This is a genomic window from Pseudomonas sp. RA_15y_Pfl1_P11 (assembly GCF_963970975.1).
Lineage (GTDB): Bacteria > Pseudomonadota > Gammaproteobacteria > Pseudomonadales > Pseudomonadaceae > Aquipseudomonas > Aquipseudomonas tritici.
In genome coordinates, this window is sequence record NZ_CAXAOY010000004.1 from 57672 (window position 1) to 115342 (window position 57671).

Annotated in this window: 45 protein-coding genes and 4 pseudogenes (2 of these 49 cut by a window edge); 28 read left to right on the forward strand and 21 right to left on the reverse strand. The window is 58.4% G+C overall.

Going from position 1 to position 57671, the window contains the following annotated elements; genetic code table 11:
* From AACY44_RS06090 to AACY44_RS06170, 17 genes and pseudogenes are all read left to right on the forward strand, one after another.
* Positions 1–2059 carry the final stretch of an RHS repeat-associated core domain-containing protein gene (locus AACY44_RS06090; RefSeq protein ID WP_339529931.1) on the forward strand. Its footprint begins 2372 nt before the window's first position, so 2059 of the gene's 4431 nt are visible here — the last part of the coding sequence; the start codon falls outside the window, past its left edge; the stop codon is at positions 2057–2059.
* 2 nt (positions 2060–2061) lie between these two features.
* Entirely contained in the window at positions 2062–2343 is a 282-nt protein-coding gene (locus AACY44_RS06095) for a hypothetical protein (RefSeq protein WP_339436640.1), read from the forward strand.
* Between the two features lie 66 nt (positions 2344–2409).
* Entirely contained in the window at positions 2410–6819 is a 4410-nt protein-coding gene (locus AACY44_RS06100) for an RHS repeat-associated core domain-containing protein (protein ID WP_339529933.1), read from the forward strand.
* 9 nt (positions 6820–6828) lie between these two features.
* A complete protein-coding gene (locus AACY44_RS06105) occupies positions 6829–7440 on the forward strand; it encodes an imm11 family protein (RefSeq protein WP_339529935.1) in 612 nt (203 codons plus the stop codon).
* Between the two features lie 26 nt (positions 7441–7466).
* Positions 7467–8906, forward strand: a pseudogene (locus AACY44_RS06110) (RHS repeat domain-containing protein); the annotation flags it as partial.
* Between the two features lie 13 nt (positions 8907–8919).
* Entirely contained in the window at positions 8920–9489 is a 570-nt protein-coding gene (locus tag AACY44_RS06115) for a hypothetical protein (protein WP_339418684.1), read from the forward strand.
* A 74-nt stretch (positions 9490–9563) separates the two neighbouring features.
* Positions 9564–11567 (forward strand): annotated as a pseudogene (locus AACY44_RS06120) (RHS repeat-associated core domain-containing protein); the annotation flags it as partial.
* Positions 11568–11575: 8 nt separating this feature from the next.
* Positions 11576–12445, forward strand: a complete 870-nt coding sequence (locus AACY44_RS06125; protein ID WP_339436637.1) for a tetratricopeptide repeat protein — start codon at positions 11576–11578, stop codon at positions 12443–12445.
* Positions 12446–12458: 13 nt separating this feature from the next.
* A pseudogene (locus AACY44_RS06130) lies at positions 12459–13649 on the forward strand (RHS repeat domain-containing protein); the annotation flags it as partial.
* On the forward strand, positions 13643–14182 hold the full coding sequence (locus tag AACY44_RS06135; RefSeq protein ID WP_339436636.1) for a hypothetical protein: 540 nt from the start codon (positions 13643–13645) through the stop codon (positions 14180–14182). The pseudogene AACY44_RS06130 and the gene AACY44_RS06135, both read left to right, overlap by 7 nt.
* Positions 14179–14487, forward strand: a complete 309-nt coding sequence (locus AACY44_RS06140; protein WP_339436635.1) for a hypothetical protein — start codon at positions 14179–14181, stop codon at positions 14485–14487. Before AACY44_RS06135 ends, AACY44_RS06140 begins: the two co-directional genes overlap by 4 nt.
* Before the next feature lie 152 nt (positions 14488–14639).
* Positions 14640–15077 (forward strand): hypothetical protein, encoded by a 438-nt coding sequence (locus tag AACY44_RS06145; protein ID WP_339415059.1) that lies wholly within the window; start codon positions 14640–14642, stop codon positions 15075–15077.
* Positions 15078–15189: 112 nt separating this feature from the next.
* Positions 15190–15780, forward strand: coding sequence for a hypothetical protein (locus tag AACY44_RS06150; protein ID WP_339415058.1), 591 nt, complete (start codon positions 15190–15192; stop codon positions 15778–15780).
* Between the two features lie 121 nt (positions 15781–15901).
* Positions 15902–16927 (forward strand): annotated as a pseudogene (locus tag AACY44_RS06155) (RHS repeat domain-containing protein); the annotation flags it as partial.
* Entirely contained in the window at positions 16920–18062 is a 1143-nt protein-coding gene (locus AACY44_RS06160; protein ID WP_339529938.1) for an ankyrin repeat domain-containing protein, read from the forward strand. The pseudogene AACY44_RS06155 and the gene AACY44_RS06160, both read left to right, overlap by 8 nt.
* Positions 18063–18093: 31 nt before the next feature.
* Entirely contained in the window at positions 18094–18516 is a 423-nt protein-coding gene (locus AACY44_RS06165) for a hypothetical protein (protein ID WP_339529940.1), read from the forward strand.
* Positions 18517–18550: 34 nt separating this feature from the next.
* Complete coding sequence (locus AACY44_RS06170; RefSeq protein ID WP_339493279.1) at positions 18551–18694, forward strand: hypothetical protein; 144 nt, start codon at positions 18551–18553, stop codon at positions 18692–18694.
* Positions 18695–18792: 98 nt separating this feature from the next.
* On the opposite strand, the gene AACY44_RS06175 is transcribed toward AACY44_RS06170, so the two are convergent.
* The 3 genes from AACY44_RS06175 to AACY44_RS06185 form a co-directional block, all read right to left on the reverse strand.
* Positions 18793–19068, reverse strand: a complete 276-nt coding sequence (locus tag AACY44_RS06175) for an HU family DNA-binding protein (protein ID WP_094064412.1) — start codon at positions 19066–19068, stop codon at positions 18793–18795.
* 191 nt (positions 19069–19259) lie between these two features.
* Positions 19260–20408 (reverse strand): NAD(P)/FAD-dependent oxidoreductase, encoded by a 1149-nt coding sequence (locus AACY44_RS06180; RefSeq protein ID WP_339436631.1) that lies wholly within the window; start codon positions 20406–20408, stop codon positions 19260–19262.
* A gap of 37 nt (positions 20409–20445) precedes the next feature.
* On the reverse strand, positions 20446–20613 hold the full coding sequence (locus AACY44_RS06185) for a rubredoxin (RefSeq protein WP_003213373.1): 168 nt from the start codon (positions 20611–20613) through the stop codon (positions 20446–20448).
* Positions 20614–20809: 196 nt separating this feature from the next.
* Between AACY44_RS06185 and AACY44_RS06190 the strand changes: the two genes are divergently transcribed.
* Positions 20810–21373, forward strand: a complete 564-nt coding sequence (locus tag AACY44_RS06190; RefSeq protein WP_339529943.1) for a chorismate--pyruvate lyase family protein — start codon at positions 20810–20812, stop codon at positions 21371–21373.
* A complete protein-coding gene (gene ubiA / locus AACY44_RS06195) occupies positions 21373–22263 on the forward strand; it encodes a 4-hydroxybenzoate octaprenyltransferase (RefSeq protein WP_339418679.1) in 891 nt (296 codons plus the stop codon). Before AACY44_RS06190 ends, ubiA begins: the two co-directional genes overlap by 1 nt.
* A 69-nt stretch (positions 22264–22332) precedes the next feature.
* Here ubiA and AACY44_RS06200 read toward each other — a convergent pair whose 3' ends face one another.
* On the reverse strand, positions 22333–22710 hold the full coding sequence (locus tag AACY44_RS06200; protein WP_339418678.1) for a COG4315 family predicted lipoprotein: 378 nt from the start codon (positions 22708–22710) through the stop codon (positions 22333–22335).
* A 155-nt stretch (positions 22711–22865) separates the two neighbouring features.
* Between AACY44_RS06200 and phoB the strand changes: the two genes are divergently transcribed.
* The 3 genes from phoB (at position 22866) to AACY44_RS06215 (ending at position 26490) form a co-directional block, all read left to right on the forward strand.
* Complete coding sequence (phoB, locus tag AACY44_RS06205; protein ID WP_010207570.1) at positions 22866–23555, forward strand: phosphate regulon transcriptional regulator PhoB; 690 nt, start codon at positions 22866–22868, stop codon at positions 23553–23555.
* A gap of 132 nt (positions 23556–23687) precedes the next feature.
* The gene (phoR, locus tag AACY44_RS06210) at positions 23688–24974 is read left to right on the forward strand and encodes a phosphate regulon sensor histidine kinase PhoR (protein ID WP_339418690.1); all 1287 of its coding nucleotides are present in this window, start codon (positions 23688–23690) and stop codon (positions 24972–24974) included.
* Positions 24975–25149: 175 nt separating this feature from the next.
* Positions 25150–26490, forward strand: a complete 1341-nt coding sequence (locus tag AACY44_RS06215; RefSeq protein WP_065875510.1) for a hemolysin family protein — start codon at positions 25150–25152, stop codon at positions 26488–26490.
* A gap of 4 nt (positions 26491–26494) precedes the next feature.
* Here AACY44_RS06215 and AACY44_RS06220 read toward each other — a convergent pair whose 3' ends face one another.
* The 8 genes from AACY44_RS06220 to AACY44_RS06255 form a co-directional block, all read right to left on the reverse strand.
* Positions 26495–27166 carry a M23 family metallopeptidase gene (locus AACY44_RS06220; RefSeq protein ID WP_339427699.1) on the reverse strand — a complete coding sequence of 224 codons (672 nt, stop codon included), beginning with the start codon at positions 27164–27166 and terminating at the stop codon, positions 26495–26497.
* A gap of 103 nt (positions 27167–27269) precedes the next feature.
* Entirely contained in the window at positions 27270–28169 is a 900-nt protein-coding gene (locus AACY44_RS06225) for a response regulator (protein WP_339418675.1), read from the reverse strand.
* Between the two features lie 168 nt (positions 28170–28337).
* Positions 28338–29099: a phosphate signaling complex protein PhoU gene (gene phoU / locus AACY44_RS06230; protein WP_049710891.1), complete on the reverse strand. Its 762-nt coding sequence runs from the start codon at positions 29097–29099 to the stop codon at positions 28338–28340.
* 114 nt (positions 29100–29213) lie between these two features.
* On the reverse strand, positions 29214–30047 hold the full coding sequence (pstB, locus tag AACY44_RS06235) for a phosphate ABC transporter ATP-binding protein PstB (RefSeq protein ID WP_049710890.1): 834 nt from the start codon (positions 30045–30047) through the stop codon (positions 29214–29216).
* Positions 30048–30140: 93 nt separating this feature from the next.
* Positions 30141–31811 (reverse strand): phosphate ABC transporter permease PstA, encoded by a 1671-nt coding sequence (pstA, locus tag AACY44_RS06240; RefSeq protein ID WP_339418670.1) that lies wholly within the window; start codon positions 31809–31811, stop codon positions 30141–30143.
* Positions 31812–31826: 15 nt separating this feature from the next.
* Positions 31827–33860 carry an ABC transporter permease subunit gene (locus tag AACY44_RS06245; protein WP_339418689.1) on the reverse strand — a complete coding sequence of 678 codons (2034 nt, stop codon included), beginning with the start codon at positions 33858–33860 and terminating at the stop codon, positions 31827–31829.
* A 384-nt stretch (positions 33861–34244) separates the two neighbouring features.
* On the reverse strand, positions 34245–35231 hold the full coding sequence (locus AACY44_RS06250) for a phosphate ABC transporter substrate-binding protein PstS (RefSeq protein WP_339418668.1): 987 nt from the start codon (positions 35229–35231) through the stop codon (positions 34245–34247).
* Between the two features lie 178 nt (positions 35232–35409).
* Positions 35410–36699 (reverse strand): MFS transporter, encoded by a 1290-nt coding sequence (locus AACY44_RS06255; RefSeq protein WP_339418666.1) that lies wholly within the window; start codon positions 36697–36699, stop codon positions 35410–35412.
* Positions 36700–37101: 402 nt separating this feature from the next.
* On the opposite strand from AACY44_RS06255, the gene AACY44_RS06260 reads away from it, so the two are divergent.
* Positions 37102–37506, forward strand: a complete 405-nt coding sequence (locus AACY44_RS06260) for an acyl-CoA thioesterase (RefSeq protein ID WP_003176975.1) — start codon at positions 37102–37104, stop codon at positions 37504–37506.
* A gap of 57 nt (positions 37507–37563) precedes the next feature.
* Complete coding sequence (locus tag AACY44_RS06265; RefSeq protein WP_339427701.1) at positions 37564–38463, forward strand: D-hexose-6-phosphate mutarotase; 900 nt, start codon at positions 37564–37566, stop codon at positions 38461–38463.
* A gap of 117 nt (positions 38464–38580) precedes the next feature.
* On the opposite strand, the gene AACY44_RS06270 is transcribed toward AACY44_RS06265, so the two are convergent.
* The 5 genes from AACY44_RS06270 to AACY44_RS06290 all read right to left on the reverse strand — a co-directional run bounded on the left by AACY44_RS06270 (position 38581) and on the right by AACY44_RS06290 (position 42330).
* Positions 38581–39117 (reverse strand): DUF3299 domain-containing protein, encoded by a 537-nt coding sequence (locus AACY44_RS06270; RefSeq protein ID WP_339418662.1) that lies wholly within the window; start codon positions 39115–39117, stop codon positions 38581–38583.
* 76 nt (positions 39118–39193) lie between these two features.
* Positions 39194–39439, reverse strand: coding sequence for a GlsB/YeaQ/YmgE family stress response membrane protein (locus AACY44_RS06275; RefSeq protein WP_003231726.1), 246 nt, complete (start codon positions 39437–39439; stop codon positions 39194–39196).
* Between the two features lie 106 nt (positions 39440–39545).
* Positions 39546–40631, reverse strand: coding sequence for a 5-(carboxyamino)imidazole ribonucleotide synthase (locus tag AACY44_RS06280; protein WP_339436629.1), 1086 nt, complete (start codon positions 40629–40631; stop codon positions 39546–39548).
* An 11-nt stretch (positions 40632–40642) separates the two neighbouring features.
* The gene (gene purE, locus AACY44_RS06285; RefSeq protein ID WP_003176980.1) at positions 40643–41134 is read right to left on the reverse strand and encodes a 5-(carboxyamino)imidazole ribonucleotide mutase; all 492 of its coding nucleotides are present in this window, start codon (positions 41132–41134) and stop codon (positions 40643–40645) included.
* Positions 41135–41421: 287 nt separating this feature from the next.
* Positions 41422–42330, reverse strand: coding sequence for a LysR substrate-binding domain-containing protein (locus tag AACY44_RS06290; RefSeq protein WP_076952091.1), 909 nt, complete (start codon positions 42328–42330; stop codon positions 41422–41424).
* 182 nt (positions 42331–42512) lie between these two features.
* On the opposite strand from AACY44_RS06290, the gene aspA reads away from it, so the two are divergent.
* Positions 42513–43937, forward strand: a complete 1425-nt coding sequence (aspA, locus tag AACY44_RS06295; protein WP_339418656.1) for an aspartate ammonia-lyase — start codon at positions 42513–42515, stop codon at positions 43935–43937.
* Between the two features lie 158 nt (positions 43938–44095).
* Here aspA and AACY44_RS06300 read toward each other — a convergent pair whose 3' ends face one another.
* The 4 genes from AACY44_RS06300 to AACY44_RS06315 are packed head-to-tail and all read right to left on the reverse strand — an operon-like array spanning position 44096 to position 50618.
* Positions 44096–44365 carry a PAAR domain-containing protein gene (locus AACY44_RS06300; protein ID WP_339418655.1) on the reverse strand — a complete coding sequence of 90 codons (270 nt, stop codon included), beginning with the start codon at positions 44363–44365 and terminating at the stop codon, positions 44096–44098.
* Positions 44362–46038, reverse strand: a complete 1677-nt coding sequence (locus AACY44_RS06305; protein WP_339436628.1) for a type VI lipase adapter Tla3 domain-containing protein — start codon at positions 46036–46038, stop codon at positions 44362–44364. Before AACY44_RS06305 ends, AACY44_RS06300 begins: the two co-directional genes overlap by 4 nt.
* Positions 46031–48040: a T6SS effector phospholipase Tle3 domain-containing protein gene (locus AACY44_RS06310; RefSeq protein WP_339529946.1), complete on the reverse strand. Its 2010-nt coding sequence runs from the start codon at positions 48038–48040 to the stop codon at positions 46031–46033. The genes AACY44_RS06305 and AACY44_RS06310 overlap by 8 nt, the downstream gene beginning before the upstream one ends.
* Positions 48033–50618 (reverse strand): type VI secretion system Vgr family protein, encoded by a 2586-nt coding sequence (locus AACY44_RS06315; RefSeq protein ID WP_339418652.1) that lies wholly within the window; start codon positions 50616–50618, stop codon positions 48033–48035. The genes AACY44_RS06310 and AACY44_RS06315 overlap by 8 nt, the downstream gene beginning before the upstream one ends.
* A 525-nt stretch (positions 50619–51143) precedes the next feature.
* Here AACY44_RS06315 and AACY44_RS06320 point away from each other — a divergent pair.
* From AACY44_RS06320 to AACY44_RS06330, 3 genes are all read left to right on the forward strand, one after another.
* Entirely contained in the window at positions 51144–52589 is a 1446-nt protein-coding gene (locus AACY44_RS06320) for an alanine/glycine:cation symporter family protein (protein ID WP_339418651.1), read from the forward strand.
* An 81-nt stretch (positions 52590–52670) separates the two neighbouring features.
* On the forward strand, positions 52671–53648 hold the full coding sequence (locus AACY44_RS06325) for an asparaginase (RefSeq protein WP_339436625.1): 978 nt from the start codon (positions 52671–52673) through the stop codon (positions 53646–53648).
* Positions 53649–53748: 100 nt separating this feature from the next.
* Positions 53749–57671: the 5' portion of a hypothetical protein gene (locus AACY44_RS06330; protein WP_339418648.1), read on the forward strand. The gene runs 664 nt beyond the window's last position; only the first 3923 of its 4587 coding nucleotides appear in the window; the start codon lies at positions 53749–53751; its stop codon lies off the right edge, out of view.

A 57671-nucleotide genomic window follows, 5' to 3' on the forward strand; every position in this document is an offset into this window, starting at 1 on the left:
CACCACGCGCTTCGAGCATTCGTCGAACGGCCAGTTGCGCCAGCGCATCGACGCCCATGGCCGCCGTGTGGAGTTGAGCCATGACGTCTATGGCCGCCTGCACAGCCTGACCAACGAAAATGGTGAGCACTACCGATTCGACTGGGACGACGGTGATCGCCTGACCCTCGAACAGCGCTTGGACGGCTGTCGAAAACGGTACACGTACGACCCGCTGGACAATGTCACACAGGTAGAAACCCTCGCATCGTCCGACGCCGAGCCCGCCATCATTCATGATCTGGAGCGGGATGCAGCAGGCCGGCTGATCGCCAAGCGCACCGTAGATGGTTGCACGACGTACCGCTACGATCAACTCGACCAAGTCACAGCCATCACCTTTACAGGGCACGATGGCGAGCAGCAAACCCTGGGCTTCGGTTATGACGCCCTCGGTCAGCTGACCCTCGAACAAAGCGCCGCCGGTTGCCTGGAGCATCTCTACGACGAATTGGGCAACCTGACCCAGACCCGACTTCCCGACGGCCGCTGGCTCAACCGCCTGCGCTACGGTAGCGGGCACTTGCATCAGGTCAACCTGGATGGGCAGGTCATCAGTGACTTCGAGCGGGACCGTCTGCACCGCGAAGTGCTGCGCACCCAGGGCCGTATCAGTACGCGTAGCGAATATGACCGCAGTGGACGTCTGCGTGCCCGCCAGCGCCGCCAACCGGACCACTCGCTGTTACATCCACCGGTGCAGACACGCTTGGGCTATGACGACAGCGACCAACTGGTCGAACGCTACGACAGCCAGCCCGGCACGGCACACCGCCAATTGCTGCATTACGACGCTACCGGCCGCATTCTGGCTAGCCAGGACAACCTCTTGGGTCAACGGGAAGCCTTCCGCTACGACCCGGCGGCTAACCTGCTGGACGGCTCAGGACAGGTCGCCAACAACCGATTGCTGACCTACCAGGACAAACATTACCGCTATGACGGTTTTGGCCGGATGGTTGAAAAGCGCAGCCTTCGGCGCGGCACCCAACGCTTCAGCTACGACGCGGAGCAACGGCTGGCACAGGTGCACAACGATGACGGTTCCTGGGTCATCATGACCTATGACCCGCTGGGCCGGCGCACCGCCAAGACCACCTACGACCGCAACGGTGTGCAGCGGAGCCAGACACGTTTCACTTGGGACGCGCTGCAACTCGTGCAGGAGCACTGCAATCAGCAGACCAGCCTCTATATCTATGCCGACGAGGGCTACGAACCACTGGCCCGTATCGATGGCACAGGTGACCTTCAAAAAATCCGCTACTACCACAACGACCTCAACGGTTTGCCCGAACGCCTCACCGAGAGCGACGGCCATACGGTGTGGCAAGCGCGCTATGAAGTCTGGGGCAATACCGTCGAGGAAAGCCGAGAACCCTATTTCATCGAAGAACAGAACCTGCGCTTCCAGGGCCAGTATCTAGACCGGGAAACGGGGCTGCACTACAACACTCTGCGCTTTTATGACCCGGATATCGGGCGCTTCACCACACCCGACCCCATCGGTCTGGCCGGCGGCCTGAATCTCTATCAATATGCGCCCAACCCGCTGAGCTGGATTGACCCGCTGGGCCTGATGAAATGCTCCAGCCCACCCAAGGGGCGCAAGGTCAGTCGCACCGTGTATCGGTTCGAGGAACCGGGGCGCATCGGGACCACTTGGCAGGCGCACAAGTGGAATGTGGAGTCCACACACCGCTACACCACCAAAGGCGTCGGCGGGGTGTATGGCGCGAACTCACGGAAAACCGCGCTGGGCGAGGTCACGCACTGGAAGGTCGACCTGTCCAAACGGGTGTTGGTCAGCAAGAAAGTGCAGCTCAACAATGTCTTGGACCTGACCCGCGCCGATGTGCGCAAACAGCTAGGGGTCAGCCTTAAAAGCATCACCGGCTCGAAGTACACCGAGACCCATCAGATCGGCAACTGGGCCAAGGCCAATGGCTATGATGGAATCCTGGCGCCATCGGCACGCAACCCGACTGGCAGCAACTTGATCTCCTTTGCAGGTTTTTGAACATGGAACGACTGGAAAACGAATACCCGGGTGACGCGGACTGGCAGAGCACAGTGGCCTTGTATGAAGAAGACTACCTTGACGACGATGCGCGTGAACTGGCCAAGGCCTTGGGCGGCCATCTCGACATGGCAGTGATACTGCGCGGGAAACGGGGCCTTGAGGAGGGGTTGTGGTGGATCGGGCAAACGGTTCCGGCACTGGACAACATCACCCCGCTGGAATGCCTGGAAAGTCCCACGCTGATAAAACGGTTGAAGACAGCACTGATGCGTATGCCATGACACTCAAGGACACGGCGACTATGGAAAGTTGTGCGTTCAATTCAATCAGGCACGGAAGTGCAGTCCTTGTCTGATGCACTCTGGGCTGCCCGGATGGGCGATGCGCTCTCCCACACCTCGATGATGGCGGACATCCTTGGCGGGGTGCTGGAGGTGGCGGCCAATATCGCGATCACCGCCGTCGCAACCGCTGCGGTGGTTGCCGCCACCGGTATCACCGTCGCCACCGGCGGGCTAGGTTGCTTCCTCCTGGGTGCGGTGGTGGGCACGATTGTCGGCCTGGCCATGAGCAAGACCGGGGCCGACAAAGGCTTATCGAATTTATGTGAAAGTTTCAGCAACGCGCTGTTTCCGCCCACGGTGCAGGCCAATATTCTTACCGGCTCCACCAACACCCTGACCAACAACATCCCCGCCGCCCGCGCCGCCGGGGCGATCAGTTCCCATGTCGCGCCGGCCGGCACCGAGCTGGAAGAACCCGCTCCCGAGCCCGGTTACCTGGACATGGCCGAGAGCTTCTTCTCGCAGATGTGGCGCCCTACAGTTGCAACGCCCGCACCCGGCGCCGTACCCAAGCCGCTGGACCTGGTGGCGTGCATGAAGCACCCACCGATGCCGCCGCAGTTTCTAGCCGAAGGGTCGGAAAAGGTCACCGTCAACGGCCAACCGGCGGTGCGCAGTGGAGACCGCAGTACCTGCGATGCAACCGTGGTGTCGTCGGGCCTGATTTCTTCCAACGTGACCATTGGCGGTGGTTCGGTGGTGGTGCGGGAAATTCGCAGCGGCAAGACCCCGGGTGTGGGGTTGGCGGTCACGGCGTTGTTGATGCTCAAGGGTGGCAAGGGCAAATTCTTCAGCAAGTTGCCGTGCATGCTGATCGGCGGAGCCACTTCGATGGCGGTCAGCAGTGCGATGGGGGCGATGGCCAACGCGGCGATGGGTTCGTCGAATCCGGTACATGCGGCGACAGGCGCGAAGGTACTGGGCGACGTCGAAGAGCTGGACTTCGTCTTACCCGGCATCCTGCCGATCGACTGGCAGCGCTTCTACAACAGCCGCGACGAACGCTCGGACAGCCTGTTTGGCGCTGGCTGGAGCGTGCCCTATGAAGTGTGCGTAGAGATCCGTCCGCATCCCGAAGGCGGAGAGACGCTGGTCTACACCGATGAGCAGGGACGCCCGATTGACATGGGTTCGATCCCGTTGGGCGGCGCGGTATTCAGCGCCGGTGAAGGGCTCGTCGTGCGGCGACACCTCAATGGGCAGTTGTTGATCGAAAGTGATGATGGTCTGTACCGCTTGTTCGAACCCACGCCGGCCAATCCGACGCGCCTGCGTTTGAGCCAACTGGGCGATCGCAACGACAACCGCATCCATATTGACTATGACGAAGCCGGGCGCCTGGTACGCCTGCGCGATACCTTCGACTTAGTGCAGATTGAGCTGATCCGTGACCAAGAGCATCTGACTCACATTGAGCGCCTGTACCCCGACCAACGCCGCGAAGTGCTCGTCAGTTATGGCTACGACGCGGCCGGCAATCTGGCTGAGGTGCGTGACGCAACCGGCCAGGTGCAAAGGCGTTTTGCCTACGACGTGGCGCGTCGAATGGTGGAGCATCAACTACCCACCGGGCTGCGGTGCTTCTATGAATGGGCCTTGATTGAGGACTTGGAATGGCGTGTGGTCCGGCACTGGACCGATGAGGGTGACACTTACCAGTTCGACTATGACTTGAAGGTGGGCCTCACTCACATCACCGATGGCTTGCAGCGCGTCAGCACCCGCCACTGGAACACTCAGCACCAGATCATTCAGTACAGCGATAACCTCGGTCAGACCTGGCTGTTCGAATGGAACGACGAACGCCAATTGCTCAGCGCCACCGACCCCCTGGGTGGGCGCTATGAGTACAGCTACGATGAGAGCGGCAACCTCATCGGCGAGACCGACCCGCTAGGCCGCAGCGACTCGACTTTGTGGCTGGAACACTGGGCGCTGCCGCAGGTAGAAACCGACGCCGCCGATAACAGTTGGCAGTATCGCTACGACCCGCGCGGCAATTGCATCGCCGAAACCGATCCGCTGGGCTACGTCACGCGCTACCGCTATGACGCACATGGCCAGCCCGTGGAAATTATTGACGCCACCGGCAAAAGCAAAAAACTACGCTGGAATCCGTTCGGGCAACTGGCCGAGCACATCGACTGCTCAGGTTATCCAACGCGCTTCAGCTACGACGAGCGGGGGTATTTGCAGGTCATCACCGACGCCCTTGGCGAGCGCACTCAATTTAGCTACGACGCCCAGGGGCGGTTGCTCAGTACCCAACTGCCGGACGGCCGCACCGAGCACTATCAGCGCGATGTCAGCGGTCAGCTGGTGGGTTACACCGACCCAGCCGGACACACCACGCTTTACCAACACAACCGCCGTGGCCAGGTCCGCCAACGCACCGACGCCCATGGGCGGCAGGTGCAGTTCGGCTATGACAGCTATGGACGGCTGCAAGCGCTGATCAACGAGAACGGCGAACGCTATCGCTTTGCGTGGGACGCCGGGGATCGGCTGACTGAACAGCAAGACCTCGACGGCAGCGCCAAGCACTACAGCTATGACCCGCTGGATAATGTCACGGCGCTGACTGCTGTGCCGGCGCCCTACGGAAACGGTCTGGCCCTGGTGCCCGAAACGCCGCCCGCGCCCATCATTCATCGGCTGGAACGTGATGCAGTTGGCCGGCTCGTAGCCAAGACCACCGACGATGGCCGTACCGATTACAGCTACGACGCAGTGGACCAGCTCACGGCTGTCACCTTCACCGATTCGCAGGGCAATGCCCAAGCCCTGGGCTTTGCCTACGACGCCCTAGGCCAACTGCTTTGCGAGCAGAGTTCGGCGGGCGACCTGCAACACCACTACGACGAACTCGGCAACCTGATCCAAACCCAACTGCCGGACGGCCGCTGGCTCAACCGCCTGTACTACGGCAGCGGCCACCTGCACCAGGTCAACCTGGACGGCCAGGTCATCAGCGACTTCGAGCGTGACCGCCTGCACCGCGAAGTGCTGCGCACCCAGGGCCAACTCAGCACCCGCAGCGAATACGACCGCAGCGGCCGCCTGCGTTCACGCCAGCGTCGTCACGCCAGTCAGTCAACCCTGCTGCCCGCTGCGGCGCAAAAACAGTTTGAATACGACCCCGCCGACAACCTGATCGGCAAACTCGACCAACAACCCGCTGCGCAACACCGCCAGTTGCTGCACTACGACGCCACCGGCCGCATCATCGCCAGCCAGGACAGCCTGCACGGCCAGCGTGAAACCTTCGCCTACGACGCCGCAGCCAACCTGCTGGATGGCCCGCAGGCGGGTGCCGGGTTGGTGGTGCATAACAAGCTGCTGACCTATCAGGACAAGCGTTATCGCTACGATGCGTTTGGACGGATGATTGAAAAGCGCAGCGCCAAGCGTGGGTTGCAACGTTTTGCCTACGATGCCGAAAGCCGACTGATCGAAGTGCGTAATGAAAACGGCAGCGTGGTCAGGATGACCTATGATGCGCTGGGTCGACGCATCGAGAAAACTGAGCACGGCAGTGATGGTTATCCGCTAGGCGAAACTCGATTTACCTGGGACGGACTGCGGTTGTTGCAGGAGCATAAACACAGCCAGACCAGCGTCTATGTTTACGATGATGACGGCTACGAACCCCTTGCCCGCGTCGACGGCATTGGTCCGTTGCAGAAGATTCGCTACTACCACAACGACCTGAACGGGTTGCCCGAGCAACTAACCGAAGCCGATGGGCATAACGTCTGGCAGGCTACTTATCGGGTGTGGGGCAATACGGTTGAGGAAGTACGTGAGCCTTATTACATCGAAGAGCAGAACCTGCGGTTTCAGGGGCAGTATCTGGATCGGGAAATTGGGCTGCACTACAACACGTTTCGGTTTTATGATCCGGATGTTGGGCGGTTTACGACGCCCGATCCGATTGGGTTGGCGGGGGGAATCAATCTTTATGCGTATGCAGCCAACCCGTACGGCTGGATCGATCCGCTGGGCTGGAGTTGTACGTCATCCATCAACCGACGTATTGGACGCCTGAAAAAACAGGGTTATCAAGACCATCACATATTGAGCGATAAGCACGCCAGTACGAAGAACCACCCGCTGCTTAAATTGGCTGGGTTTGACTTACAAAGTCGGCAAAACAAAATATTCCTGCCCAACAAAACACGTGCCTTGACTGATGGGAGTCGTTCGATACATCAAGGCCGCCACGCAGCTAGGGTCAACCAAAACCTTGGAAGCAAAATGGACCAAGTGCATAAGGTTGGCAAACGTGAAAACTGGAATCAGGCCCAATACCGCAAAGCGCTGGATAAAATCGTATCCGATGAGCGTAAATTACTCCGCTCCGGCGAGAGGCAATTGAATAAAAATGCGCGTCCGGGCGCGCATTACAATTAGGAATTTGAAATGATTTTAAGCTGGAAAGCGCCTGTTTATCACAACGAAAAGTTGCTGGGTTCATACGACGCCGAGAGCGGTTCCTATGAGACGGCAGGGTCGAATTTTGATTATTTGTCGCTACTGTCGGGAAAAATTTTCCCTGTCGACATGGATAGTCCCAAAATATTTTTCCCATGCTCAAAGAAAAAACTAACGGCTTACGACTGCTTATGGTTGTTGGGTGACATACCCTTGGTGAGCCAGCGGTTAGCGCATTTCCTCGCACAGAAAGCCAGCGTTCATATTCAGTTATTAAAGCCCACAAGCATTGCTGCCAACGGAGAAGAAGTGACTGAGGACTATTACATCGTCAACGCTGCTCAAACTATAAGAGCTGTTGATAAGAGTAAGTCGGTAGCGGAGCTCTCCGACAGTGGCTCGATACTCTATTTTAATGAAATCTGGTTTCATGATACTGCCGCAGGAATGGGAGAGATTGCACGCGAGCGGGATTCTGGAGATCTTTTGATTTCTCAGGAGCTGGCTGACGCCATGATAGAAAACAGGTTCAAAGGCGACAAAGGCCTAGGCTTCTACATCGCTAACCGATCATTCACACCTTATAAAGACCAGGCATGATGGAGGGCTTCAGGCAGCCTGAACCCCACATCGACCATCAGGTATTCGACGACTTCTAGCGCGACCGCCTGCACTGCGAAGTAATGCGCACCCAGGGCCAACTGAGCACACGCAGCGAATACGACCGCAGCGGCCGCCTGCGTTCACGCCAGCGTCGTCACGCCAGTCAGTCAACCCTGCTGCCCGCTGCGGCGCAAAAACAGTTTGAATACGACCCGGCCGACAACCTGATCGGCAAACTCGACCAACAACCCGCTGCGCAACACCGCCAGTTGCTGCACTACGACGCCACCGGCCGCATCATCGCCAGCCAGGACAGCCTGCACGACGAGCGTGAAACCTTCGCCTACGACGCCGCTGCCAACCTGCTGGATGGCCCGCAGGCGGGTGCTGGGTTGGTGGTGCATAACAAGCTGCTGACCTATCAGGACAAGCGTTATCGCTACGATGCGTTTGGCCGGATGATTGAAAAGCGCAGCGCCAAGCGTGGGTCGCAACGTTTTGCCTACGATGCCGAAAGTCGACTGATCGAAGTGCGTAATGAAAACGGCAGCGTGGTCAGGATGACCTATGACCCGCTGGGTCGACGCATCGAGAAAACTGAGCACGGCATTGATGGTTATCCGCTAGGCGAAACTCGATTCACCTGGGACGGACTGCGGTTGTTGCAGGAGCATAAACACAGCCAGACCAGCCTTTATGTTTATGAAGACGACAGCGGCTACGAGCCTCTGGCCCGCGTCGACGGCATTGGTCCGTTGCAGAAGATTCGCTACTACCACAACGACCTGAACGGGTTGCCCGAACAACTGACCGAGGCCGATGGGCACAGCGTCTGGCAGGCTACTTATCGGGTGTGGGGCAATACGGTTGAGGAAGTACGTGAGCCTTATTACATCGAAGAGCAGAACCTGCGGTTTCAGGGGCAGTATCTGGATCGGGAGACGGGGCTGCATTTCAACACGTTCCGGTTTTATGATCCGGATGTGGGGCGGTTTACGACGCCGGATCCAATTGGGTTGCTGGGTGGCCTGAACCTCTACTTGTACGGTGCAAACCCTATTACATGGCTGGATCCACTAGGCTGGACCCCAACGCCCCTAAACAAACCTGGTTTCTATGTTTACGGGCTCTACGCTCCCAATGCTAAAACGCCTTACTACATCGGTCACACCGAACAGGATCCTGCGGCGCGTGAAAGTCAGCACGACAGGTCCACGCGGCTTGGAAAAGGAGAGCTGCGTGTGTTGAACGGTCAGGACGGCAAGATGACTTACTCTCAAGCCAAAGGTTACGAACAGGCCTACCGAGAGAAATACAAAACGAAGGGCAAATTCCCCGGCAACGTCATCGAACCCATCAATAAAAGCCGCACTGATGCTCGGGGCAAAAGTCACTATAAAAACTATAGGGCTGCGGCCAAAGCGCTGGGCATCAAGCCGAGCAAAATCAAATCTTGTACCTAAAAGAGGCCGCTGTATGAAAACCCTCAAGGCACCTAAACCAGGTGATCTTTTCTACATCCCAGCCATCAATGCTTCAGATGAGCCTGGCTTTGTGATTGCACGCTATATCGAGCTCATCCCTCCTGCGCTGGGACATCTGATTGAGGTTTTTGCAAAATTCCATACACAAATTCCTGCCTCCATCAGCGAGGTGGATACCTCAAAACGCTTGTTTCGACCGATTTTCTGCAGCATGCGTTTTTCAGATATCCCTCGCTGGAAGATTCTTTTCAGTGATCCGAGCTACAAAAAATCGTCCTCTGGTTATGACAGGATTCAATTCGCGTTTGAGTCGGAAATCTGGACCGGCGGCGTAAGCAAACCAGCATCTGAGCAGCAGTTGGAAAATGTTGAGCCCTCTGTTTGCTGGCGCATGCACCATATTATTTTCAGAGTGATTGCCCATCTGCGTGGAGCGCTAAATGAGAATGAGGCAATGGATTATGAGCGCATACCCCACGATTTGCGCGTAGATAGCGCAATCGCCTCAGAGCGAGTCAATAAGGCCATATTCAACGCTCAAGAACTATTTGACGCCCAATAAAAATGGGCACCCGACCCAGTCGGCGTGCCCATTTTTCCTACCACCCCGCCCCCTTCGAGACGGTAACGCCATTACGCGTTAACAGTGTCTTTCAGCGATTTGCCCGGCTTGGGCGACAGGTGCAGTTCGGCTATGACAGCTATGGACGGCTGCAAGCGCTGATCAACGAGAACGGCGAACGCTATCGCTTTGCGTGGGACGCCGGGGATCGGCTGACTGAACAGCAAGACCTCGACGGCAGCGCCAAGCAGTACAGCTATGACCCGCTGGACAATGTCACAGCAGTGACAGCCGTGCCGGCGCCTTACGGAAACGGGCTGGCCCTGGTGCCCGAAACGCTGCCCGCGCCGATCGTCCATCGATTGGAACGCGATGCGGTGGGCCGACTGATTGCCAAGACCACCGACGATGGCCGTACCGACTACCACTACGACGCAGTGGACCAGTTCACGGCTGTCACCTTCACCGATTCGCAGGGCAATGCCCAAGCCCTGGGCTTTGCCTACGACGCCCTCGGCCAACTGCTTTGCGAGCAGAGTTCGGCGGGGAACCTGCAACACCACTACGACGAACTCGGCAACCTGATCCAAACCCAACTGCCGGACGGCCGGTGGCTCAACCGCCTGTACTACGGCAGCGGCCATCTGCACCAGGTCAATCTGGACGGCCAGGTCATCAGCGACTTCGAGCGTGACCGCCTGCACCGCGAAGTGCTGCGCACCCAGGGCCAACTCAGCACCCGCAGCGAATACGACCGCAGCGGCCGCCTGCGTTCACGTCAGCGCCGTCACGCCAGTCAGTCAACCTTGCTGCCCGCTGCGGCGCAAAAACAGTTTGAATACGACCCCGCCGACAACCTGATCGGCAAACTCGACCAACAACCCGCTGCGCAACACCGCCAGTTGCTGCACTACGACGCCACCGGCCGCATCATCGCCAGCCAGGACAGCCTGCACGGCCAGCGTGAAACCTTCGCCTACGACGCCGCAGCCAACCTGCTGGATGGCCCGCAGGCTGGCGCTGGGTTGGTGGTGCATAACAAGCTGCTGACCTATCAGGACAAGCGTTATCGCTATGACGCGTTTGGCCGAACGATCGAAAAACGCAGCGCCAAACGAGGCGTGCAACGCTTTGCGTATGACGCGGAAAGCCGGTTGGTTGAAGTACGTAATGAGAACGGCGGCGTGGTCAGGATGACCTATGACCCGCTGGGTCGACGCATCGAGAAAACTGAGCACGGCAACGATGGTTATCCGCTGGGAGAAACTCGATTCACCTGGGACGGACTGCGGTTGTTGCAGGAGCATAAGCACAGCCAGACCAGCCTCTATGTTTACGATGATGACGGCTACGAACCCCTTGCCCGCGTCGACGGCGTTGGTCCGTTGCAGAAGATTCGCTACTACCACAACGACCTGAACGGGTTGCCCGAGCAACTAACCGAAGCCGATGGGCACAGCGTCTGGCAGGCGACTTATCGGGTGTGGGGCAACACGCTGGAGGAAGTGCGCGAGCCTTATTATATCGAGGAGCAAAACCTGCGGTTCCAAGGGCAGTACCTGGACCGGGAGACTGGGCTGCATTTCAATACGTTCAGGTTTTATGATCCGGATGTGGGGCGGTTTACGACGCCGGATCCGATTGGGTTAGACGGCGAATTCAACCTCTATCAATACGCACCCAACCCGATTGCATGGATAGATCCATGGGGATGGAAAACCTGCGGAGCAGCGAACGGAAACTCTAGGCAAAATAACAAGGTGAATCACGTCTACGTCATCCGCAACAAAACGACGGGGCAGGTTTACAAATACGGAATTAGTGGTGGGAAAGTCTCTAAGAAAGGGAAGTCTTACCGAGCAGAATCTCAGGTCCGCAGACTCAACAGGGGCCCCGGCACCGACAAGTACGAATCGGCCATCATTAGAAAAAATGTTACGCGGTCCAAGGCACTGAAAGTTGAACAAGGTAGAGTCAATGGCTACTCGGTAGCCGCTCAGAGGGCCGGTCAGGCACCTACGTTTCCAAAGGTTGGAATTAATCCAGTGGGCAACTCACTGCCAAACGCGACGAGATAGAGATTCTGATGAGCAAATATTTATCAACACTCGATATTGCCTTCCCTTCGGAGCGCCTACAGGCTCACAACATTCGAGAGGCAGCTGTACTCTACATTTATCTTCTTGCGACCAAGTGCAAAGTGCCAGCAGGGGGGATTTCCAAGGTAATTCTGCAACCAGCCCCTGTCGAAGAAGAGCAAACACTCTTGGATGTCTGCACCTACTTTTACCCGTTCAAGCACCTCGATAACCTGCCTATAGACGCTTCAGACCGTACCATCCGCCAGTCGTTAATCGAAGATATTAATGAAGCACTTTTGTCACTGGCGGCGCTAAAGGGCTGGGATAGCGATCCAATACACAAGCTCCACGCCGAGGTCATCAAGCGTGAGTATCAGTTTTCAGGTACTACGGGGCGGCCACTTAAAAACCCGTCAAAGACACTCAGCGCAACGGCTGCATGGCGCACAGATCAATACATCAACATAGGCGTGTTGGTGCAGGGCGCAAAAAAAACCTCTGAAACATTTTTTACAGCTACGCGAATCAGCATCTCACTGGGCCTCTTTGAATCATTACTAGGTGCGGTCGAATGGGTCAACGATCAAACTGTTCGACTATTCCAAGCAAATAAACGCGATTACTGGGAGATTGACACAACTGCGGGAACAGTCGCGTTCCACTTCCCCAGAGCCGAGGCAGGTGATGCCCATGGCCAATTCGACCTAGCAAAGATGTACGTTGATGGGTGGATAGTTGAACAGGATTTTGAACAGGCTAAAACGTGGTTGGAACGCTCCGCCGCTCAAGGTTTTTCGCGTGCAATCAAACTTTTACAAAGACTCAACGACGGCGATCAAAATCTCGCCGATCCAGTGATGAATAGCAAAAAATAAACTCAATAGCTGCAACGCCACCGGTCGCATCATCGCCAGCCAGGACAACGCTCAAGGCCAGCAGGAAACCTTCGCCTACGACGCCGCCGCCAACTTGCTGGACGGGCCGCCAGCCAGTGCAGGGCTGGTCGTGCATAACAAGCTGCTGACTTATCAGGACAAGCGCTACCGTTATGACGGTTTTGGTCGAATGATCGAAAAACGCAGCGCTGCGCGTGGTTTGCAACGCTTCGCCTACGACGCCGAGCACCGGCTGATCGAAGTGCGCAGCCAGAAGGACGGGCGCGAAACGGTCGTGAGAATGACCTATGACCCGCTCGGACGACGCATCGCTAAAACCGAACATGACAGCAACGGTTATCCGTTGGGTGAAACCCGCTTTGATTGGGAGGGGTTGCGCCTGTTGCAGGAACATCGGCACAGCCAAACCAGCCTCTATATCTATGAAGAAGATAGCTATGCACCGCTGGCTCGAGTGGACGGCGCGGGCGAGCATCAAAGTGTGCGCTATTACCACAACGACCTGAATGGATTGCCTGAGCAACTGACCGAAGCTGATGGGAAACCGGTGTGGCAGGCGCGGTATCAGGTGTGGGGGAATGCGACCGAAGAAGTGCGTGAGGCGTACTTTATCGAAGAGCAGAATTTGCGGTTCCAGGGGCAGTATCTGGATCGGGAGATTGGGCTGCACTACAACACATTTCGGTTTTATGATCCGGATGTGGGGCGGTTTACTACGCCGGAGCCGATTGGGTTGATGGGTGGACTCAATCTGTACCAGTACGCGCCAAACCCCATTGGCTGGATTGACCCGTGGGGGTGGGCAGGTGACCCAGCGAAAGCGACCCACATCACCTACGTCGGCGTAAAAGACGGTAAACCTTATGTGGGTTACGCCAGCAAACCTGGACTGGGGCACTCTGCCCGAGATGTGTTGAACTATCGTTACCCTAACAAGGACATTTTCGACGTAGCACCGCGTGCCGTATTCAAAGGAAACGGACAAGAAGGTAAAGATATTGCACGTGGTTTAGAACAAAGGATTTATGAGGACAAATTGAAAGAAGGACCTGTCGCCAATAAGCAAAGGCCCGTAGCTCCGAAAAACAAAAGGCGGGGTATTTACTTAGCTGCCGCTGATAAACACAGAGGTGTTAAGCCTCAAAAGCCCACTAGCAAACCTAAAGGTCCTGGAAGATGTTGAAAAAAATCACTTGGGAAGAGGGCAAGGTGTTCAGTTTGAAACTGAAAGAAGACTTGTACACTCTTGTCCAGATGCGTGCAGACTACTATCTTCAATTCTTTGATCTAACATGTGCTCAAGATGAATGGAAAGGTATGGATCTTGGAAAAGCCAATACCTTATTCTTTATCTTCACCTCGACCAAGGCATTGAAAAGTTTAGCTGTCAGCACACCGTCACCGGATGAGATAGCCATTGATAAACGCCCTCCGGAAAAAAAAATGCTGAGAGCCATCATTGGCGGTAACTATGGAGCCGACTTGATCGAACTACCCGACTCTCTTGACGAGTTGGAGGCTAAGGTTCTGAAGAATAATCTAACGCTCAGCGATGACTTAGAAACAATATACAAATATGAGCTTTCTGGCATGGTCGGTGATCCGGAAAAATTGCGAGAACGCTTGATAAATTATTTCGATAACGGAATAAACTGGGATAAGTCAAAGGAATTTTTATTCAAAGGCATCTCAGTACCCTCTGCAAAAAACATATGAAAAATAAAGAACTACAAAACTTTAAAACATATCACCTTAACCTGGGCGGCGAAGAAAAATTTGCTGCCAAGGTAAAGATCCTTTTCGACAGGCTCATCGATAACCTAATGCTTCTTCCCGAAAAAGAAACTCAACTAGTTATTCTGGAAAACTTCAAACAGTGCATACTCAACATCAACAACTTCGAGGACGAAATAGAAACTGTTGAGCGCGAATCTGTGCTTGAGCATATTTATGCTATAGGGGAGATCGTGGGCCTAGACCCAACTTCAGAGTACGCAGAGGAGTGGCGAGGTAATTGGTGAAGAAAAAGGAGACAGATTCATTTAAGGATCGCCTAGCCAAGTAAGTAAAAAAATCAAATACATCCGTCCCCTTTATCGAAAGGTTTCCCGAAGGCTTCACGCGGTTTGTACAACAAAGCAATGAAAACCTACCTGCGTAAGGGATGCGGAAGATGAGCCTGATTAAAATCGTTGATTTGATAGAGAATTCTGACTGCACGACAACGCCTTCTACTGGGTTGCCGAGCAATCTCGTCCCCGATGACTTGGCCGATTTTTATAAGCATTACAGCAGCGCTGTTTTCTATCCAAAGGCACAGTACAGCTTCACAATTCTGACGCCAGAGCTTGAACGTTCCGACTTTGTCGTTATGAACGAAGACTTGGACGACCCAGACTCAGCTAACTGGTACGCGCTCGTTAAATGTGAGGATCAAATAATTTCAATTGACCTGAAACCCGGCCCGCAATTTGGCTATTGCTACGACTCGTTCTGGGACAGTTACCCGACGGTCGATGAGAGCACGCTGATCGCAAAATCATTTACTGAGCTGGTTGAGAAAATCATTAAATCCGGAGGTAAAAGCTTGTTCTGGATACCAGGCCACTGAATCGCCCTGGGTTTCGTAGATACCTCCATGCCTTAAACCCTCGAAACCTGCGCGAAGTTACTCTGGAACAGCACGCCGCGCTTGATGAATTTAGACATTTAGGAACCAAATAATGACAGCTATAGAAATCATCAAGCAATTCGTCGAAGGGGCAATTTCGCCTAAAGCACTTGAAGAAATAATATACGCAGACCCGGCAGTCGAAGCATTGCTCAAAAGTGAGAACAGCCTCCCTGCTTATGTTACGGAGCCTGATCTCTACACCTACACAATCAGTCAGGACTATCAAAGCTTAGAATCTATCTACAACGTTCAGACACTTCTATCTACTGTTCTAACCAAGAAAAAAATCACCCACACGGTGGAAAAAAAGTACGAAAACCTATTCAATCTGACGCTAAAAGTTCAGCCAAAATGGCTGTCGCTACCATCGGACTATCTCTCCAAGCTGGTTGAAGAGCGAAAAAATCTCAGTTCTAAAGAGCTGCAGGCTTGGCTGAAGGAAAAAATAAAATTTGATTTTCGGTACCTGAAATTCCCACCGAAATGGCTTCAAAGTCCCGTATGGCCGATGGTGGATGGGAAGCCTATGGTTTTCCTGGGCCAGCTCGACATAAGCGAGCTTAGCCATGACAACGCTCAGGCTTACCTGTTTTTTGATGAAGGGAAACAGAGTTTCCATACCATCACCCAAGCTTGCTGAGCTATGTGACTGCACTGACCCCTGCTAAAGATTCGCTTGGCTAACAGAGCTCTGTAGCTAATTGATCAGACGCAGTTGCCCGAAGGGCGTTGGCTCAACCGCCTGTACTACGGCGGCGGCCAAACGCTACCGCTACGATGGTTTCGGTCGCATGATCGAAAAGCGCAGTGCAGCGCGTGGCGTACAGTATTTCGCCTATGACGCTGAGCATCGCCTGATCGAAGTGCGTAGCCAGAAGGATGGGCGCGAAACGGTCGTGAGAATGACCTATGACCCGCTCGGACGACGCATCGCTAAAACCGAACATGACAGCAACGGTTATCCGTTGGGTGAAACCCGCTTTGATTGGGAGGGGTTGCGCCTGTTGCAGGAACATCGGCACAGCCAGACCAGCCTCTACATTTATGAAGAAGACAGCTATGCGCCGCTGGCCCGAGTGGATGGCACGGGCGAGCATCAGAGCGTGCGCTACTATCACAACGACCTGAACGGGTTGCCGGAGCAACTGACCGAAGCCGATGGGAAGACGGTGTGGCAGGCGTTGTATCGGGTGTGGGGGAATACGACTGAAGAGGTACGTGAAGCGTACTTTATTGAAGAACAGAATTTACGGTTTCAGGGGCAGTATCTGGATCGGGAGATTGGGCTGCACTACAACACATTTCGGTTTTATGATCCGGATGTGGGGCGGTTTACTACCCGAGATCCAATAGCCTTGGTGGGAGGTCTGAACCTCTACCAATACTCACCGAACCCAATTGGTTGGATCGACCCACTTGGCTGGGAAACCTGTCGACTGTCCAAAAACGATAAAGCGAACATGGGCCCTAAACCGAAGGCGCACGAAATGACGAACCCGCATCGTCACCATATCGTGCGCGAAAAAGCACCCAAGAATTGGACGGACAGCAATCGTCGCTATGTGGCACATGCCCAAGGCATTCTCAAGAAATTCGGTATTGGCCTGAATGACGACCCGCGCAATTTTGTGTGGGCACCCAACGGTAGTGGAAACCATACAATCGCAGCATCGAGAAAGGTCTCTGAAGCCCTTGCTATAGCCCGCAAAGGCGGTAAGAGCGAGGTAATTAAGACGTTACAATCCATGGGCAAAGAAATGAGAAAGGGAGTGTTTCTAGATGACTAGCCTAGAGAAAGCATTTGGTGAGGACGCCACCCTTGTTCGAGAAATTTATGCTCATATCGAAACGGGGGACATTGCCTTTCTACGCACCGAATTGGCCAAACACCCTCAACTTTTAGACCCACCTCGCTTTAACTTTGTAAGTTACCCAGGTCTTCTGCATCACGCTGCCGAAAACAAACAACTTGCCATATGCCAACTGCTCGTTGAGCTGGGTATCGACATCGATCAACCCACAGTAGGTTCAGGCAACACGACGGCGCTAGCAATAGCAGCTGAAAATGGCCACCTGGAAATCGTTCGCTGGCTCTTGGAGGTCGGCGCACAAGTCGATGGCTCACCTCTCTCGGTAGCATCGCCTCTGATAACAGCCGTCACCTTCGGGCAGGCTGAAGCTGTGGATTTACTACTCAATCACCAAGCAGACATCAATCGACTGCACACAAAATTCAACCGGACCGCCTTGGATCTAGCTAGATCCTGGGACTTCCCGAAAATTGCCGAACGCCTTGAAGCACGGGGCGCGGTTTCTGCGATCGAAAAAGACGCCGCCGAAGCATCAATTCCCGGTGCGCCCGTAGCCGAGTTTGTCAGTGAGACCGCCGGCTGGGTGCTCCCCGAAAAAGTCACTCCCCAACCTCAAAGTGCGGGCGTGAAATTCAGAGTCAGCTGCATCGCTGATAAAAACGACTACAAGCTACTCTTCACCCTTGGGCTGTTTACGCAAAAACCACGGACTGAACTTTTCATCTGCCTACCCGGGAATTGGCGGCTGCCAAGACAAGGCTTTGCCATCGACAGCCCTTGGATATTCCCTCAAGGCATTCTTTCTGAGCTGTCAAAACAAACGATGGAAAAGGCCCCTCTGTCTGAGGGCCAGCTCATTTTGCGCTCTGAACCAGCCTTCAGTTCCCTGGGCTGGCCAGCAGATATTGATGCACTGATTGTGGTGGATAAGATCTGGACTACAAATGCTGAAACAGACCATCAAGATGACTCGGTAAAGCTCTACGTTTTGGTTCCGCTGAAATTGCCGAAGAAAGGGCCACCTGAAGGTGACGCCATGAAGACTCTTCTTGAGAAGAAACGTAGAGCCAGCTGGAAAAGTATCGCGCTGACCTCTCCATTACATTCTTGATACGAGAAAATGGCATTGGGAAAGTAAAACCATGAGCGCCCTTGATAACGCATTTAAAGAACTGCGCCGCGTCCACAAGAAATTCGATCTCGAAGGCAGCTTCGAAAAGAACGGCCAGGCAAATGCCAAATGGCCGCAAACCCTACCTCGCTCCGCTGAGATGGACTCCTCCTACGACCTTTGCGAGCCGGTCGATGTGGAAGTCGAAACGGGCTTGACCCCCATCTGCTTTTTCAACTTGGACGCATTGGAAGACGGTCAGGTCGGCTACAAGTGGGCAGGCGAATCCAACAAGACCGAGTTGAATGGGAACTGGCTTGCGCAACATCTGGTTTTCATGGATGACATCGGCGGTGGCAAGCCCGTTATCGCGGTGACTGATATGCCAGGCGCCCCCCGTACTGGCGAGCTACGATGCGGGAGCGCCGCTCAGGATTGCCGACTCTCTCGCTGATTTCCTGCTGGCATTCGCCAAGACTGTCGAGATCGTGCATGGAAAGTTCGACATCTTTGATATCTACAACGACGACGATGAGCTTTCCAGCAAGTTCGTGAAGTTAATCAACAAGGAAGTCAGCCCATTGTTGGGCGAAGACAACTACGAACGCTTTTTTGACTACTTCTACGGTTGAGACCAAGCCCGTAGTCAGCCCCAACAAAAATGGGCACCCGACCCAGTCGGCGTGCCCATTTTTCCTACCTCCCCGCCCCCTTCGAGACGGTAACGCCATTACGCGTTAACAGTGTCTTTCAGCGATTTGCCCGGCTTGAACGCAACAGTGTTGCTCGCCTTGATTTTCACCGGCTCACCGGTTTGCGGGTTTTTGCCGGTGCGGGCGCCGCGATGGCGCTGCAGGAAAGTGCCGAAGCCCACCAGGGTGACGCTGTCCTTGCGGTGCAGGGCGCCAGTGATTTCTTCGAGAATGGCGTTGAGTACGCGGTTGGCCTGTTCTTTGGTGAGATCCGCTTTTTCAGCGATGGCGGCTGCGAGTTCTGGTTTACGCATAAGTGAAGCCTCTTTGACGGTTTTTTGTTGTTATGTCCGTGCTGCTCATCGTTGGAGCAACGCCCAAAGCGCCGCAGGCTCTACTCTGCGGCAGACGGGAGTGAGGATGGCATGCCCTCGCACGCTCCGCCAGTCTCGCGGCGACCTTTCTAAGGTGAAAAACGTGCTTATTCCGACAGAACGACCGGTATTTACGCCAGCAAAGGCGGAAGTTCTTTGTTCAGGGCGAGTTTTTCCATCACGGCGGTGCCGGTCAATGCATACCCCAGCAGGCGACCGCTGGCGTCGCGGCACAGGGCCTTGATGTCGGCACCCTCGCCTTCAACGCTCCAAACGCCTTCGGTGCCCCGTGGTGGTGGTGAAACCACCAGCGGGCAGACCGGCGTCTTGACGGTCACTGGCATCGGGCCGTAGCTGACGGCCGTGGCATTGCCGGCCAAGGTCTGGGCCAGGGCGCGGGCGCAACTCATCAGCGGCATCACGTACAGCAGGTTCAGGCCGTCGACTTCGGCACAGTCGCCCAGGGCGTAGATGTTGGCGTGGGAGGTCTTGAGGTGGCGGTCCACCATGATCCCACGATTGGTCTGCAAGCCGGCGGCAGCGGCCAAGTCGACACGTGGGCGCAGGCCGATGGCCGAGACCACCAGGTCGCAGTGGATCACTTCACCGTCCGACAGGTGCGCCTCCACGCCGTCAGCGGTGCGCTGTAGGCGATTGAGCACCGGGCCCAGGTGGAAACGTGCGCCAAGGCCTTCCAGCCCGGCTTGCACCGCCGCGGCCGCTGCCGGGTGCAGCAGGGTCGGCATGACGTGTTCGCACGGCGCCACCAGGTCGATTTCATAACCGCCAAGGATCAGGTCATTGGCGAATTCACAGCCGATCAGGCCGGCGCCGAGCAGCAAAACGCGGCGTTTGCCGGCAGCGGCGGCACGGAAGCGTGCGTAGTCTTCGAGGTCGTTGATCGGGAAAATCAGTTCAGCCGCATCGCCTTCAACCGGTACGCGCACGGTTTCTGCGCCCCAGGCCAGGATCAGGTCGCGGTAGGGCACTGCTTCCTCGCCGATCCACAGACGCTTGTGGCCGGGGTCGATGCCGCTGACGCGGGTGTGGGTGCGCACGTCGGCCTTGAGTTGCTCGGCCATGGCGCCCGGTTCGGCCATGCTCAGGCCATCGGCTTCCTTGTTCTTGCCAAAGCCGGTGGAGAGCATGGGCTTGGAGTAGGAGCGACCGTCATCCGCGGTGATCAGCAGCAATGGGGTCTCGCTGTCGAGCTTGCGAAACTCCCGGGCCACGTTGTAACCGGCCAATCCTGTGCCGATGATCACGACAGGTGCGTTCATTCCTTTCTCCTTGTAGTACGGTTCTTAAATTTGCAGATCAGCCGATTTCGATCATTTCGAAATCCATTTTGCCCACGCCGCAGTCCGGGCACAGCCAGTCTTCCGGGACGTCCTGCCACAGGGTGCCCGGAGCGATTCCGTCATCCGGCCAACCGTCTTTCTCGTCATAGATCAGGCCGCAGACTACACATTGCCACTTCTTCATTACTTGCTTCCTCAGGGTCCAGGCAGTTTGGCCGACGGTCGATGGATCCAGCGTTGCCGTACAGCTCAGGGCGTTTTGTACTGATCGGGGCCGGCAGATGCAAGCACGATCGACGCAAGGCACCGGTTCAGCGCGGCAAAAGTCCAAGGTGCCATGGTAAGCTCGCCGCCTCTTTTGCTGCCAATACTGACTCACCGTGCCGCACTCAATCGACCTTCCCGATGCTTGCCAATGGCTGACCCAGAGCCTTTTGATCCCTGCGCCCGCGCCCTTGACCCTCAACTGGCTGTTCAACGAAGACTCGCTCACCCGGCGGCTGACGTGTCTGTCGGACGACGGTTTCAGCGTGACGCCACTGTTCGAAGGCTGGCAGCCACTGCGCGATGATGAATGTGCTGCCCTGGCGCTGGCGCCGGCCAGTATCGGCTGGGTGCGTGAAGTGTATTTGCGTGGGAGGGGGCAGCCGTGGGTGTTCGCGCGCAGTGTGGCGGCGCGCAGTGCCTTGCAGGGCGACGGCTTGCACATGGATGAGTTGGGCAGCCGTTCACTGGGTGAATTGCTGTTTTGCGACCAGGCCTTCACCCGCCAGGCAATCGAGGTGTGCCATTACCCGCGGCAATGGTTGCCCACGGCGGACCAGGCCGACGGGCTGTGGGCACGCCGCTCACGCTTTGATCGCGGTGCGCTGAGCGTGCTAGTGGCGGAAATCTTTTTGCCGAGCTTTTGGCACGCGCTGCATGCCCATCCGGAGAACTGCTGATGTATCAACGCCTGCTCAAATCCCTGAACGGCCTGAACCCGAGGGCCTGGGATTTCATTCAGTTGACCCGGATGGACAAACCCATCGGCATCTACCTGCTGCTGTGGCCGACGCTGTGGGCGCTGTGGATTGCCGGCAAGGGTTCGCCGTCCTTTATCAACATCGTGATTTTCGTGTTGGGCGTGGTGCTGACCCGGGCCGGCGGCTGCGTGATCAATGATTGGGCCGACCGCAAGGTCGACGGCCATGTGAAGCGCACCGAGCAGCGCCCGCTGGTGAGCGGCAAGATCAGTTCCAAGGAAGCGCTGGTGTTTTTTGCGGTGCTGATGGGCATCAGTTTTCTGCTGGTGCTGTTGACCAACGCCACCACCATCCTGCTGTCCCTCGGTGGTTTGGCATTGGCGGCGAGCTACCCGTTCATGAAGCGTTACACCTATTACCCTCAAGTGGTGCTGGGCGCGGCGTTTTCGTGGGGCATGCCGATGGCGTTTACCGCCGAGACCGGCAGCTTGCCCGCCGCTGCCTGGCTGCTGTACATCGCCAACCTGCTCTGGACGGTGGGCTATGACACTTATTACGCGATGACAGACCGTGACGACGACTTGAAGATCGGCGTGAAATCCACCGCCATTCTGTTCGGTGATGCCGATCGCGTGATTATCCTTACCCTACAGGGCCTGGCGTTGGTGTGCCTGTTGCTGGCCGGTACACGGTTTGAGTTGGGCGGCTGGTTCCAACTGGGGTTGCTGGCGGCGGCTGGATGTTTTGCCTGGGAGTTCTGGTACACCCGCGACAAGGATCGGATGAAGTGCTTCAAGGCGTTTTTGCACAACCACTGGGCAGGGTTGGCGATTTTTGTCGGAATTGTGGCGGACTACGCGGTTCGCTGAGGCCGTTTTTCGTGGTGATGGAGCTGACGCCTTCGACGTGCTCGCGAAGGCGTCAGCAGCACCGCGTGGTCAGGGCTTGATCACATGCCACGCCCCACCCTTGCCATCACCGGTCTTGTCACCGGCCTTTTTATCATCCTTGTAGGTGTAGACCGGCTTGCCGTCATAAGCCCACTGGCTGGTCTGGTCGTCGCGGGTGATCACGGTCCATTTGCCCATGGAAGTATCGGTGGACTCAGCCTTCAGCGGCGGCCAGTTGGTCGCGCACTGGTCCTTGCACACTGACTTGCCGTCGGCATCCTTGTCGAAGGTGTAGAGGGTCATGCCCTTGTGGTCGACCAGCATCCCATCTTTAGTCATCGCCGGCTCCGCCGCGAACGCCAGGGTCGGTAGCGTCAACGCGGCCGTTACCAGCAGGGCTTTCCAGGACATCGTGCTGTAAGTCATTGGAACCTTCCTATTTTGGTTGTCAGGATTCGGACCCACAGCGTAGTCCAGAGAGGCGAGAATTGCCCGAGCGACTAAATTACTGTCACACGACTGCAATAATTCCGTTATCTAATGCGGCGCAAGACAGTTAAATGACAAGAGGATTTTTGAGCATGGTTGGCAGGAGCATTCTGATTGTTGACGACGAAGCGCCCATCCGCGAGATGATCGCCGTTGCGTTGGAAATGGCCGGCTATGACTGCCTGGAGGCGGAGAACTCCCAGCAGGCCCATGCCATTATCGTCGACCGCAAGCCGGACTTGATCCTGTTGGACTGGATGCTGCCAGGCACCTCCGGCATCGAGTTGGCCCGCCGTCTCAAGCGTGACGAGCTGACCGGGGACATCCCGATCATCATGCTCACCGCCAAGGGCGAAGAGGACAACAAGATCCAGGGCCTGGAAGTCGGCGCGGATGACTACATCACCAAGCCGTTTTCCCCACGCGAACTGGTCGCTCGTCTGAAAGCCGTATTGCGCCGCGCCGGCCCAACCGATGGCGAAGCGCCGATTGAAGTCGGCGGCCTGTTGCTGGACCCGATCAGCCACCGCGTGACCATCGACGGTACGCCGGCCGAGATGGGCCCTACCGAATATCGCCTGCTGCAGTTTTTCATGACACACCAGGAGCGCGCCTACACCCGTGGCCAGTTGCTCGACCAAGTGTGGGGCGGCAACGTGTATGTGGAGGAGCGCACCGTGGATGTGCATATCCGCCGCCTGCGCAAAGCCTTGGGCGAGGCCTACGAGAATCTGGTACAAACCGTGCGCGGGACTGGCTATCGGTTTTCAACCAAAGGTTGAGCTACAAGCAATTAGCCACAAGCCGCAAGTTCAAAGCGGACTGCTGTAGCTGGGAGCTTGCAGCTTGAAACTTGAAACTGCTCCGAAGGACGCACCTTGAACCAAAACTGGCATGGCACCCTGATCCGCCACATGCTTTTGCTGATCACCGGCTGCTTGTTGGTGGGCCTGGTCAGTGGTTATTACGGCTGGAGCCTGGCCGTCGGCATTGCCTTGTACCTGGGCTGGACCCTCAAGCAATTGCTGCGCCTGCACGAATGGCTGCGCCAGCACAAACCCGACGAAGCACCACCCGATGGCTACGGTCTATGGGGCGAGGTGTTCGACAGCATCTACCACCTGCAACGCCGCGACCAACGGGTGCGCGGTCGCCTGCAGGCGGTGATCGACCGGGTGCAGGAATCCACCGCCGCGCTCAAAGACGCTGTGATCATGCTCGACAGCGACGGCAACCTGGAATGGTGGAACCGCGCGGCCGAAACCCTGCTGGGCCTCAAGACGCCCCAGGACAGCGGCCAGCCGGTAACCAACCTGGTGCGCCACCCGCGCTTCAAGGAGTACTTCGAACAGGAGAACTACGAAGAAGCCCTGGAAATCCCCTCGCCCACCAATGACCGCGTGCGCATCCAGCTGTACCTGACGCGCTACGGCAACAACGAACACCTGATGCTGGTACGCGACGTGACCCGCATTCATCAGTTGGAACAGATGCGCAAAGACTTCGTCGCCAACGTCTCCCACGAGCTGCGCACGCCTCTGACCGTGATCTGCGGTTACCTGGAGACGCTGGTGGACAACGTCGACGAGATCAACCCGCGCTGGAGCCGGGCCCTGCAGCAGATGCAGCAGCAAGGTTCGCGCATGCAGACACTGCTCAACGACCTGCTCTTGCTGGCTAAGCTTGAGGCAACTGACTACCCGTCGGATAACCATCCGGCGGCCGTGCAAAGCCTGTTGCAGACCATCAAGAACGACGCCCAGGCCCTCTCGGGTCAACGCGGGCAGCAGATCACCCTGGAAGCCGACCCGACCGTGCTGCTCAAAGGCAGCGAAGGTGAGTTGCGCAGTGCGTTTTCCAACCTGGTGTTCAACGCCGTGAAGTACACCCCGGACAAAGGCAATATCCGCATCCGCTGGTGGGCCGACGAACAGGGTGCACATTTGAGCGTGCAGGACTCCGGCATCGGCATCGACGCCAAGCACCTGCCGCGCCTGACTGAGCGTTTCTACCGCGTCGACTCCAGCCGCAACTCCAACACCGGCGGTACCGGGCTCGGCCTGGCGATCGTCAAGCATGTGCTCTTGCGTCACCGCGCCCGCCTGGAAATCAGCAGCGTGCTGGGGCATGGCAGCACGTTTACCTGCCATTTTCCGCCGGCGCAGATGACGCGTTCGCGGGTGGTTGGCATAGACGAGTAACTCGAAAACGACGCTCCCACAGGGACATGAGTTGTTTTGGAGAATGTATTCCTTGCCCCGCCCGGCAGTGAGCACTAGGCAAGCGCCCCGTCAGCCGCTACATTGGCCGACTTGGGCCTGCCCTTCAGGCTCACCTGCCACCCCTTATTGAACACGGAACCTGCAAAACCCCATCATGGACCCTTCCCCTGGTATCACCCTCGCTACGCTCTTCGCCGACTTCGGCATGATTCTTTTTGCACTGGTCCTGGTACTGCTCAACGGTTTCTTCGTTGCGGCGGAATTTGCCATGGTCAAACTGCGCTCGACTCGGGTCGAGGCCATCGCCCACACCAACGGCTGGCGCGGGCAGATCCTGCGCACCGTGCACAGCCAGCTCGACGCCTACTTGTCGGCCTGCCAGCTGGGTATCACCCTGGCCTCCCTGGGCCTGGGCTGGGTCGGTGAGCCGGCCTTCGCACACATCCTCGAGCCGCTCCTGGGCGCGATGGGCGTCGAGTCCCCGGAAGTCATCAAAGGCGTGTCGTTCTTTGCCGCCTTCTTCGTGATTTCTTACCTGCACATCGTGGTCGGCGAACTGGCGCCCAAGTCTTGGGCCATCCGCAAGCCCGAGCTGCTATCACTGTGGACGGCAGTGCCGCTGTACCTGTTCTACTGGGCCATGTACCCGGCGATTTACCTGCTCAACGCCAGCGCCAACGCCATCCTGCGCATCGCCGGCCAAGGCGAGCCTGGCCCGCACCACGAACACCACTACAGCCGCGAAGAACTCAAACTGATCCTGCACTCCAGCCGCGGCCAAGACCCAAGCGACCAAGGCATGCGCGTGCTGGCCTCGGCGGTGGAGATGGGCGAGCTAGAGGTGGTGGACTGGGCCAACTCCCGGGAAGACCTGGTGACCCTGGACTTCAACGCTCCGCTCAAGGAAATCCTGGCGCTGTTCCGTCGTCACAAATTCAGCCGTTACCCGGTGTATGACGCGGTGCGCAACGAGTTCGTGGGCCTGTTGCACATCAAGGATTTGCTGCTGGAGCTGGCCGCACTGGACCACATCCCCGAATCCTTCAACCTGGCCGAGCTGACCCGCCCGCTGGAGCGAGTGTCGCGGCATATGCCGTTGTCGCAGTTGCTGGAGCAGTTCCGCAAAGGCGGCGCGCACTTCGCCCTGGTGGAGGAAGCCGACGGCAACATCATCGGCTACCTCACCATGGAGGACGTGCTGGAAGTGCTGGTTGGCGATATCCAGGACGAACACCGTAAGGCCGAGCGCGGCATCCTGGCCTATCAACCGGGCAAGCTGCTGGTGCGCGGCGATACACCGCTGTTCAAGGTCGAGCGCCTGCTGGGTGTCGACCTGGACCACATCGAAGCCGAAACCCTGGCCGGGCTGATCTACGACACCCTCAAGCGGGTGCCGGAAGAGGAAGAAGTGCTGGAGGTGGAAGGCTTGCGCATCATCATCAAGAAGATGAAAGGGCCGAAGATCGTGTTAGCCAAGGTGCTGCTGCTGGATTGAACCCTCAATTGCCCAACGCGAAGTTGGGCAATGCACCCACTGGCTGGTTGAACTCATACGGGATCGACACCAGCCCCGCCTCGCTGGCGCGCTGCACCACAAAATGCAAATGCGGCCCGCTGCTGTTGCCGGTATTACCGGACAACGCCAGCGGGCTTCCCACCGCTACACGCTGCCCTGCCCTGACACTCACCGAACCGTGCTTGAGGTGCAGGTACACGCCCTCGGTGCCGTCATCGTGACGCACCCGCACGAAATTGCCTGAGGCATCACTGCCACGCCCCTCCTGCTCATTTTCGGTCTTCACCACCACACCGCTGCGCGCCGCAATGATCGGCGTGCCTTCCGGCATGGCGATGTCCATGGCGTAGCGGCTCTTGGCGTCGGTATGGCTGAAGCTGCCGTTGGGACCTTGGCTCAGCTGGAACGGGCCGCCGCGCCAGGGCAAGGGATAGCGGTAGGCTTGTTGTGAATAACGCGATTGAGGCACCAGGAGCATCGGCGGTTTCACGCGTTCGACCCGACGCTCCTGGATCACAAATGCCTGGGCGCCAGGGGTTGGCCGGTCACTGAAAAACACCTCGCCATTGGCATCGATGGACTTGAAGAGGGTCATGGCCTGGGTCGAAGTGACGACCGCAGCCAGCCCGCAGCATAGTAGTAAGCGCATGAGCATGGCGTGAACCTGCCGGAATGACTGACCGGCAGGCTAACAACGGATCGTTACAGTCTGTAGCGAGCGGGCTTGTCGGGTCGCCGCATCGTCCGCTCACTACAAATCACGCACCCGGCACAAAATGCTTCTGCGCCGTACCACGTGCAATCAGGCGGGAGATGTAGTCGAGTTTCTGCGCGTCCTGGTCGATAAACCGGAAGGTCAGTTGCAGCCAGTCGCTGTCGGGCTTGGGTTCGAAGGCGACGATGGCATGCAGGTAGCCGTTGAGGCGCGCCACTTCAGCGCTGTCGCCTTGTTCAAGGTCGAGCACGGCGCTTTCCAGTACCTGAGGCAGGACTTCGCCGCGACGGACCACCAACAGCGCTTCCTTAATGCTCAACGCCTTGATCACGCATTGCTGGGTGCCACTGGACAGGCGCAACTGACCTTGACCACGACCGCCGGCCGCGGCCGGCGCTTGAGCCGGCGGACTGTTGGGCAGGCCACGGCTCGGCGCAGGAGCAGCAGCCACTGGCGCCGACTTGACCGCTTCGGGTTTGCCACCGGTCAGTGCGCTCAGGGAGTCGTTGCCGAAGGCTGAGTTCATCTTGGTGGGTGCGCTGGCGACCAGGGCGTCAAGGCGGCCGACCTTGTGCAGCGCCTGCTTGACCTTGCTCAGCAACTGTTCGTTGGTGAACGGCTTGCTGACGTAACCGGAAACCCCGGCCTGGATGGCCTGGACCACGTTTTCCTTGTCGCCACGGCTGGTCACCATCACGAATGGCATGGCCTTGAGGTGAGGTTGCTCACGGCACCAGGTCAACAGCTCAAGCCCGGACATCTCCGGCATTTCCCAGTCGCACAGCACCAGGTCGAAGGATTCGCGCATCAGGATGGCCTGGGCCTTTTTACCGTTCACCGCGTCTTCAAGCTTGATCCCGGGAAAGTAGTTGCGCAGGCACTTCTTCACCAGGTCGCGGATAAACGAGGCGTCATCCACCACCAATACACTGACTTTACTCATCGACCCTTCATCCTATAAAAACTTCGGCACGCAAGACGCCTGACTGATGGCATTTTGCCAAAACTCTGCAGTCACGTTCGGACTATCTTTCATCCGAGACGTAATAAATTCAGCTGCCGCAAACGAAAACGCCCGACCAAAGGCCGGGCGTTAATTTCTCGGGCAACCTTACTTATCGTCAGTTACGCCCGGAACATTAGGGATTTGATCGACTGAACCTTCAACTTCGGCCTTCATACGCTTAAGGCCCATGTGCCGTACGTCGGTACCGCGCACCAGGTAGATCACCAATTCCGAGATATTGCGCGCGTGGTCGCCGATGCGCTCCAGGGAGCGCAGTACCCAGATAATGCTCAAGACCCGCGAGATAGAGCGCGGATCTTCCATCATGTAGGTCGCCAGCTCGCGAAGCGCGGTCTTGTATTCGCGGTCAATGACCTTGTCGTACTGGGCCACCGACAGGGCCAGGTCGGCGTCGAAGCGCGCAAACGCGTCGAGTGCATCACGCACCATGTTGCGCACTTGGTCGCCGATATGACGCACTTCCACATAACCGCGCGGTGCTTCGCCTTCTTCGCACAGCTGGATGGCACGGCGGGCGATCTTGGTGGCTTCGTCGCCGATGCGCTCCAGGTCGATCACCGACTTGGAGATGCTGATGATCAAACGCAAGTCGGAGGCCGCCGGCTGGCGACGGGCGAGAATGCGCAGGCATTCCTCGTCGATGTTGCGTTCCATCTGGTTTATCTGGTCATCGATCTCACGCACTTGCTGGGCCAAGCCCGAGTCGGCCTCGATCAGCGCAGTAACGGCGTCGTTGACTTGCTTCTCCACCAACCCGCCCATCGCCAGGAGGTGGCTGCGCACTTCCTCAAGCTCGGCGTTGAACTGCGCGGAGATATGGTGGGTGAGGCCTTCTTTGCTAATCATGCGTTTGCTCCGCAAAAGCTGTAAGCCGCAAGCTACAAGCTGCAAGCTGATGTGTGTCGTTGATCAAACTGCTTTTACTTGCCGCTTGAAACGTGCGGCTTGCAGCTGCTCGAACTAGCCGTAGCGACCGGTGATGTAGTCTTCGGTCTGCTTCTTCGCCGGATTGGTGAACAGAGTATCGGTATCGCCGAATTCCACCAGCTTGCCCATGTACATGAACGCGGTGTAGTCGGAAACCCGCGCCGCCTGTTGCATGTTGTGGGTCACGATGACGATGGTGAACTTGGACTTGAGCTCGTAGATCAGCTCTTCAACCTTCAGCGTCGAAATCGGATCGAGTGCCGAGCAAGGTTCGTCGAGCAGCAGCACTTCCGGTTCCACCGCGATGGTGCGCGCGATCACCAAACGTTGCTGCTGGCCGCCGGACAAGCCGAGTGCCGACTCGTGCAGGCGGTCTTTGACCTCGTCCCACAGCGCCGCGCCCTTGAGTGCCCACTCAACCGCTTCGTCGAGAATGCGCTTCTTGTTGATGCCCTGGATGCGCAGGCCGTAGACCACGTTTTCGTAGATGGTCTTGGGGAACGGGTTGGGCTTCTGGAACACCATGCCCACGCGGCGGCGCAGCTCGGCCACGTCTTCGCCCTTGCGGTAGATGTTGGTGCCGTAGAGGTTGATGGCACCTTCCACGCGGCAACCGTCGACCAGGTCGTTCATGCGGTTGAAGGTGCGCAGCAGCGTCGACTTGCCGCAGCCCGACGGGCCGATGAAGGCGGTCACACGCTGCTTGGGGATGTTCATGCTGACGTCGAACAGCGCCTGCTTTTCACCGTAGTACAGGCTCAGGCCCGGCACTTCGATGGCCACGGTTTCCTGCGCCAGGCTCAGGCTCTGCTTGTCGCGACCCAGGGCAGACATGTTGATGCCGTGGGAATGGGTGTCTTGTTGCATGGTCTCACTCCGTTCGTAGCTGCACGCTTTTAGCTGCAAGCTGCAAGATTTGAGCAAAAGCGGCTTGCAGCTTGCCGCTTGTGGCGAATGGCTTTAGCTGTCCAACGCTTTGTATTTTTCGCGCAGGTGGTTACGGATCCACACCGCCGACAAGTTGAGCGTGGCGATCACCAGCACCAGCAGCAAGGCGGTGGCGTACACCAGTGGCCGTGCCGCCTCGACGTTAGGGCTCTGGAAGCCGACGTCATAGATATGGAAGCCCAGGTGCATGATCTTCTGGTCCAGGTGCAAGTACGGATAGTTGCCGTCCAGCGGCAGCGACGGGGCCAGCTTCACTACACCTACCAGCATCAGCGGCGCCACTTCACCGGCGGCGCGGGCCACGGCGAGGATCATGCCGGTCATCATCGCCGGGCTGGCCATCGGCAGTACGATCTTCCACAGCGTCTCCGCCTTGGTCGCGCCGAGTGCCAAGGAACCTTCACGTACGGTGCGAGGAATCCGCGCCAGGCCTTCTTCAGTGGCCACGATCACCACCGGCACCGCCAGCAGCGCAAGGGTCAACGAAGCCCAAAGCAGGCCCGGCGTACCGAAGGTCGGCGCCGGCAGGGCTTCGGCGAAGAACAGGCGGTCAACCGAGCCACCCAATACATACACGAAGAAGCCCAGGCCGAATACGCCGTAGACGATGGCCGGTACGCCGGCCAGGTTGTTCACGGCAATACGGATGATGCGCGTCAAGGTGTTCTGCTTGGCGTATTCACGCAGGTACACCGCCGCCAGCACGCCGAACGGCGTCACGATCATCGCCATGATCAGGGTCATCATCACGGTGCCGAAGATGGCCGGGAAGATCCCGCCTTCGGTGTTGGCTTCCCGTGGGTCATCGCTGAGGAATTCCCAGACCTTGGTGAAGTAGAAGCCGATCTTGGTAACAGTGCCCATGGCATTCGGCTGATAGGCGTGCACCACCTTACCGATACCGATTTCGACTTCCTTGCCGCTGCCGTCACGGGCGGTCAGCGAGTCGCGGTTGAACTGGGCATGCAGGTCGGCCAAGCGTGCCTCGATGTCCTGGTAACGGGCGTTCAGTTCCGCGCGGTCAGCGTCCATGTCGGCTTGGGCGGCGGCGTCGAGCTTACCTTCCAGCTCGAGTTTGCGACCGTGCAGGCGGATGCGTTCAAGGCCGGCATTGATCGCGCCTATGTCGGACTTCTCCAGGGTCTTGAGCTGGGCAGCCAGCTTGTTGACGCGGTCGACCCGGGCCTGCAGCTCTGGCCACGCAGCTTCGCCTTCGGCGATGACCTTGCCATCCTGTTTGACGTTGACCAGCGTGCCGTAGAAGTTGCCCCACTCACGCCGCTCAATGGTCATCAGGTTCGCAGGCGTGGTCTGGTCCTTGAGCCACTCGCCGACGATCCAGGTGAAGTCGTTGCCGTTCAGGTCGCGGTTGCCGACCTTGATCAGCTCGCGGGTCATGAATTCCGGGCCTTGGTTCGGCACGGGCAGGCCAGCGCTTTTCAGGCGCTCACGCGGTACTTCTTCTTTCTGCACCACTTCGCCGATGACGATGTGATTGGCCTGGCCCGGTACCGTGTAGTTGGCCTGGATCAGGTCGGCTGGCCAGAAGTGGCCCAAACCACGCACCGCAATCACAGCCAGCAAACCAATGGTCATGATGACCGCGATGGACACCGCGCCACCGCTGATCCAGACGCCAGGGGCGCCGCTCTTGAACCATCCATTCAGGGAGTTCTGTTTCACAGACTTCTACCTTTCTTAAAGCGACGAGTATTTCTTGCGCAGACGCTGACGGATCAGCTCGGCGAGGGTGTTCATGATGAAGGTGAACAACAGCAGCACCATCGCCGAGAGGAACAGCACGCGGTAGTGACTACCGCCGACTTCCGACTCGGGCATTTCCACCGCGACGTTGGCCGCGAGCGTGCGCAGGCCTTCGAACAGGTTCATCTCCATCACCGGGGTGTTACCGGTGGCCATCAACACGATCATGGTCTCGCCGACAGCGCGGCCCATGCCGATCATCAGCGCCGAGAAGATGCCCGGGCTGGCGGTCAGAATCACCACGCGGGTCATGGTCTGCCACGGCGTAGCGCCCAGGGCCAGGGAGCCCAGGGTCAGGCCGCGCGGCACGCTGAACACAGCGTCTTCGGCGATGGAGTAAATGTTCGGGATCACCGCGAAACCCATGGCCAAACCGACCACCAGGGCGTTGCGCTGGTCGTAGGTGATGCCCAGGTCGTGGGAGATCCACATACGCATGTCACCGCCAAAGAACCAGGTTTCCAGGTAGGGGCTCATGTACAGCGATAGCCAACCCACAAACAGGATCACCGGGATCAGGATCGCACTTTCCCAACCATCGGGAACCCGCAGGCGGATCGACTCAGGCAGGCGGCTGAACACAAAGCCGGCGACCAGGATGCCAATCGGCAACAGCATCAGCAGGCTGAAAATGCCCGGTAGATGCCCTTCCACATACGGCGCCAGGAACAGGCCGGCGAAGAAGCCGAGGATCACCGTCGGCATGGCTTCCATCAGCTCGATCACCGGCTTCACCTTGCGGCGCAGGCTCGGGGCCATGAAGTAAGCGGTGTAGATCGCGGCGGCAACTGCGAGCGGCGCAGCCAGCAGCATGGCGTAGAACGCAGCCTTCAAGGTGCCGAAGGTCAGCGGGGCCAGGCTCATCTTGGGCTCGAAGTCGGTGTTGGCGGCGGTCGATTGCCAGACGTATTTAGGCTCGTCGTAGTTTTCGTACCAGACCTTGCTCCACAACGCGCTCCAGGAGACTTCCGGGTGCGGGTTGTCCAGCATCAACGGTTGCAACTTGCCGCCGGCTTCCACAATTACGCGGTTGGCCCGTGGCGATATGCCGAACACGCCCTCGCCATCGACCACCGGGTCGACCAGCAGGGTGCGGTGCGCGGTGCTGTGGAACACGCCAAACTTGCCGGACGCATCGAGGGCGGTAAAGCCTTTGCGGCGCTCTTCGGCGGATATTTCAACGATAGGCGTGGTGCCCATCTGGAAGGTGCGGATCTGCTTGAGGTGCTGCTCGCCATCCGGGTCACGGGCCATGAACCACTGGGCCAGGCCGCCCTTGGAGTTACCGATGATCAGCGAGATACCACCCACCAACTGAGTGCTGGCGGTGACTTCAGCGTTGCCGTCTTCCAGCAGCTTGTAGCGACCGTTGAGGCTTTTGTCGCGCAGGCTGAATACATCGGCGAGGGCACGGCCGTTAATCACATAGAGCCACTGCTGGCGTGGGTCGATGAAGATCGCCTTCACGGGCTCAGTCATTTGCGGCAGTTCGATACGCTTCTGCTCGCTGGTGACTTCGCCGGTCATCATGTTTTCTTCACGGCTCAGGGACAACACGTTCAAGTGCGAACCGGCCGAACCTGCGACTACCAAGGTGGAGTCCGTGGCGTTGAGGGCGACGTGCTCCAGCGGACGGCCAGCGTTATCCAGCACGATCGGCGTTTCGCCGTAAGGGTATTCGATTGCAGGCGAAATGGTTTTCTTGCCGTCCGGGTAGGACACCTTATAGGTGTGGCGGAATACCAGGGACTGGCCATTGGACAAACCAAGGATCACCAGCGGGCTGCCGGGTTGGTCTTCGCCGATGGACGCAACGCTGGCGCCGGCGGGCAGCGGCAGGTCGACACGCTTGAGTTCGGCGCCCGTCGCTACATCAAAAAACAGCGCCTGGCCCTTGTCGGAAACCCGCATGGCGACTTGGTTCTGTTCTTCGAGGGAAATCATCAGCGGCTTGCCGGCGTCCTGGATCCAGGCCGGGGTCAGTGCGTCTTCCTTGGTCAATGAGGCGCCCTGGAACAAGGGCGCGACTACATAAGCAAGAAAGAAGAAAATCAGGGTGATGGCGCCGAGGACAGCGAGGCCGCCGACCAGTACATACCAACGGGTCAGTCGGTCCTTGAGCGCGCGAATGCGGCGTTTGCGTTGCAGCTCAGGCGTATTGAAATCAATGCGCTTGGGGGGAGAAGTCGTCGTCATGGTGGAATTGGCCAGATCATTCATGCGCACACCCTAGCGATCCTGTATGACAGAAAGATGACAGTGCAGTGACGCAAAAAATCCGCCGCGAAGCATAGCTGGCAGCGGATTGGAAAATTCGGACGCGGAGCCGGCAGGCCGGCCCCGCAGAGGCAATCAGTTGCCTTCTTTCAGACCCAGGTCAGCCAGTGCCTTGGCGGCAACTTTGGCTGGCAGTGGGATGTAGCCGTCTTTCACTACAACTTCCTGGCCCTGTTTGGACAGCACCAGTTTCACGAACTCAGCTTCCAGCGGCGCCAGAGGCTTGTTCGGTGCTTTGTTGACGTACACATAGAGGAAGCGCGACAGCGGGTATTTGCCGTTCAGGGCGTTTTCTTCGCTGTCTTCGATGAACTCAGTGCTGCCTTTTTTGGCCAGGGCCACTGTTTTCACGCTGGCCGTCTTGTAGCCGATGCCCGAGTAACCGATGCCGTTCAGCGAAGAGCTGATCGACTGCACGACCGAAGCCGAGCCCGGTTGTTCGTTCACATTTGGCTTGTAGTCGCCTTTGCACAGGGCTTCTTCTTTGAAGTAGCCGTAGGTGCCGGACACCGAGTTACGACCGAACAGTTGTACTGGCTTGTTGGCCAGGTCGCCGGTCACGCCCAGGTCACCCCAGGTTTTCACTTCAGCTTTAGCACCGCACAGGCGAGTCGACGAGAAGATGGCGTCGACTTGTTCCATGGTCAGGTGCTGGATCGGGTTGTCCTTGTGCACGAATACAGCCAGGGCATCCACGGCAACCGGGATAGCGGTTGGCTTGTAGCCGTACTTCTGCTCGAAGGCGGCCAGTTCGGTGTCCTTCATCTTGCGGCTCATCGGGCCCAGGTTGGAGGTGCCTTCAGTCAGCGCAGGTGGCGCGGTAGCGGAGCCGGCAGCTTGAATCTGGATGTTGACGTTCGGGTATTCCTTCTTGTAACCCTCGGCCCACAGGGTCATCAGGTTAGCCAGGGTATCGGAACCGACGCTGGACAAGTTGCCCGACACACCAGTGGTTTTAACGTAAGCCGGGATTGCCGGATCAACGCCAGCGGCCACCGCGTTGGCGGTCGCAACGCCAGCAGCGACAAAAGTCATTGCCGCCATCAAACGTTTCAGTTTCATGCCTTGCTCCTAGCAGATAGGGATAATTGGATCGGGGCCAAGTATCAGGAGGCCGTGTGAACACTCTATGTCGGGAATGTGACAGTTAGATGAAAGGCCACTATTGGCAAGGGAGGGGATACAGCGAGGAACGGCCATCACTCCCACGCAGGCCGTGGGAGTGACCGTTATCAAACAATCAGCGGGAGCGCTTCCAGAGATACCCACCCACCACCATCCCCATCACACACAGCGCGGCAACGTAGTAGGCCGGGCCCATTGGGCTTTCTTTCATCAACAGCGACACGGCCAGCGGCGTCAGCCCGCCGAACACGGCGTAGGCCACGTTGTAGGAGAACGACAACCCGCTGAAGCGCACCACGGGCGGGAAGGCTTTGACCATCACGTATGGCACTACGCCGATGGTGCCTACGAACAGGCCGGTCAAGGCGTACAGCGGGAACAGCCAGTCCGGGTGGGCCATCAGGCTGTGATACAGCGTCCAGGAAGTCGCCAGTAACAGCGCACAACCGACGATCAGCACGCGGCCGGCGCCGAAACGGTCGGCCAGGGCGCCCGAGGCGATGCAGCCCAGGCTCAGGGTGACGATGGCCAGGCTGTTGGCCTGCAGCGCCACGGTCGGGCTGAAGTGGTAAACGGTTTGCAGCACAGTCGGGGTCATCAGGATGACCACCACGACGCCGGCGGACAGCAGCCAGGTCAGCAGCATCGACAGCACAATGGCGCCACGGTGGTCGCGCAACACGGCGCGCAACGGCAACTCGGCGGCCAGGGTCTTGCGTTGCTGCATCTCGGCGAAGATCGGTGTTTCATGCAGCCACCGGCGCAGGTACACCGACAGCAGGCCGAACACACCGCCGAGCAGGAACGGGATCCGCCAGGCGTAATCGGAGACCTGCTCCGGGGTATAAAGCGTGTTAATGGCGGTGGCCACCAGCGAACCCAGCAAAATGCCGGCGGTCAGGCCGCTGGTCAGGGTGCCGCAGGCGTAGCCGATATGGCGTGGCGGTACGTGCTCGGAGACAAACACCCAGGCGCCTGGTACTTCGCCACCAATGGCTGCGCCCTGGATGATGCGCATCAGCAGTAGCAGGACTGGCGCCCACAGGCCGATCTGCGCGTAAGTCGGCAGCAGGCCCATGATCAGGGTCGGCACGGCCATCATGAAGATGCTCAGGGTGAACATCTTCTTGCGACCCAGTAGGTCACCGAAGTGCGCCATGATAATGCCGCCCAACGGGCGTGCCAGGTAACCCGCGGCGAAGATGCCGAAGGTCTGCATCATGCGCAGCCATTCGGGCATGTCGAGGGGGAAGAAGAGTTTCCCGACCACGGTGGCGAAAAACACGAAAATGATGAAATCATAAAACTCCAACGCCCCGCCCAAGGCAGACAGCGACAGGGTTTTGTAGTCGTTGCGGGTCAGCGGGCGCGAAGGTTGCGCACTGCTTGCAGGCACGGAGGACATGGCAAGGCTTCTCTTATTAGTCAGAACGGCAAGCCCGAGGTGTTGGAAGGGCCGGAGCAGGTTCGGCAAGATAGCAAATCGCCCGGAAAAGCACACCAGAAGCACAGTTGTCACAAAAAGCCCCCATACAGCCGCGATTTGCCGACCAAATGAGCCCCCAGAGGTCGTCGTGGCGCCAGGGTCCCGATATACTCGGCCCTTGCAGGCGCAAGAACCGCAGTCTTGAGGGGCTGCTGTGCCAAAACGTTGTTGGGTGCCGTCCAGCCGATTTGGCAGAGTTTCCCTTTAGTACGCCTTACGAGAAATGCATCACGCGGTGTATGTTGGTGCTCAAACGTTTTTCCATAAGACGGCTATCCACTTGAAATACCCATGAAGCGTCACGGGTCAGAGGCCCTCGGCATGATCGAACTCGAACAAGAAGATCCAATCCCGCAAGGCGATCTCGCCCTGCAAATCACCGCGCTTCCACGTGAAACCAACGGTTTCGGCGATATCTTCGGCGGCTGGCTGGTCGCGCAGATGGACCTCGCCGGCACAGCCATGGCCAGCAAGGTCGCGGGCGGGCGTGTCGCCACCGTGGCGATTGATCGCATGGCGTTCCTTGTGCCGGTCGCGGTGGGCGCACAGCTTTCCTTCTATACCCAGGCCCTGGAAATCGGCCGTAGCTCGATCCAGATGATGGTCGAAGTGTGGAGCGACGACCCGCTGTCCAGCGAATGGCGCAAGGTCACCGAGGCCGTATTCGTGTTCGTCGCCATCGATGGCAGCGGCCGTACGCGCTCGGTACCGTCACGCGCGCGTTAAACCTCACACGGTTTTGACGGTCAATTGCCCCATTGCCTGCCATTGAAGAGTGTTGCTATGCCTACGCCCCACGTTGAGACCGTGAAAATCGACGAGCTGGATTGCTGGCGCATCCGCCACAACGGCGCCGAACTGATGGTGGCCCAACAGGGCGCACATATCTTCAGTTACGGACGCGACGGCGAGCAGCCGCTGATCTGGCCGAACCCTGAAGCGGTGTTCAAGCAAGGCAAAGGCATTCGTACTGGTGTCCCCGTGTGTTGGCCGTGGTTTGGCGTGTTCGACCGCAACCCCCAGAGCGTCAAGGCGATGCGTCAAAGCGATCAGCCTGCCGGCGCGCACGGTTTTGCGCGCACAGCACGCTGGGAATTGGCCGCTACCAGGCTTGAAGGCAAGGCATTGCGCGTTGACCTGATGCTGCCAGTACCCGCGGGCGGCTTCCCTGGTTGGCCCCATCAAGTCGACCTGACACTCAGCCTGCTGCTCGACGACCAACTGCATATCCGCCTCACCAGCCACAACCGTGGCACCGACACCGTGACCTTCAGCCAGGCGCTGCACACTTATTTCGCCGTGAGCGATGTGCGCAACGTGCAGGTCGAAGGGCTGGACGGATCGGCGTATATCGATACCGCCGACGGCTGGAGCACAAAACAGCAATCCGGGCTGCTGCACTTCACCGGCGAGACCGACCGAATCTACCTGGATACACCCGCGCAGTTGAGCATCATCGATAACGACTGGCAGCGCCGTATCCAGCTCACCGGCCAGGGTTCGAAGTCGACCGTGATCTGGAACCCCTGGACCGAGCGTGCCAAGGCCTTTGATGACATGGCTGACGATGGCTGGACAGGCATGCTGTGCATCGAAACAGCGAATGTGCTGGATGATGTGATAAGCCTGGCACCCGGTGAAAGCCACACGCTGGGCGTGAGCATCGCCGGTATCGCCCTGTAAACGCCGATCAAAATGTGGGAGCTGGCTTGCCTGCGATGCAGACGATTCGGTGTATCAGTGACACCGAGCCGATGCTATCGCAGGCAAACCAGCTCCCACATTGATTGGTGTTGAGCCCTAGAGATCAGATTCCTTCACCACCCGTACCTTCCCCGCATCCAGGGCATAGGCGGCGTCGGCCAAATCGTTGTTGACCTTCTCCACCTTCAACGTGCCCGTGACCCACAGCGGCGTGTAAATATCATCCAGCTTCAGCCCTTTGGGATAACGCACCAACACTAATTGGTTAGGCGGCGGTGGCGGCACATGGATACACGCGCCCGGATACGGCACCAGGAAGAACAGCGTGCTGCGGCCCTTGGCGTCGGTTTCCAACGGCACCGGGTAGCCGCCGATGCGGATGTTCTTGCCGTTCATGGCCGCCACGGTCTTGGCGGAATACATCACCGCCGGCAAGCCCTTGCTCTGCTTCAAGCCGCCTTTTTCGGTAAAGGTGCCTTGGGCTTCGGGCGAGTTGTGGTCGATCTCGGGCATGGCTTCGAGGGCTTTTTGATCCGACAGCGGCATCAGGTCGAGCCAGTCGGTTTCCGGCAGTTCGCCGGCGTGTGCCAGGCCAGAGCCCAGCAAGAGGAGAGTCAATAGAAGACGGCGCATGGAGAGGCTCGCAAGTACAAGTGCCGAGCATTCTAGCCCTCTGCGCCTGCGCAGCGCAGAGGACTTTGTCGGCTGATTACTTTCTTTTGATCAAGCCGTAGATCACCAGCAGCACGATGGCGCCGACCAAGGCACCGAGGAAGCCTGCGCCTTGACCCGCCTGGTAGATACCCAGTGCCTGACCACCGTAGGTCGCGGCCAGAGAGCCGGCGATACCCAACAGGATGGTCATGATCCAGCCCATGCTGTCGTCGCCAGGCTTGAGGAAACGCGCGAGCAGACCGACGATCAAGCCGATAAAGATGGTTCCGATGATACCCATGGCATTTCCCTCTGATTGAAAGTGAACTATGCCAAAGCCTAGTCAGGCTTGGGCATCCTGCAATCAGAGGATGGCGGTCACCGAATGGTTCCCGCCGATCCCTGAGTTATTGTTCGGCGATCAGCGCCTCGACCTTGAGGATCTGCGCTTCGAGAGTCGCACGGTCTTTGCAGCGCAGGTTGGCGTGACCGACCTTGCGCCCGGCCTTGAAGGCCTTGCCGTAGTGATGCAGGTGACAGTCGTCGATGGCGATGACTTTTTCCACCGGCGGTACCACACCGATGAAGTTGAGCATGGCGCTTTCGCCGACCTTGGCCGTGGAACCCAGCGGCAAGCCCGCAACCGCCCGCAGGTGGTTTTCGAACTGGCTGCACTCGGCACCTTCGGTGGTCCAGTGCCCGGAATTGTGCACGCGCGGGGCAATTTCGTTGGCCTTCAGGCCACCGTCGACTTCAAAGAACTCGAACGCCATCACGCCCACATAGTCCAGTTGCGTGAGCACACGGCTGGAATAATCTTCGGCCAGCGCCTGCAACGGGTGATCGGTGCTGGCCACGGACAGCTTGAGAATGCCACTGTCGTGGGTGTTGTGCACCAACGGGTAGAAGCGGGTTTCGCCATCACGTGCACGCACAGCGATCAGCGAGACTTCACCCGTGAACGGCACGAAGCCTTCCAACAGGCACGCGACGCTGCCCAGTTCGTTAAAGGTACCAACCACATCGGCGGCAGTGCGCAGAACTTTCTGGCCCTTGCCGTCATAACCCAGGGTGCGGGTTTTCAGCACGGCCGGCAGGCCGATGTTGGCGACAGCGGCGTCCAGGTCCGCCTGGGACTGGATGTCGGCGAAGGCTGGGGTCGGAATGCCCAGGTCCTTGAACATACTTTTCTCAAACCAGCGGTCGCGGGCAATGCGCAAGGCTTCAGCGCTCGGATAGACCGGCACGAACTGCGACAGGAACGCTACGGTTTCAGCCGGAACGCTTTCGAACTCGAAGGTCACCAGATCGACTTCGTCGGCCAGTTGGCGCAGGTGGTCCGGGTCGCTGTAGTCAGCCCGCAGGTGTTCACCCAAGGCGGACGCGCAGGCGTCCGGCGCCGGGTCCAGGAAAGCGAAGTTCATCCCCAGCGGGGTGCCCGCCAAGGCCAGCATGCGGCCCAATTGGCCGCCACCGATTACACCGATTTTCATCGTCAACAACCTCAGGCGATACGTGGGTCTGGATTGTCCAGCACGCTGTCTGTCTGCTCAGCACGGAATTTTTTCAGCACCGCGTGGAACTGCGGGTGCTTGGCGCCCAGGATGCTGGCGGACAGCAAAGCGGCGTTGATCGCGCCGGCCTTGCCGATCGCCAGGGTCGCCACCGGAATGCCGGCTGGCATCTGCACGATGGACAACAGCGAATCCACGCCCGAGAGCATCGCCGACTGCACCGGCACACCAAGCACCGGCAGGTGCGTCTTGGCCGCACACATGCCAGGCAAGTGCGCTGCACCGCCGGCACCGGCAATGATCACCTCAATGCCACGGGATTCTGCTTCATCGGCATACTGGAACAGCAAATCCGGGGTGCGGTGGGCGGAGACCACCTTCACTTCATACGGAATGCCGAGTTTTTCCAGCATATCGGCGGTGTGGCTAAGGGTGGACCAATCGGACTTGGAGCCCATGATCACGCCAACCAATGCACTCATCGTCGTGCCTCTTCTCTCTGGGCGCCCGCGGGCGCGTCAAAAAACAACAAGCCACGCGGGAAATCCGGCGTGGCTTGTTGTACGAAATTGGGCCAGTTGGACCGGCCGAAGGCCGCGCAGTATACCGTAATAATTAAGATAAACAGCCCCTTGGATGACCATCTGTCTAGCGGCGCAAAGTGGCGGTTTTATTGACTTATGAGTCAGTCCAAGGCGCTGGAGAATCATGTGGGAGCGAGCAAGTCGACGCGTGGAACCGCCGCTCCCATATTTGATTTTCGTCGCCCTCAGGTGCCTTGCGCCGCGCCACCTTCCAGTTTGCGCCACAACAACCGCACGTTCGCCTTGCGCACCAACGCACAGCGATACAAACGAATCTCCAGCGGCACATGCCATTGCGGCCCGCCGCACACCACCAATTCCCCGCGCGCCAGTTCAGCGCGTACGCTGAGCTGCGGCACCCAGGCGATGCCCAACCCTTCCAAGGCCATGCTTTTGAGGCTGTCCGCCATGGCGGTTTCGTAAACCGTGGTAAAGCGCAGCGCACGCTGGCGCAGCAGCAAGTTCACCGAACGCCCGAGAAACGCACCGGCGCTGTAGGCCAGCAACGGCACGCTGCCCTCGCCTTCCAGGTCGAACAGTGGCTTGCCGTCGGCATCGGCGGCGCATACCGGGAGCATTTCGGTGTTGCCCAGGTGCAAGGACGGGAAGATTTCGGCGTCCATCTGCATCGCCGCGTCGGGATCGTAGAACGCGAGCATCAGGTCGCAACCGCCTTCGCGCAGGGCGTGCACGGCATCGCCGACGTTGGTCGCAACCAGCCGCGTGGCGATGTTCAATCCTTCGTTGCGCAGTTGCGCGATCCAGCGCGGGAAGAAGCCCAGTGCCAGGGAGTGGGCAGCCGCCACTTGCATGACTTCGCCCTGCCCGCCTTCCAGATGATGCAAATGGCGCAGCACTTCACCGAGCTGTTCGACCACGGTGCGCGCGGTGACCAAAAACAGCTGCCCCGCCGCCGTCAGCTCCACCGGGGTGCGTGAGCGGTTGACCAAGGTCAGGCCTAGCGCAGCTTCCAGGCTGCGGATGCGTCGGCTGAACGCCGGCTGGGTGACGAAGCGCCGTTCTGCCGCCTGTGAAAAACTGCGCGTTGCCGCCAGGGCACTGAAGTCTTCCAGCCATTTGCTCTCAAGGTTCATCACTTGCTCCCACGGGTACGCACCATTTTGGCACACACGCCCGCCATCATAGCTGGGTCACATGCGCATTATGCCGTTTGTGCATAGGCCAGTGCTTAACAGCATTGGCCCAAAAACGTCTACACGCCTAGCATTCGCAGCGTTCCGGCCTGTTCCGGGTCCCTATTGAGATGATTTTCGTCATGTCCTCCGCTGCATCATTCCGCACAGAAAAAGACCTGCTTGGCGTACTCGAAGTACCTGCCCAAGCGTATTACGGCATCCAGACCCTGCGAGCGGTGAATAACTTCCGCCTCTCGGGCGTTCCGATTTCGCATTACCCGAAATTGGTGGTCGGCCTGGCAATGGTCAAACAAGCAGCCGCTGACGCCAACCGCGAGTTGGGCCAGCTCAGCGAAGCCAAGCACGCTGCCATCAGCGAAGCCTGTGCCCGCCTGATACGCGGCGATTTCCACGAAGAATTCGTGGTGGACATGATTCAAGGCGGCGCCGGCACTTCAACCAACATGAATGCCAACGAAGTCATCGCCAACATCGCGTTGGAGGCCATGGGCCACAACAAGGGCGAATACCAGTACCTGCACCCGAACAACGACGTGAACATGGCGCAGTCGACCAACGACGCCTACCCGACCGCGATCCGCCTGGGTCTGCTGCTGGGCCATGACGCGTTACTGGCCAGCCTCGACAGCCTGATCCAGGCGTTCGCTGCCAAGGGCGTCGAGTTCAGCCACGTGCTGAAAATGGGCCGTACCCAATTGCAAGACGCCGTGCCGATGACGCTCGGCCAGGAATTCCGCGCCTTCGCCACTACCCTCAGCGAAGACTTGGCCCGCCTGAAAACCCTGGCGCCAGAACTGCTGACCGAAGTGAACCTGGGCGGCACCGCCATCGGCACCGGCATCAACGCCGACCCGCGTTACCAGGCCCTGGCCGTTCAGCGTCTGGCAACCATCAGCGGCCAGCCGCTGGTACCGGCTGCCGACCTGATCGAAGCCACCTCCGACATGGGCGCGTTCGTGCTGTTCTCCGGCATGCTCAAGCGGACCGCGGTGAAACTGTCGAAGATTTGCAACGACCTGCGCCTGCTGTCCAGCGGCCCACGTACCGGCATCAACGAAATCAACCTGCCGGCACGCCAGCCAGGCAGCTCGATCATGCCCGGCAAGGTCAACCCGGTCATCCCGGAAGCCGTTAACCAGGTCGCGTTCCAAGTCATCGGCAACGACCTGGCGCTGACCATGGCCGCCGAAGGCGGCCAACTGCAACTGAACGTGATGGAGCCGCTGATCGCCTTCAAGATCTTCGACTCGATCCGCCTGCTGCAACGCTCCATGGACATGCTGCGCGAGCACTGCATCGTCGGCATCACCGCCAACGAAGCCCGCTGCCGCGAACTGGTGGAGCATTCCATCGGCCTGGTCACCGCGCTGAACCCTTACATCGGCTATGAAAACGCTACCCGCATCGCCCGTATCGCCCTTGAAAGCGGGCGTGGCGTGCTGGAACTGGTGCGCGAAGAAGGCTTGCTCGACGACGCCATGCTCGACGACATCCTGCGCCCCGAAAACATGATCGCTCCACGCTTGGTCCCGCTGAAGGCCTAAGCGTTTGTTGCACCGCTCACCAGGCTGAGGGACTAGACACCTCTCACCTTTTGAGGGCCTGAAGATTTCGATCTTCAGGCCCTTTTTTTTGACGCCTCTTATTATGCGGCCTTCATCGACCTTAAGGTCGCTGCCGTCATCAGCAAACAGACGCCTTCCTAAATAACTTTCACATCCGTAGCATTACCCGCAATCCCATGACACCCGCAGGACAAGCAGTGCCCTTGCAGCACTATCGGAATACCATTCATGCGCCTTTTCGGATGCCCCTCAACAAAAGCAAATTCGCCCCCATGCAGTGGGCACGTCGCCTTGTCGCCAAGCACTGCCGGTGTTTTCCCGTTGAGGGTGTGGGTACCCGCGAGTTGGCAGGAAATAACGGTACCGCCGCTGCTGGTGGCGTCTCCCAGGCAGACGGGATTAGTCATGCGCCACCTCCCGGTGCGCCATATTTGAAGGGGTCGCTGCCACGGTTTTTTTGGTTTTGTGCCTTGCGTGCCTCATCCGGTGGCCGAACCATTTGCACGCTGACGCTGCCGTCCGAGCCGGAATAAACAACCGCGCTCACGCCGCCGTCCTTGTAGCTGGCAATCGTGGCCAGGTTGATTTGCACCAGGGTGCTGCTGACGCCGGTATTGCCCAGACGACGGCCGATGTCGTAGCCCTCTTCGACGTTGCCCAGTTCGATGCCATGGCCGTCGGTGTTGAGGGCGTGCAAGGCGTTGTTCAGGGCGATTTCGCCGGCAGTGTTGGCGGTGCTGTCGTAGAACACGCGCACGGGCTTTTGGTCTTTGGGCAAGGTGTCCACAGCTTTTAGCCAGCCAGCTTGCAGAGCCTTGACCTGCAGGGCGGGCTTGAGCCGCTTGCCGGCTTCGTCCTGCATCGGAACTTTGATAGGGCGGTGCAAGTAGCCGAGTATCGGTGCGGCGTCGAACTCGGCAACCTGATGGCGTGCCCAGCGGACCGGGAGCCAAGGGGAAGGGACGAAATCGCCGGGGCCTCGGTTGCTCAGGGTTCGCCAAAGGTCGGGGAGTTGGGCGTGCCAGTAGGTGGAGGACATGGTGCCGGGGGCGTCGGGGTCTTTAAACCCTTTTGCACGCTCGGCGTCTTCATAAACTTTTCTAAACGCAGGAGAGTGCTTCCAATAAAACGCCCACAGCTTGCCCATGTCAGTGTTCTTGTTTTGATTGTCCTCGGAGTCATTGGTCACATACGGTCGGATATAGCGATCAACCCGGTCCGAGCGCGTTACCAGCAGGCCGGTCATGCTTTCAAACACGGTAGGGACGACTGAAACGTTTTGCAGGCCAGGAGTGCCAGCCACTCGGTAACCATTTCGAGTGACATCACCATCTTCACTGACGATCAACGCCTGCGGCACCTTCGGATTATCATCGAAAAACTGAAATAACCGCTCCACCATGCCCTGAGCATGGAGAGAATTTTCCGCGTCCTGCCACAGGAACAAAGTGACGCCCAGCGTGGCGGCATTTCGCCCGCCTAAAATATTTCCGGCCGCACCTGTATCTTCAGGTTGTTTGGGTGGTGCAATTGCGAACACCGGAATCGGCCAGTACGCCACTGAGTCGTTGGCTGAATGCTTGAAGGCCACGCGGATGTTGATGCTCTGAGTGATCTCTCGGGAATCCAAAGAAGGTTTGTAATCACTGGGATTTTTCGAATAGATGGATGCAAAGTTATCTTTCTTCTTCTCAATCAGGTGCCAGATTTCCGACTGGTGCCGTCGGTGTACTGCCAGTCCTGATCCCCGAATCTCCAGTGAATACGTACGCTCCTGCTCGGCCATCTGCTCTGCTTTTTTGCCCATGACACTGGACCTGTAATCGGCCAGTTGTTTCTCCTCAGAGGCCAAGGCCTTGCCCCACCAATGACCGCTGTAGGCCAATATCAATGCCCCAAAGACACCAATGATCCCCTTACCCATCATTACGCCCATGTCTCGACTTTCCATGTTGTCTACCTGTGAAATCGGCTCAATAAACCAGACAGACCCAAGCCAAAGGGCTATCAATATCGCGGCTATCCAGAAGTAACCTGTAAGGCGCGGTCTAAGCTCCATGTAGGATCGACGATCATTCATTGGCCACCTCCTTTTTCGAGGCGCCAGTCACTAGCGTTGGCGGGGTCAATGACACCAGATCAGTGGAAGGGAACTCGCCCTCCTGGTAATACACATAACTTGCTTTGACCAATGATCGAGCGTGCGTACTTAACCGCGACCAACCCGGCAGCTTTTCAACTATCCCAAATTGCTTCTTATCCATCTTCCAATCCGCAATCGCCACCAAAACCTCCCGCATCACCGGATCATCCAGGCACCTGGCCTGCCCAATCGCAATGTCCATCGCCGTCACCCAGCGATGGTTTTCCGGGCTGCGCAACACCCCTGAGTGATAGGAGTTTTCCTCCCAAGCGTTGCTGTCCACGTCCATACGCGCACGCGCTTCCCGTGGCGTCTCTTCACGCTCATGGTGCGAATGCTTCGTGGACTTGCGAACCGCGCGGGTGTGGTCTTCAGGGTCCTCACTTTGCGCGTTAAAACGTGCCAGTGCTTCTCGCTGGGTGGTCAACGGAGGGTCATACTCGGGCGGCATTTGAATCCACTCAAACTTGGCCGCCTCCTTGCCCAGCGCCACACCCTTGCCGACATCGTCGGGCCGGTCCAGGCCCGAGGTCGTCGGCGTACCGCTTATTGCCTCGCCACCGAACATGTGTGGGGCATGGGGTGGCTGCAGCGCCTCGGCGTTGATGTGCCGTTCCTGACCTTCGCGCACCCCGGCCCGGGAGACAAGGGCGGGAAGCGACCATCCGCCTGGATGGTAAGATTCTCCGCCAGCCCGCATCTGTTCGGGTTGAGCAGTTTTACCCACGAGTACGGGCTCGCCGTCCCGATGGCGCTTGGTCCACATCCGCTGATAGAAGCGCAAAGAGTGCAACACCGTCATGGCCGGCGTGCCGTTGGGTAGTACATCCGGCATGCCAAAGGTGCCGATGCCTTGCACGTCTTTGAGTGCGACGGTGGTGTCGTCCGGGCAGAAGTACAAGTAAACCTTGCCGCGATTGTCGCGCTCGGGGAAGACTGTCAGCTTCTGGTTTTTGTCCAGGCGAGTTCCCTGTTCCGGTGACCATCGCGGGCCGGAACGGCCGCCGTAGGTTTGCGGATTTCTGAGGTCGGCGAGAGGCGGTTGGGCGTGAGGAGCCTGGGTGATTGCAGTGACGATGCGTATCAGTGTCGACAAGGTGTCGCTGCCCTTGGGGGTAACGCTGGGTAAGACGCTGTAGGGCGAGTCGACCATGATCACGGTATCGGCGCAGCGTTGGTTGTCATCCACCAACAGCGCCTGGGCCAACAGACTGATCAGGGTGCCCTGGCTGTGGCCCATAATGGTGATGGTTTCATCAGGAGAAAGGCGACGTATCTCCCGAACAAGCATCGCTAACCGGTGCGCAGCCATCACGAAATAGTGCCGCAACGGTGCATGGTCGAAGTACAGATAATTGCTGGTTTTGTTGGCCGCCCAGGATTTAATGTTTGGCTTGAACCCATCGCCGTACATCTCAATCAGGTTGTTGGTGGCGTTGGTAAAAAAACCACCGGCCTTGGCAAAGTGGCGGTCCAGCCGATTGCCATGCACATCCTGGTACTGGTTGCGCATTTTGAAGGGGTCACCTGCATCATCGCGCTTGATATGTTGCGGTGCCGCTCGGTAGCCCCAGTAGAATGGGATCAACAGGCTGCGGGTTTTGGGGTCGGCAGTATCGCGGCGGTATAGGTAAGTGTCGGGGTCATCGAGTATCTGTTTTTCCTCACCCACAAGCTCTTCAATTGGCAGAGCTTTCGCCGCACTGTACTCAGCCCCATATCGCCCCGCCTTAAGATCCGGCCGATCCAACCGCTCATTAACCCCCTGGCACAAGCCCGTCTCAACCGACTCATAGGCTGCCCCCGGGTCGTTGACGCCGTGCAAGAAAATCACCACGCCAGGCAGGTCGGCAGGCACTTCCAGCTTGCGGGGTGTGATGCAGTTTGGAAGCAAACGGGTGCTGCACTGTGCCACGGTGTAAAAACCGGAATTACTCATCGGATTTATCCTTCTTGCGCGAGGCGGTCACCTCAACGCGGTGCATGACCTCTCGTTCAACCCGCTCCGTCAGCCCTGCCGCATCAGTCACGCCCTGCACCACGCTGCCATCCCCCACGTCCACTTGATAAGCGTGGTCACCCGCCAGGCGAGGACTGTTGTCGTCGTGGCCCGGATAGTGAAAGGCCAAACGTTGCGCCGCCGAATCCCTTCCAAATACCGCAGGCACCACGCTATCGAACTTGGGCCCAACCCAATCATGCTCACCGGCATGCACGATGGCCTTACCTTGCGTGCCAATCTCGACCCCACCACCGATCTTGATGTAACTACCGTCATCGGCCACCAACCGTATGGTGGGCGCGCTAATCACCACCTCGCCTTCGGCGGCCGACAGTTGCAGGTTCTTTTGCGCATTCAGGGCAATGTCGTCCTCTTGGGCTTGCACCAAAACCTTGCCGCGATTGGCAATCGCTTTGATACCTTCATCCTGAGCAAACGCTGAAATACCTTTACCCGCACGCAAGTGCATCGCTGCGCCACTGGTTAACTGCAGATGGTCTTGGGCGGTGGTGTCGTGATTTTCACCGGCGTAATGCACCTGCGAGCGCGGCGTGGCGCTGACAATGCCTGCCTCTGCCGCGAGGGCGGCAATAGGGTCACCTGCTTGGTTGCTATCGGCGGCTGGCCATTGATTCAAGGATTGGCGCAAAGCCTCGATGCCTTGACTGTCCACCTGCTGCCCACCACGCGCCGCAGCGGTCTGCCCAAGTGACTGGAACAGGTCACCGCACTCCTCCAGCAGCCTGAGCAACTCTTCGCGGTCCAATTGCGAACCTTGCGCGCCGTGGCGTGCATAGGTGGTCAGCAGCATCCCTTGAGCAGCCCGCAAGGCAATGGCGGCGTCGGTGCGCAACTCGGCACCATTGCCACGGGGTTGGGCTTTGCCATTTGTTCGCGGCATGGCCAACTTGCCCAGATTCAATTCGGTGGCGTGATGGGTGGTGGCCACCCGAGCACGCAATTCGCCGGGGGTGTCGTCAAAGAGCAGCTCGTTGAAACCACGCCCCTTATGCTCGCGGGTCTGGATGCCAGACAACGTTCGATTGCCCGGCAACCCCGCCGCGTTACTGAACCGTGGCGGCGAGTGGTCGCCGTTGTAAAGCACCGAAGTAACAACCGGGCGGTCGATATCCCCCGCGAGAAAAGTTACCAGCACTTCCTGCCCAATGCGCGGCAGGAATTGATGACCGAAACCTTCACCCGCACTGGGCATGGCCACCCGCAGCCACGTCGTATCTTTGGAAGGATCTTGCTCACGCTGCCAATGAAAGCGCACCTGCACCCGAGCCAAGTCATCGGTAAACACTTCCTCACCTTCGGGCCCTACCACAATGGCGGTGAGCGGCCCCGAAATAATCGGGCGCGGGACCTGGACCAGAGGCCGAAAGGGAATCTTGTGACGGATACACTCAAAGCTGTTGTCATAGCTGGCCGGCTGGTCTGACAGATAGTTATTGCTGCCTCGATGTTCGACCGACAACAGAAGAAACTGACGGTCTTCCCGAACATCACGGTCGTGATCAAAATGCTGGGTCAGTTCAAAGGTGTAACCACATCCCATAGCCCGACAATTACTCGCGCCTTTGAACGTCTTGCCTTGTACTTCAATGGCTTCCAGGCGCCGCCGGGCCAGTACCTCACCTTGCTGGCCAGTGGCATGGGTGTAATGCCCCGATAAATCATAGATTTCGTAAGGGTCCACCGTACCCTGCTCATTCACACTGGCTATGCCAACTGACAACGCATTTCGGGGCTGCTTGTAGTCAAAGGTCCTTAAGGACATGCGGCCGGACTGCAGCGTCCGATGGCTGCTCCACTGCGTAATAGAGTCCGCAAGTTCGGTGACCGATGCACTGTGATAGCGTATTTGTGGCTGCTGCGGTATCGGTGTCAGCGACGGGGAGTGGTTGCTGACGATCAGGGTGTGTATATCTTTTTCGTGGACGAAATAGAAGAACAAACCTTCCTGTTCCAGCAGCCGCATGACGAACGCTTGGTCACTCTCACGGTACTGTGTGATGTAACTATGGACTTTGAGTGGCTGTATCAGTCGAAACTCAAATACGGGCAACGTACCGTAACCGGCCAGTACCGAACGAATGATGGCTTCGACCGTCTGCTCTTGAAAGACCCGAGAATCTTGACGCCGTGTCAGCATCCACAACCAAGGGCCTAGTGTTGCGGTGTAGCGCGCCAGACCGTTATCGCTGTCTTGCAGGCTGAAACGGCTTATAAAGCCATGGATATAGCGCAGCTCTCCCGTCGCCAGTTCAATTTCCAACTGCGCCGGTTGCCCGATCAGTGACTTGAGTTCCAGCCGAGCATCCTGACTGAGCAGAGACAGCTCAAAGCTGAACAGGGTCGACAATGCTTCAGTCCCAGAGAAACTCTCAAGCAGGAGTTCCTGCTCATTGATAGCGGGGGTAGTCAGCTTGATCAATCGTCGGTTTTGTGCAGAGAACAGCCTGGACGAATCGACGCCGGGTACCCCCTCCTTCAACTCGTTGGAAATCATTCCTTTGCTCCTGGATTTCACAAGAGCGCAGAGGGTAAAGAATGAATATCTGGAAGCGATGTCGGAAAGATTCCCTTTTTTGGTCGGGCACTTCCCGATGTAACTTCAGTGCCACAATGTGCAAACGCCGGACTATCAAAACGCTCGTTTCACATAGCTCTCGCGACGGGCACTAATAAGAGGTACACATGTCGGCTTCGAGGCGATGACGATGAGCTTGGCAGCGCTTGGCGTCAGGATGCGGTGCCGCTGCCAGACAGCTGCTCTCACATTGGTTTGTGGCGTTTATTCGCATTTTGGTGAAACCTTTAATCAGCCCGAGCAGACGAATCACGTTCGCCTAGGTATAGTGCCGCCCCTCTCGCGTCTGCGGCCGTCGGTAACGAGGCCCTGAAACTGCGCGAAACCGCATGAATAACAACCCGCAAAAGGATTGGGGTCGAACTGTCGCGCACTGCCTGGTGCGATGCGACGGCGTCGAACCGTCCTGCGTTTGCCATTAGAAAAATCAGCGAGGAACACTCCATGCTCGAAGTCATCAACGACTTCCTCTCAGGGAAAGTACTGATCGTGCTCATTGTCGGGCTCGGCGGTTATTTCACGATTCGCTCGCGTTTCGTTCAATTTCGTCACTTCTTCCACATGTTTTCGGTGTTTAAAGACAGCCTGAAAAGCAGCGCTGGCCAGCTCAGCTCGTTCCAGGCGCTGATGCTCAGCCTGGCCGGCCGTGTGGGTGCCGGTAACATTGCCGGTGTCGGCATTGCCGTGACCCTGGGTGGCCCGGGCGCCGTGTTCTGGATGTGGGTCACCGCGTTGGTGGGCATGTCTTCGAGTTTCATCGAGTGCTCCCTCGGCCAGCTCTACAAACGCACCGATGCCGAAGGCACCTACCGTGGCGGCCCGGCTTACTACATCCAGCACGGCCTGCAAAAACGCTGGTTGGGGATGGTCATGGCGTTCCTGCTGCTGGTGACGTTCGGCTTTGCCTTCAACGGCCTGCAAGCGCACGCCGTGACGCACTCGCTGAACAACGCCTTTGGCCTGGACACCACCTACACCGGCCTGGCGCTGGCGGTATTGCTGGGCCTGGTGTTCATCGGCGGGATCAAGCGCATCGCCTCGATCGCCGACCTGCTGGTGCCGGTCAAAACCCTGATCTACATCGCGGTAACCCTGTACGTGATCGTGCTGCAATTCGACCAAGTGCCAGCCATGCTCGCGACCATCGTCAAGAGCGCCTTCGGCCTCGACCAAGCCTTCGGTGGCCTGGTAGGCAGCGCGATCATCATGGGTGTGAAACGCGGCGTGTTCGCCAACGAAGCCGGCTTGGGCAGTGCGCCTAACGTGGCGGCGGTGGCTTCCGTGGAACACCCGATCGCCCAAGGCGTGGTCCAGGCGTTCAGCGTGTTCCTCGACACCTTCGTGATCTGCACCTGTACTGCATTGCTGATCCTGCTCTCCGGTTTCTACACCCCGGGCTTTGAAGGCGACGGCATTGCCCTGACCCAGAACTCCCTGGCAGCGGTAGTGGGCGATTGGGGTCGCATGTTCATCTCGGTGGCCCTGGCGTTGTTCGTGTTCACCTCGATCATGTACAACTACTACCTCGGCGAGAGTAACCTGCGCTTTTTGGTCGGCAATAACCGCAAGGTGCTGATGGGTTATCGGGCGCTGGTGCTGGTGCTGATTTTCTGGGGTTCGATCGAAAACCTGGGCACCGTGTTCGCCTTTGCCGACATCACCATGACTCTGCTGGCGTTCGTCAACCTGTTTGCCCTGGCGTTCCTGTTCAAGATCGCCATGCGCATCCTGAATGACTACGACAACCAGCGTGCGGCAGGCATCAAGACCCCTGTGTTCGATTCCAGCCAGTTCCCTGACCTGGACCTGGACCGCAAGGCCTGGCCAGCGAACCCGGCAAAACCGGAAGCGGCAGCCTCGGCTGAACTGAACGCTCAACCGCAACGCTGAGCGCAGTTAGGTAGATGACACGCCGCCCGGCCTTGGGCATGCTCTGGGCCCGGCGGCGTTTTTCGTTCAGGAGATTTCTCGATGCAACCAGCTAACAACGTCATGGTGCTCTACACCGGTGGCACCATTGGCATGCAGGCCAGCGCCAATGGCCTGGCTCCCGCATCCGGTTTTGAAGCACGCATGCGCGAACAGCTCACCGACCAGCCTGTGCCTGCGTGGCGCTTCCAGGAAATGGCGCCGCTGATCGACAGCGCCAACATGACCCCTGCGTACTGGCAGCGTTTGCACACAGCAGTGATCGACGCCGTGGACCAAGGCTGCGATGCCGTGCTGATCCTGCACGGCACCGATACCCTGGCCTACAGCGCAGCGGCCATGAGCTTCCAACTGCTGGGTCTGCCGGCACCGGTGGTGTTCACCGGCTCCATGCTGCCAGCCGGCGTGCCGGACAGTGATGCCTGGGAAAACGTCAGCGGTGCGCTGCAAGCCTTGGGCAACGGCTTGGCACCAGGTGTGCACCTGTACTTCCACGGCGCACTGATGGACCCGACGCGCTGCGCGAAGATCCGCAGCTTCGGGCGCCATCCCTTCGCCGCCTTGCAACGCCAATGCGGTGTGCCGCGCGCCACGGCCTTGCCTGCTGCGTTGGACTATCGCCAAGCCAAGGGCCTCGCCACGGTCGGCGTACTGCCTCTGGTGCCGGGTATCGACGCGGCGGTGCTGGACGCAGTGATCGGCAGCGGCATTCAGGCGCTGATCCTGGAGTGCTTCGGCAGCGGCACCGGGCCAAGCGATAACCCTGGGTTCCTCGCCAGCCTCCAGCGTGCGCAGGACCATGGAGTGGTGGTGGTTGCGGTCACTCAATGCCATGAAGGCGGCGTGGAACTGGATGTCTACGAAGCCGGCAGCCGTTTGCGCGGCGTGGGCGTGCTGTCCGGTGGCGGGATGACCCGCGAAACTGCGTTCGGCAAGCTCAATGCGTTGATCGGTGCAGGGCTGAGCCAAGATGAAGTTCGCCGCCTGGTGGAAACCAACCTGTGCGGCGAGTTGGGCTGAACGCTATATAAGCACCGCCCTCCTGTCGACGAGCTTTCTAGCATGGCAACACCCGATTCCTCTCGGGTCGTTGCCATTTTTTTGCCCGCCAGGAATGCCCATGACCTCACTCACGCCCAGGCCTAAACCCGCTGTTCGCACCAACCTTACGCAGGTCTTGCTCACCCAAATGTCCAGCGGCCCCATATTTCGCGAAGTGGCCGCCACGTTGTTGCGCGAGCAATTGCGGGAACGCTATCCCCACTTGGACATCGATCCCAACATCGCTATGGTCGGCACCCCCGCCAGGGAAATCGTCGAAGACCAAGTGGTCACCCGCCCGCCCCACTATCAGGCGCTTACCGATATCCTCGCGATACAGGCGGTGCTGGCAGTGCCGACCCGGTATATCGAGGGCGAGCAGTTCCTCACGCAACAGCCGATCATGGAACCTGCGGTGCACCTGCCGGTGAGCATTCTCGACATCGCTGGCCTCCTCAACACCCTGGCGCCGCTGATGCTGCGCGCTTACCAGCAGTACCAAGTGGACTACTGGAACTGCGTCGACGGCGACCGAGGCCCGCGCTTGCATATGATGTCGAGCGTGTTGCGCGACTACTGGAATGTGCACTATATCGGTGGCTGGACGGCCGAGGACTGCCGGATGGCGCGCCAGCTCTACCTGGCCCCCGACCCGCTCGACCGGCGCGCCAACGATCCTTACACTACCCGGGCTTACCTGATCGACATTGATCAGGTCGAAGCCGATGGCCGCGTGCGCCACCTCAACGAACACTTGGTCAGCGTGCTGATCGGCAAGCAGGACGGGCGCGAGGTGATCCTGATCCACTCGCTGCTGCAGGGGTACAAGAAATACAGCACCCTTGAGCAACTGGGCGATGACCTGCCGTTACTGATCGACACCAATACCAAGCACACGCAGATTCAGTGGCGATTGCTGGAGCTGGACGGTGATTTCTTCGACCAGTTGGCCTGCGTCATGATCAACATTCAGATAGAAGCCATCGGCACTCTCTATTCTTCCGACCTGCACAACACTGACGGCCCTACCGTGGCGGCCATGCCGCCGTCTGCCCAGGGCGACGGCGTCGATATGCAATGGTACCGTCACGCCTTGCCCGGCTGGCTAAACAGCGCCAACACCCAGGACCTGAACGCCTATTCCCGGCATTTGAAAGACCTGGCGGCACTGCACAGCGCTAATCAGAGCCAGTCCTACCAGGATGGGATCGCGCCCATCCGGCAGTTTACCCAGGACCGGTTGCGCGCCGAAATGCTCAAGGACCATCCTGACGCCCCCCTGCAGACGCTCGACGGCCTTGAGATCGAGATTCAGAGCCCGGTGCTCTGGGGCACGTTTGCCATACCGGGGAAAATCGACACCACGCGGTTCGACCTGGCGGAGCTGGCCTTGCAAAACCTGATTGCTTTGCCCCTGGGCATCAAATCCTTGCGGCAGAAAACCACCCAGGTATTGCCCGAATGGCTGACCATCAACTATCTGGAATCACTGATTAGGCGCGTCGATGTCGGCACTGCCTATCCGGCACTGATCAAGCAAAAACTGCTGGACGACCCCAAGGAATCCGCACGCCGCCAGCAGTTGTATACCGAGCACCTGCGCATTCAACTGCCGCTTCTGGCGCTGCAATGCAAGATTCGTAATGAAGCGGGGATTGATGAGCGCGGCTACCGTTACGTGGCGATGGCATTGCAGGCCGAGGCTGCCGATCGCCAGGTGGACGGTAAGCCCATCGTCATTCGCCCACTGGCCTTTGTGCCCACGCGGCGACTGGACGCCACGCCAGATGCCGTCGACAACATGTTTGTCATCGGCCCGCAGGACATGGCGACGGGACCCTGCCTGCTGTATCGGCCTTTGCTCGACCAACCGCTGACCCAGTACCCCTCGCCCGCCAACTTGCTGTATGCCCTCCAGCAATCCGACAGCCTGCGCGATTCGGTATTGGCCTGGCTGCCCGATAACGCGCGCAGTGACTATGAACGTTACGTGTTCCCCAGCCCTTTGCCGTCACCTTGGGTGGTGGTGGACTTCCTGGTGGACCCGGTCAAGTTGATCACCCTGAGCGGGCCTCTGAGCCTGAGCACAAACGTCATGGGCGGCGACGTGATGGAGGGTCTGTTCAAGGCCAATGCCGACGCACTGGTCAAATTGGCGGACCGTCAATCGGTGTCCAATGCCGAAGCTCGCTGGGCCACGTTCAAGCGCGCCGGCTGGATCATTTTCAACACGGCGTTGCCGTTTCTCGGCCGTACCGTGGGCGCCGCCGCCTGGATCTGGCAAATCATGGATGACCTGCAACAACTGGTCGACGCCCAACGCCATTCGGATCAGCAGTCATCCCAGGTAACGCTTACCGACCTGTTGCTCAACCTCGGCATAGCCCTCGCGTTACACAGTGCGGCCCGCAGCGCACCGCGTCGCCAGGCCGCCAGCACGGCCACAAGCCAGCAGAAAGCACCCGCCCCACGTCCCACCCCCGACATTAAATTTGTGATCAAAAAAATCGCAGACATCCGCAGCGACACATTGCCGTCAAACCACGGGCAACCGTTGCACAGCGTTGGCGTGGCCAACCGCACACCGGCCAGCCTGGGCGCGGTGCTGGAGCGCTTCAAGGTGGATAAACCAACCACGCTCGGCAAAGCCATCAACGCCGAGGGCGCCCACCAACACCTATACTGGAGCGGGCAGCACTACTACGCGCCAGTGGGCGAGCGGTGGTTTCAGGTGCAGGTGGACGAGAACGACGCGGTGTTGATCGTCGATGCGAACCAACCTGATCGCACCGGCCCGCCGCTGATCCACAACCGTCAGGGCCAGTGGTTCATCGACACGCGCCTGCGACTGCGTGGGGCCGGGCCCAAGGTTCTTATTAAAAAGAGCAGAGCGCTGGCGCAAAAGCGCGCGCAAGAATTGCGCACACAGTTGAGTGACTTCGAAAGTGGCAAAAAGGACGCCCAGCAACAATTGCAGCACGCACGAGAAGCGGCGCAGGCCGGCCCTTCCACATCGGCCCAGTCCCGCAGGCAAAGTTACCAGCAAACCCTGAGCGAGCAATGCACCGATTATGAAAACGCCCTGCAAAAGCTCAAGGAATTGAGCGTCCAAGAACCAACCCCGGATTACTCGCAAAAAGCCCTGGGCTACCTCAAGGCCCAGACCGAGATGACTCAGGCCAGCATCCAGCAAACCCTGATCGAATTCACCCCGAGGCTGCGCACGGCGCTGGAGCAAATCGAAAGCCAGGTCCAAACCTCGCAGGAACGTCCAATTGAAGAATCTCGTCGCCTGAAGACCTTGAACACCGAGATGATCGAACACCTGACTTACATGCAAACCCGCTTCGATGAACTGCATAAGCTTGCCAAGGATGGCGCGCGCCTGATCCTTAACACCCAAGGCGCATTGCCGTCCTATAGCATCGATGACCTCAAGACGCTGCAGGTCGAGGTGACGCGCAACCTGTGCATGCCCGAAAACACCGTCGCCAGCCAACCCAAGGCCTGGGCCGGGATTGATGGGATCATCGACAAGGCGACAATTGCTATCCAGTGCCTGCGCGATACGCTGCTCGAACGCAGCGATTCGCGCATGGACGAACGCATCGACACCTTGAGCAGCCTGGTCGAGCAGTTCGATTTGCTTGACGAGCGCCTGCAGGATTTCCCCTCGGAATACTCCGCGCAAGCGATCGACGCGCAACTTACGGAATTGCGTGACCAACTGAATGAGTTCAAGCAGCGTGCCGTGGGCCACCTGGGCCTGCTCAGCGCAGAGCGGGATATCCTCAGAAGTCGCCCGACACCGCCGGCCACGCCGCCCAGTAAGCAACGCAAATTCATCAAAACCCGCTACCACGGCCAACTGCTTGGCGAGCTCCGATTGGAAGATGTCGCGCAGGAGACTTGGCTGGTGGATATCCGCTCGCCGCTGACCCAACAGGTAGTCGCTACGTTTCATGAGAAACCCAAGGGGGTTTGGGTGGAGCGGGTAAAAAC

Excerpts from the sequence above, each read along its gene's own strand:
- AACY44_RS06250 (WP_339418668.1), bottom strand. The coding sequence starts at position 35,231 with ATGAAACTGAAACGTTTGATGGCGGCAATGACTTTTGTCGCTGCTGGC.
- AACY44_RS06200 (WP_339418678.1), bottom strand. The coding sequence starts at position 22,710 with ATGACTTACAGCACGATGTCCTGGAAAGCCCTGCTGGTAACGGCCGCG.
- AACY44_RS06140 (WP_339436635.1), top strand. The coding sequence starts at position 14,179 with ATGAAAAATAAAGAACTACAAAACTTTAAAACATATCACCTTAACCTG.
- AACY44_RS06220 (WP_339427699.1), bottom strand. The coding sequence starts at position 27,166 with ATGCTCATGCGCTTACTACTATGCTGCGGGCTGGCTGCGGTCGTCACT.
- AACY44_RS06215 (WP_065875510.1), top strand. The coding sequence starts at position 25,150 with ATGGACCCTTCCCCTGGTATCACCCTCGCTACGCTCTTCGCCGACTTC.
- AACY44_RS06320 (WP_339418651.1), top strand. The coding sequence starts at position 51,144 with ATGCTCGAAGTCATCAACGACTTCCTCTCAGGGAAAGTACTGATCGTG.
- AACY44_RS06290 (WP_076952091.1), bottom strand. The coding sequence starts at position 42,330 with ATGAACCTTGAGAGCAAATGGCTGGAAGACTTCAGTGCCCTGGCGGCA.
- AACY44_RS06125 (WP_339436637.1), top strand. The coding sequence starts at position 11,576 with ATGAGCAAATATTTATCAACACTCGATATTGCCTTCCCTTCGGAGCGC.
- AACY44_RS06265 (WP_339427701.1), top strand. The coding sequence starts at position 37,564 with ATGCCTACGCCCCACGTTGAGACCGTGAAAATCGACGAGCTGGATTGC.
- AACY44_RS06305 (WP_339436628.1), bottom strand. The coding sequence starts at position 46,038 with ATGAATGATCGTCGATCCTACATGGAGCTTAGACCGCGCCTTACAGGT.
- AACY44_RS06280 (WP_339436629.1), bottom strand. The coding sequence starts at position 40,631 with ATGAAAATCGGTGTAATCGGTGGCGGCCAATTGGGCCGCATGCTGGCC.
- AACY44_RS06185 (WP_003213373.1), bottom strand. The coding sequence starts at position 20,613 with ATGAAGAAGTGGCAATGTGTAGTCTGCGGCCTGATCTATGACGAGAAA.
- aspA (WP_339418656.1), top strand. The coding sequence starts at position 42,513 with ATGTCCTCCGCTGCATCATTCCGCACAGAAAAAGACCTGCTTGGCGTA.
- phoU (WP_049710891.1), bottom strand. The coding sequence starts at position 29,099 with ATGATTAGCAAAGAAGGCCTCACCCACCATATCTCCGCGCAGTTCAAC.
- phoB (WP_010207570.1), top strand. The coding sequence starts at position 22,866 with ATGGTTGGCAGGAGCATTCTGATTGTTGACGACGAAGCGCCCATCCGC.
- purE (WP_003176980.1), bottom strand. The coding sequence starts at position 41,134 with ATGAGTGCATTGGTTGGCGTGATCATGGGCTCCAAGTCCGATTGGTCC.
- AACY44_RS06115 (WP_339418684.1), top strand. The coding sequence starts at position 8,920 with ATGAAAACCCTCAAGGCACCTAAACCAGGTGATCTTTTCTACATCCCA.
- AACY44_RS06300 (WP_339418655.1), bottom strand. The coding sequence starts at position 44,365 with ATGACTAATCCCGTCTGCCTGGGAGACGCCACCAGCAGCGGCGGTACC.
- AACY44_RS06275 (WP_003231726.1), bottom strand. The coding sequence starts at position 39,439 with ATGGGTATCATCGGAACCATCTTTATCGGCTTGATCGTCGGTCTGCTC.
- AACY44_RS06180 (WP_339436631.1), bottom strand. The coding sequence starts at position 20,408 with ATGAACGCACCTGTCGTGATCATCGGCACAGGATTGGCCGGTTACAAC.
- phoR (WP_339418690.1), top strand. The coding sequence starts at position 23,688 with ATGCTTTTGCTGATCACCGGCTGCTTGTTGGTGGGCCTGGTCAGTGGT.
- AACY44_RS06225 (WP_339418675.1), bottom strand. The coding sequence starts at position 28,169 with ATGAGTAAAGTCAGTGTATTGGTGGTGGATGACGCCTCGTTTATCCGC.
- AACY44_RS06150 (WP_339415058.1), top strand. The coding sequence starts at position 15,190 with ATGACAGCTATAGAAATCATCAAGCAATTCGTCGAAGGGGCAATTTCG.
- AACY44_RS06260 (WP_003176975.1), top strand. The coding sequence starts at position 37,102 with ATGATCGAACTCGAACAAGAAGATCCAATCCCGCAAGGCGATCTCGCC.
- AACY44_RS06145 (WP_339415059.1), top strand. The coding sequence starts at position 14,640 with ATGAGCCTGATTAAAATCGTTGATTTGATAGAGAATTCTGACTGCACG.
- AACY44_RS06095 (WP_339436640.1), top strand. The coding sequence starts at position 2,062 with ATGGAACGACTGGAAAACGAATACCCGGGTGACGCGGACTGGCAGAGC.
- AACY44_RS06175 (WP_094064412.1), bottom strand. The coding sequence starts at position 19,068 with ATGCGTAAACCAGAACTCGCAGCCGCCATCGCTGAAAAAGCGGATCTC.
- AACY44_RS06310 (WP_339529946.1), bottom strand. The coding sequence starts at position 48,040 with ATGAGTAATTCCGGTTTTTACACCGTGGCACAGTGCAGCACCCGTTTG.
- AACY44_RS06105 (WP_339529935.1), top strand. The coding sequence starts at position 6,829 with ATGATTTTAAGCTGGAAAGCGCCTGTTTATCACAACGAAAAGTTGCTG.
- AACY44_RS06270 (WP_339418662.1), bottom strand. The coding sequence starts at position 39,117 with ATGCGCCGTCTTCTATTGACTCTCCTCTTGCTGGGCTCTGGCCTGGCA.
- AACY44_RS06135 (WP_339436636.1), top strand. The coding sequence starts at position 13,643 with ATGTTGAAAAAAATCACTTGGGAAGAGGGCAAGGTGTTCAGTTTGAAA.
- AACY44_RS06315 (WP_339418652.1), bottom strand. The coding sequence starts at position 50,618 with ATGATTTCCAACGAGTTGAAGGAGGGGGTACCCGGCGTCGATTCGTCC.
- ubiA (WP_339418679.1), top strand. The coding sequence starts at position 21,373 with ATGTATCAACGCCTGCTCAAATCCCTGAACGGCCTGAACCCGAGGGCC.
- AACY44_RS06165 (WP_339529940.1), top strand. The coding sequence starts at position 18,094 with ATGAGCGCCCTTGATAACGCATTTAAAGAACTGCGCCGCGTCCACAAG.
- AACY44_RS06160 (WP_339529938.1), top strand. The coding sequence starts at position 16,920 with ATGACTAGCCTAGAGAAAGCATTTGGTGAGGACGCCACCCTTGTTCGA.
- AACY44_RS06255 (WP_339418666.1), bottom strand. The coding sequence starts at position 36,699 with ATGTCCTCCGTGCCTGCAAGCAGTGCGCAACCTTCGCGCCCGCTGACC.
- pstB (WP_049710890.1), bottom strand. The coding sequence starts at position 30,047 with ATGCAACAAGACACCCATTCCCACGGCATCAACATGTCTGCCCTGGGT.
- AACY44_RS06325 (WP_339436625.1), top strand. The coding sequence starts at position 52,671 with ATGCAACCAGCTAACAACGTCATGGTGCTCTACACCGGTGGCACCATT.